This window comes from Isoptericola sp. NPDC055881 (assembly GCF_053615895.1).
In genome coordinates this window covers 57672-114576 of the sequence record NZ_JBSHCR010000003.1, presented here as the reverse complement: position 1 = coordinate 114576, position 56905 = coordinate 57672, and the positions used below count along the sequence as shown (strand labels likewise).

Genomic DNA, 56905 nt, shown 5'->3' with positions numbered 1-56905 from the left:
AGCGGTTCCTCGACGTCGAGCTGCCCGCGTCCTCGAACGTCACGACCGGCCAGGTCTACTCCCGCGTGATCGCGAAGGAGCGCCGCGGCGAGTACCTCGGCGACACCGTGCAGGTCATCCCGCACATCACCGACGAGATCAAGTCGCGCATGCGCGACCAGGCGGGCCCCGACGTCGACGTGATCATCACGGAGATCGGCGGCACCGTCGGCGACATCGAGTCCCAGCCGTTCCTCGAGGCCGCCCGCCAGGTGCGCCACGAGCTGGGCCGCGACGACTGCTTCTTCCTGCACGTCTCGCTGGTGCCGTACATCGGCCCCTCCGGCGAGCTCAAGACCAAGCCCACGCAGCACTCGGTGGCCGCGCTGCGCTCCATCGGCATCCAGCCCGACGCGATCGTGCTGCGCTCCGACCGGATCGTGCCGGAGCCGATCAAGCGCAAGATCGCGCTCATGTGCGACGTCGACAACGAGGCCGTCGTGAACGCCGCGGACGCGCCGAGCATCTACGACATCCCGCGCGTCCTGCACGCCGAGGGCCTCGACGCCTACGTGGTGCGCCGCCTCGACCTCCCGTTCCACGACGTGGAGTGGGACGGCTGGAACCGCCTGCTGGAGCGCGTGCACGAGCCGGAGCACAACGTCGAGATCGCCCTCGTCGGCAAGTACATCGACCTGCCCGACGCGTACCTGTCGGTGATCGAGGCGCTGCGGGCCGGCGGCTTCGACAGCGACACCAAGGTGGCGATCCGGTGGGTCGCGGCCGACGACTGCCGCACCCCCGAGGGCGCGCAGGACTCCCTGGGCGGCGTCGACGGCGTGCTCGTGCCCGGCGGGTTCGGCGTGCGCGGCATCGACGGCAAGGTCGGCGCCCTGCGCTGGGCCCGCGAGAACCTGGTGCCGACGCTCGGCATCTGCCTCGGCCTGCAGTCGATGGTCATCGAGTACGCACGCAACGTGCTCGGCCTGGAGGACGCGTCGTCCACCGAGTTCGACCCGGACAGCACGCACCCGGTGATCGCCACGATGGCGGAGCAGCTCGCGATCGTGGGCGGCGACGGCGACCTGGGCGGCACCATGCGGCTCGGCGCGTACGACGCGCACCTGGGCGCCGGCTCGGTCGTCGCGAAGGCGTACGGCAGCGAGCGCGTCTCCGAGCGTCACCGCCACCGGTACGAGGTCAACAACTCCTACCGGACGCAGCTCGAGGAGGCCGGCCTGGTGTTCTCCGGCACGTCGCCCGACGCGAAGCTCGTCGAGTTCGTCGAGCTGTCCGCCGACGTGCACCCGTACTACGTGAGCACGCAGGCGCACCCGGAGTTCAAGTCCCGCCCCACGCGCTCGCACCCGCTGTTCAAGGGCCTGGTGGCGGCCGCTCTCGAGCGCCAGGGCAACCAGGCGTGACCGGCGCCCCCGGCACCTCGGGCGACGCCGCGCTCCTCGCGGACGAGATCGCACCCCGCCCCGTCCTGCGGCACGACGTGCTGCAGCGCGGGCGGATCATCGCCCTCGTGCAGGACGAGGTCGACCTCGGGGACGCCGGGGTGGTCACCCGCGAGTACGTGGAGCACCCCGGCGCCGTCGCGATCGTGGCGCTGGACGACCAGGACCGGATCCTGCTGGAACGGCAGTACCGGCACCCCGTCCGGTCGTACATGTGGGAGGTGCCCGCCGGGCTCCTGGACGTCGACGGCGAGCCCGCCGTCGACGCGGCCGCGCGCGAGCTCGCCGAGGAGGCGGACGTGACGGCCGAGCGGTGGGCCGTGCTCGCCGACTACGCCACGACCCCGGGCAGCAGCGACGAGGCGGTGCGGATCTTCCTCGCCCGCGGCATCGCGTCGGTGGCCGAGGCCGACCGGCACGAACGCACCGGCGAGGAGGCGGGCATGGAGCTGCGCTGGGTGCCGCTCGACGAGGCCGTCGCGCGGGTCCTGGACGGCAGCCTGCACAACCCGTCCACCGTGGTCGGGATCCTCGCGGCGGCGACCAGCCGCGCGGGAGGGTGGGCGTCGCTGCGCCCGACCGACGCGCCCTGGCCCGCCCGGCCGGGCGCCTGAGCGGCCGGTAGGCTCCACAGGCGTGCGTGACGCCTCCGTCCCCGAGCCCGGTGCCACAGCCCTGCCGGTGACGACGGGCGCGCCCGCGGTGCGGGTGCTGGGCCAGGTCCGGGTCGCCGGGCCGGGTGGCGAGGACCGCGCGCCCCGCGGGGCGCGCGCGTCCGCGCTGGTCGTGCTGCTCGCCCTCGCGGGGCCTCGCGGGATGTCGTCGGCGGCCCTGGTCGACCAGCTGTGGCAGGAGTCCCTGCCCGCCGACCCGCGCGCTGCCCTGCAGAACCTCGTCTCCCGGCTGCGGGCCGTCGCCGGCCGCGCCGTCGTGCGCGCGACCGAGACGGGGTACGCCCTCGGCGTCCCCTCCGACCTGGACCAGGTGCGCGAGGACCTCGCCGCGGCCCGGCGCGAGCTCGTCGCCGGGGACCCGCAGGGCGCCGCGAGCACGGCGGAACGTGCCCTGGCGCTGTGGACGGGCACGCCTGGCGCCGACCTGGAGGGCGGGGAGTTCGGGGCGGTCGCCGCCGAGCTCGCGACGTCTTCCCGGCGCTGGCGCGACGCGCTGCGCGTCGTGCGCCGTGACGCGGCCGAGGCCGCGGGGGAGCACGCCGTCGTCGCGGACCTCGCGGGCGGGGACGTCGCGGTCGACCCCACGGACGAGGACGCTGCCCGTGCCCTCATGGGCGCGCTCGGCGGGCTGGGCCGCCCGGCGGAGGCGTTGCGCGTGTTCACCCGCCTGCGGTCGGTCCTGGTGCGCGAGCTCGGCAGCGAGCCCGGGCCCGAGACCGTCGCCCTGTACGAGACCCTCGCCGAGGAGGTCGGTCGACGGGGCAGCGAGGAGCCGCCCGCCGCTGCCTCCCCGCCGGCCCCGGCGTCCCGCCCCGGCGGGTCGACGGCGGTCGCCCCGACGGCGCGTGGCCTGCGCACGTACCCGACACCGCTCGTCGGTCGGGAGCAGGACGTCGTGGCCGTCCTGGACGCCCTGGCCGGCTCTCGCCTCGTCACCGTCCTCGGCCCCGGGGGCCTGGGCAAGACACGGCTCGCGCAGGAGGTGGCGCGACGGTCGCTGGCGCGGACCCCGGTCGTCGTGGTGGTCGAGCTCGTGGGCGTGCGGACCGACGGCGACGTCGTCCTGGCGCTCGCGGACGCCCTGGGCGTGTCGCCGGGTGCGGCGACCGTCCGCCTCGCCGACCGCCTCCAGGCCGGCGACCTGACCACCCAGGTGACCGCCCGCCTGCGCGACGCCGACGCGCTCGTCGTCCTGGACAACTGCGAGCACGTCGTCGAGGGTGCCGCACGCTGGGCCGCCACCCTGCTGGACGTGTCACCGGGGCTGCGCGTGCTCGCCACCAGCCGGACCCCCCTGCTGCTCGAGCAGGAGGTCACCTACGCCCCGGCGCCGCTCACCTCCGACCCGGACGGCACGGGCGACGGACCCGCCGTCCGCCTCTTCGTCGAGCGGGCGCGTGCCGTGCGCCCTGACGCGCTGCTCGACCGCGCGGCGGTGGCCCACCTGTGCGAGCGGCTCGACGGCCTGCCCCTGGCGATCGAGCTGGCGGCGGCACGGGTGCGCACCCTGAGCGTCGCGGAGGTGGACGCCCGGCTCGACGAGCGGTTCGCCCTGCTGCGCGTGCGCGACCGCTCCGTGCCCGACCGGCACCGCACGCTCGAAGCGGTGCTCGACTGGAGCTGGAACCTGCTGACAGCCGGCCAGCAGGCTCTGTGGCGGCGGGCCGCGGTGCTCCCCGACGGGTTCTCCGCCGAGGCGGCGCGGGCGCTCGTGCCCGACGCGCCCGGGTGGCAGGTCGACGACGACGTCGACGCCCTCGTGCTGCAGTCCCTGGTGCGGGTGGAGGAGGCCGACGGGGCGAGCCGGTACCGCATGGTCGAGACCGTGCGGGAGTTCGGTCTGCTGCGCCTGTCCGCCGCCCGGGAGGAGCAGGCGGCGGAGGAGGCCGTGTTCGCCTGGGCGACGACCGTCGCGCGGCGTTGCGCCGCCCGCGTCCTGTCCCCGGACCAGCGCGCGGCCGTGGCCGAGCTCGGGCGCGAGCAGGAGAACCTCCTGGGCGCCGTCCGCCGGGCGATCGACCGCGGTCGGCCGGACGTCGCGGTGCACGGGTTCGTCGCGCTGCTCGGTGCCTGGGCGTCCCGAGGTGCCGAGGAGCGGGTCGTCGCCCTCGCCCCCGTGGTGCTGGACGCGCTTCGGGGCTGGGACGTGCCGGAGGAGCATGCCGACGCGACCGCCATCGCGCTCGAGGTGATCGCCGGCGCGTCCGTCTTCGGGGAGCCTGGCCAGGCCGCGCGAGCGCTCGGCCGGCTGCGGCGGCTGCTGCGCACCCGGCACTCGGTCGGGTCACGCACGCGTGACCTGGCCCAGGTGGTCCTGGCGCGCTCTCCGGAGGACCTTGCCGCCGTGCTCACGCGCCTGCAGGCCTCCGACGACGGGTACACCTCCCTCATCGCGCTGATGTTCGAGGCGCAGCAGCGCGAGAACGACGGCGAGATCGCCCGCGCGGTGGGGCTCGCCTCGCGGTCCTACGAGGTGGCCTCGGCGCTCGAGGACGGTGCCGCCGTCGCGATGACCGCGATCGTGGTGGCGTCCTTCCACGCTGAGCGAGGGGAGGCCGTCGACGCCGCGCGGTGGGCCGCCGTCGCGCGGGAGGGCCTCACCTCGATCGGTGCCGGCGAGATGGAGCGGCAGGTGCGGTGGGTCGAGCTCACCTCCGCCCTGTGCCTGGGCGACATCGCGACCGCCGACGCGGCGGTGGCGGAGATGGTGGCGGCGCTCGACGACCCGAGGGCCTCCCGGGAGGCGGAGTCCGTCGCCGTGCTGGAGCTCGGTCGCGGGGAGATCGCGTGGCTGCGGGGGGACCGGACGTCGGCCCTCGAGCACCTGTCGCGGGCGGTCGGCTCCTTCGGCCCCGGGCGTCCGCGGGCGGACGGCGCACCGTGGTTTCTCATGACGGCGTCGGCCACGCTGGTCCGGCAGGTCCAGGCGCTCGGCTCCGGCGACGACGAGCTGGCACGCCGCGTCGTCGAGGCCGGCCGCGGCTTTCGCGGCGCGGGGCGCGGCTTCGTCGACCGCCCGGTGCTGGCGACGTCAGCGGTAGGCATCGCGTACGGAGCCTGCGTGCGCGGCCTGCAGGGCGGTGCCGACGCGGACGGGCGGCGTGCCGCCGACGGAGCCGAGCTGCTCGCGCTCGCGGGGCGGCTCGGCGCGCGGCAGGACCTGCCCTCCCTGCACCTGACCACGCTGCGGGACGCGGTCGTGACCGACCACGCCGGGCCCACGGTGGTGGCCCAGGCGGAGCATCGCGTCGCCGCGCTGCGTGACGACGAGCTGGTGGGACGGGCGGACGAGCTCCTGGGCCGCCTCACGGGAGAGACGGCCCAGGAGCTCGAGGGCGACGCGGGTCAGGCCTTCTTCATGTAGCTCCGCACCGCGAGCGGGGCGAAGACGGCGACGACCACGGCGCAGCTCAGGAGGGCGATGCCCACCTGGCCCGTGACGCTGCCCGTGCTGGCGAGGTCGCGCACGGCGCTCACCAGGTGCGACACCGGGTTGACGTTGACGAAGCCCTGCAGCCATCCGGGCATCGTGTCGACCGGGACCAGAGCGTTCGAGACCATGGTCAGCGGGAACAGCACCAGGAACGAGATGCCCTGCACGGACGACGCCGAACGCGCGATGACGCCGAAGAAGGCGAAGATCCAGCTCAGCGACCAGGCGCACACGACGACCAGCAGCCCCGCGAGCAGCACGCCGCCGACGCCGCCGCCGGGGCGCCAGCCCATGACCAGGCCCATGGCGATCGTCAGCGTCGTGGCGATGAGGTAGCGGACGGTGTCGGCTAGAAGGGCGCCGGCGAGGGGTGCGATGCGGGCGATGGGCAGCGACCGGAACCGGTCGAACACGCCCTTGTCCATGTCCTCGCGCAGCTGGGTGCCGGTCACGGCGGACGTCGTGATGACGGTCTGCACGAGGACGCCGGGGATGATGATCGGCAGGTAGCTCGCCACGTCGCCGGAGACGGCGCCGCCGAAGATGAACGTGAACATCAGCGTGAAGATGATCGGCTGCACGGTGACGTCGATGAGCTGCTCGGGCGTGCGGCGGATCTTGATGAGGCCGCGCCGTGCCATGGCGAGCGAGTCGGACACGGCCTGCCCGAGGGTGACGCGGTTGCGCAGCGTGCGCTCGGTGCCGGGGACGATGCGTCCGCCGGACGCCGCAGGCGCCGTAGGGGCGGTGGTGAGCGTGGTCATGCGGAGATCTCCTCGGGCTCGGAGGCGGCGGCGTCAGCCGCGCCGTGGCCGGTCAGGGTCAGGAACACCTCGTCGAGGGTCGGCTTGTCCATCGACAGCGAGTCGAGCCCGACACCGGCGTCGCGCAGGCGGACCAGCAGGTCCGTCACGAGGCTCGGGTCGGCGACGGGCACGGTGAGGCGGCGAGCCTCGGGGGAGGGCGTGGCGGCGACGCCCAGGACGTCCCGCACGGCCTGGAGCGCGACGGGGGCGTCGTCCGGCCGCACCAGGGCGAGCTGCAGCGACTGCTCGCCGACGGAGGACTTGAGCTCGTCGCCGGTGCCCTCCGCGACGACCTGTCCCCGGTCGATGACCGCGATGCGGTCCGCGAGCTGGTCGGCCTCGTCGAGGTACTGGGTGGTGAGCAGGACGGTCGAGCCGGTCGCGACGAGGCGACGGATCGTCTCCCACATCTGCGCGCGGGTGCGCGGGTCGAGGCCCGTGGTGGGCTCGTCCAGGAACAGCAGCGGCGGCTGCGCGATGAGGCTGGCCGCGAGGTCGAGGCGCCGGCGCATGCCGCCCGAGAAGTTCTTCAGCGGGCGTGCGGCAGCGTCGGTGAGGCTGAACTCCTCGAGCAGGTCGCGGGTGCGCCGCGTCGCGGAGGCGCCCTTGAGTCCGTTGAGGCGGCAGAAGAGCAAGAGGTTCTCCGTGGCGCTGAGCGTCTCGTCGACCGACGCGTACTGCCCGGTCACGCCGATGAGCTGCCGCACGACGAACGGCTCGCGGGCCACGTCGTGCCCGAAGACGGACGCCCGCCCGGCGTCGGGGCGCAGCAGGGTCGCGAGCATGCGGATCGTGGTGGTCTTCCCGGCCCCGTTCGGGCCGAGGACCCCGTAGACCGTGCCGGTGTCGACCCGGAGGTCGACCCCGTCCACGGCGCGGTTGTCGCCGAAGGTCTTGACGAGGCCCTCGGCCTCGATCGCGGTGGTGGTCATGGGACCACCGTGCCGGGCGGCGCTCGCAGCGCCCTGTCACGGCGCTGTCACGCCCTCGCCCGGCACCGTCAGCAGGTCAGGGCGCGTCCCAGGGGACGGCGGCGACGGCGGTGCGGAGCTCGTCGACGCGGGCGGTGGCGTCGGGCAGCGAGGTCGCGTCCACCGACGCGACGGACACGATGCCGACGGAGTTGACGAGGAACGCCCCGGCGAAGCTCGCGACGTCGTCGACGTGCACGGGCCGGGCGCTGGTCGACGCGCTCGCCTCGACCAGCGCGAGCCCCGTGCCGCGCAGGTGCGGCGCCGTGGGCCAGACGACACCGCCGTCGGCCTCGAGGAAGCCGACGTTGGCGATGCTGGACTCGGCGACGGCGCCGTCGGGTCCGGTCAGGAGCGCGTCGTCGTAGCCCTCGCGCACGGCCTGTCGTGCCCACTGCGCCTGCGCGAAGCCGCCGAGGTGCTTGAGGTGGGCGAACGGGCGCAGGTAGGGGACGGTGCGCAGGCGCTGCGGCGCCGTCGGGGGGAGGCGGGGGTCGGCGACCTGGACGGCCACGTGCTCCGGGTCGCGCAGCACCACCCGCACGGACGCGTCGGCACGGCCGTCGAGGGCGTGCCGAACGAGCCCCCGGACACGGTCGGTGTCGAGCGTCGCGCCGAAGATCTCGAGGTGCGCGGTGCGGAGCCGGCGCAGGTGGTGCTCCAGGCCCTGCACGCCACCGCCGCGCACCTGCATGGCGGTGAAGTGGCCGTCGGTGGACGCGACCTGCGGGGCCGTCGCAGGACGGCCGTCGACCTCGATGCGCACGTCAGCACCGTAGCGCGGCCTCGGCGGCTGCGTGCGGAGACCCGTCAGGCCCGGGAGCGCAGCCGCAGGACGGCGTTCGCGGTCGCCCACGTGAGGCAGCCCGCGCCCACCAGGTGGAAGCCGACGAGCACCTCGGGAAGTCCCGTGAAGTACTGCACGTACCCGATGAGGCCCTGCGCCAGGGTGACGCCCGCCAGCAGCCACGCGGCAGTGCGCGCGGCGGCGACCCGGGGACTGGCCGGGGTGCGGTGCAGCAGCACGAGCAGCAGCACGAGCGTGATCGTGAACAGCCAGACGGTGCCGGAGTGCGCCCGGGTGATCTCGAGCGGGTCGAGGGCGAGGCGGTAGCCGACGGAGGTGTCGCCCGAGTGCGGGCCGGAGCCGGTGACGAGCACGCCCAGGGTGACGATCGGGACGAGCAGGACCCCGAGGACGGTGCCCGTCACGGAGACGGCCCGTCCGGCCACCGGCTCGGGGCGGCCGTCGCCCTCGCCGTGGCGGTGCAGCAGGTAGGCGCTGAACCACACGAGCGCGGCGGACACCCCGAAGTGCAGGGACACCCAGCCGGGGCTGAGGTGCAGCAGCACCACGACGCCGCCGATGACGGCCTGGGCGACCACGCCGGCCAGGGGGACGATGCCGAGGAGCCGGTACGAGCGCGACCGCGACCGGTCCGTCCACACCAGGAGCAGGAGCGCGAGGCCCACCACCGCGAGGACGAAGGCGACCGTCCGGTTCCCGAACTCGACGTACGGGTGGATGGAGGACGCCTGGTGGAACGCGGGCGTGAAGTGGCCCGGCTCGCACAGCGGCCACGTGGAGCACCCGAGGCCGGAGTCGGTCAGGCGGACGGCGCCGCCGGTGCCGATGATGAGGATCTGCCCGATGACGTTCGCCAGCAGGACGCCGCGGGTCCAGGAGCGGAACCGGGCGAGGCGGTCGGGCGTTCCGGCAGGACCGGTGCCCGCCTCGGGGGCGGGGCGCACGGCAGGGCTCGACGAGGTCACGAGTCCACGGTATCGCCACGATCCGGGCGACCAGGCGCCTCAAGGGCGACCGGCGGTGTGACCTTGGTCCGGTCGCACCGCCCGTGCGTCACTGCCAGCGGAAGAAGCGCGCCGCGGCCCACGCGAGCACGGCCGTCCAGGCCGCGAGCACCACGAGGGCCAGCGCCGGGACGCCCGTGCCGAGCAGGGCGCCGCGCATGGCCTCCCCGAGCGCGCCCGAGGGGAGATAGGTCGCGAGGTGGGCGACCGGGCCGGGCAGCTGCTCGGGCGGGACCAGCAGCCCGCCGCCCACGACGAGGAGCACCAGCACCAGGTTGGCGAGCGCGAGCACGCCCTCGGCGCGCAGCGTGCCCGCGAGCAGCAGCGCGAGCGCCGTGAAGCAGGCGGTGCCGAGCAGCCCGATGCCGACGGCCGGCAGGATCCCTCCGGCGGCCGGCTGCCAGCCCAGCGCGAGCGCGACGGCGCCGACGACCACCACCTGCACGACCTCGACGGCCAGCACGCCCAGCAGCTTGCCCGCGAGGAGCCCGCCCCGGCCGAGCGGGGTGGTGGCCAGCAGGCGCAGCACACCGTTGCGCCGGTCGAAGGCGGTGGCGATCGCCTGGGACGTGAAGGCGGTCGACACGCAGGCGAGGGCGAGGACGCCCGGGGTGACGAAGTCGACCCGCGCCAGCCCGCCGGTGTCGATGTCGATGACGCTGGTGCGCGTCAGGCCGAGGAGCACCATGACCGGCAGCACGATCGTCACGAGCAGCTGCTCGCCGTTGCGCAGCACGGCCCTGGTCTCGAACCCCGTCTGCGCGAGCACCCGGCGCCAGGCCGGGGCGGCACCGTGCGCCGTCGTGCTCGTCGAGGTGGTGGTGGTCATCGCAGGTGCCGTCCCGTCAGGTCGAGGAAGACGTCCTCCAGCGTGCGCCGGCCCACCGTGAGACGGCTCGCGAGGACGTCGTGGTCGGCGAGCCAGGCGGTCAGCGTGGCCAGGGCCCGGGGTCCGGCAGGGCCCTGGACGACGTACGAGCCCGGCTGGGGCTCGGTCACGGTCCACGTGCCGGCCGTGCCGGTGGCGGCTCCGAGCGCGCCGGCGACGGCAGCCACGTCCAGGCCGGGGGCCGCGTCGAACCGCAGCGTCCGGTCGTCCTGCGCGTCGGGGGAGAGGAGCTCCGGGACGGTGCCGCTCGCGATGACGCGCCCGTGGTCGACGACGTGGACGCGGTCGGCGAGGTCCTCGGCCTCGTCCATGAGGTGCGTCGTGAGGACCACGGCCGTGCCCTCGTCTCGCAGCTCCCGCACGAGGTCCCACACGGCGTGCCGGCTCTGCGGGTCCATGCCGGCGCTGGGCTCGTCGAGGAACACGACCTCCGGGCGGCCGACGACGGCGGCGGCGAGCGACAGCCGCTGGCGCTGACCGCCGGACAGGCGCCGCACGGTGGTGCGGGCGAAGGAGCCGATGCCCAGCCGCTCGCCGAGCTCGCCGACGTCGCGCGGCGCGGCGTACATGGCGGCGACGTGCCGCAGCACCTCGCCCGCGCGGGCGCCGGTGGGCAGGCCGCCGTCCTGCAGCATCACCCCCACGCGCGGACGTAGGGCGCGCGCGTCGGCCACCGGGTCGAGGCCGAGGACGCGCACGGCGCCGCCGTCCGGGGTGCGCAGCCCCTCGCAGCACTCCACGGTGGTGGTCTTGCCTGCGCCGTTGGGCCCGAGCACGGCGGTCACCGCTCCGGCGTCGGCCACGAGATCGAGCCCTGCGACCACGTCCTTGCCGCCGTAGCGTTTGACGAGGCCCTGGACGTGGACGGCGGCTCCGGCGCCGGCGGCGCGAGGGTCCTCGGGGGGCACTGCGGGCGACGGGGCGTCGTCCGCGCCCGATGGCGCGATCGAGGTGGGCACCGGAAGATTCTACGGAGTCGCCCGGCCAGGGCGACGAGCGTGAGGCGCGACCCGAGGAGCGGCACGACCATGACCTTCTACACGTTCACCCCGCCGCAGGACGTCGCGGCCCTGGCCCGGCGCCTGTGGTACTGGCCGATCATCCGCGGCGTGCTCGCCCTGCTGTTCGGGCTGCTGGCGATCTTCCTGCCGGACAAGACCCCGACCGTGCTGGTGCAGATCTTCGGGGTGTTCGTGCTGGTCGACGGCGTGGTGAGCCTCATCGACGGGCTGCGGCGGCGAGGGACCTCCGCGGGCTCGGTGAACACCGGCATCGGCATCGTGGCGCTCGTCTTCGGCGCGCTCCTGCTTCTCCTGCCGAAGGTGTTCCTGGGTGTCGTGCTCATCCTGGTGGCCATCTGGGCGCTGATCTTCGGGCTGCTCCAGCTGTTCGTCGTGCCGGCGATGCGCCGCCGGGGTGGCGCCTCGTGGGTCTGGAACCTCCTCGCGGGCCTCCTGCTCGTCGCCCTCGCGGTGGTGTGCTTCGTCAACCCGGCCAACGCCATCGTGGGGCTGTCCATCGTGATCGGCGCGTTCGCCGTGATCATCGGGGCCGTGATGATCGCGCTGGGGATCAAGCTGCGCCAGCTCGGTCGCCAGCCCGGCCAGCCGGGCGCCGGGGGGCGGCCTGGCGAGGTCATCGAGGGCCGCATCGTCAGCGACGAGTGACGTTCGCGACACCCGCCCCCTGAGGGGCCGCAGTGAGGCATGCCTTGCTTGACATCCTGGATTACGCAACAAGGATGTTGCCTATATCGACGTCGTGCCGAGGGTGAGTCGTGCCCCCGGTGATCACGAGCCGAACGGGGGTGAGCGCATGCCGACGAGCACGACCGACCGCAGGCCCGCGCGCGTCGAGCCCCGCGTCCTCGACCCCCGCGCCCTCGACGGCGCTCCCGACGTCGACGGCACCACGCGCCGACGCGTGCTGGAGCTCGTCGCCGGCGAGGGGCCCGTGAGCGCGGCCGAGCTGGCCGACCGTCTCGGCCTCACCTCGGCGGCCGTCCGCCGCCACCTGGCCTGCCTCGAGGAGGACGGCACGATCGCCGTGCACGACGGCGGCCCGTCCTCCGGCCGTCGCGGACGACCTGCCCGCCGGTACGTCGTGAGCGCCCGCGGGCAGTCCGACCTCGCGGGCGGATACTCCGAGCTCGCGGCCCAGGTCATGCGCCACCTGCGCGAGACGGGCGGCACGGAGGCCGTCGCGCGGTTCGCGGCCGAGCGGTACGACGCGGTCGTCGCCCGGTACGCCCCGCGGCTGACGGCCGAGGACCCCGAGGGGCGCGCGGCCCAGCTCGCCGACCTGCTCTCGGCCGACGGCTACGCCGCGTCGGTGCGCCCGGTGACCGGCCCGCTGCTCCCGACCGTCCAGCTGTGCCAGGGGCACTGCCCCGTGCAGCACGTCGCCGAGGAGTTCGGCGAGCTGTGCGAGGCCGAGGCCCGCGCCTTCTCCGAGCTGCTCGGCACGCACGTCCAGCGCCTCGCCACGATCGCGGGCGGCGCGCACGCCTGCGTCACGAACGTCCCGACCGTCTCCACGCAGGTCTCCCCCCAGAACCTCCCCACCCCGGCCCACCGCACCCGCGGCACGCAGGAAGGAACACGATGAGCGCTCCCACCCAGGACGCCGCCCAGGCGGCACCGGAGGGCACCGACAAGAGGACCGACGACGAGATCATCGCCTCGATCGGTGCGTACGAGTACGGCTGGCGCGACAGCGACGCCGCGGGCGAGGCTGCCCAGCGTGGCCTCAACGAGGGCGTCGTCAAGAACATCTCGGCGCTCAAGAAGGAGCCCGAGTGGATGCTCAAGGCTCGCCTCAAGGCGCTGCGCCTGTTCGACAAGAAGCCCATGCCGAACTGGGGCGCCGACCTCAGCGGCATCGACTTCGACCGGATCAAGTACTTCGTGCGCTCCACGGAGAAGCAGGCCGCCTCGTGGGAGGACCTGCCCGAGGACATCCGCGCGACCTACGACAAGCTGGGCATCCCCGAGGCGGAGAAGCAGCGCCTCGTCGCCGGCGTCGCCGCCCAGTACGAGTCCGAGGTGGTCTACCACCAGATCCGCGAGGACCTCGAGGCCCAGGGCGTCATCTTCGTGGACACGGACACGGGTCTGCGCGAGTACCCGGAGCTGTTCCAGGAGTACTTCGGCACCGTCATCCCCGCGGGTGACAACAAGTTCGCCGCGCTGAACTCGGCCGTCTGGTCGGGCGGCTCGTTCGTCTACGTGCCGCCGGGCGTGCACGTGGAGATCCCGCTGCAGGCCTACTTCCGCATCAACACGGAGAACATGGGCCAGTTCGAGCGGACGCTGATCATCGCGGACGAGGGCTCCTACGTGCACTACGTCGAGGGCTGCACCGCGCCGATCTACTCGAGCGACTCGCTGCACTCGGCCGTCGTCGAGATCGTCGTCAAGAAGAACGCCCGCGTGCGCTACACGACCATCCAGAACTGGTCGAACAACGTGTACAACCTGGTGACCAAGCGCGCCACGGCCGCCGAGGGCGCCACCATGGAGTGGGTCGACGGCAACATCGGCTCCAAGGTGACGATGAAGTACCCGGCGATCTACCTGCTGGGCGAGCACGCCCGCGGCGAGACCCTGTCCATCGCCTTCGCGGGTGAGGGCCAGCACCAGGACGCCGGCTGCAAGATGGTGCACGCCGCGCCCCGCACGTCGTCGTCGATCGTGTCGAAGTCCGTCGCGCGTGGTGGCGGCCGCACGTCCTACCGCGGTCTGGTGCAGGTGCTCGAGGGCGCCAAGCACTCCGCGTCGACCGTGCTGTGCGACGCGCTGCTCGTCGACCAGATCTCCCGGTCCGACACCTACCCGTACGTCGACGTCCGCGAGGACGACGTGTCCATGGGGCACGAGGCGACGGTCTCGCGGGTGAGCGAGGACCAGCTGTTCTACCTCATGTCCCGGGGCATGGAGGAGACCGAGGCGATGGCCATGATCGTGCGCGGGTTCGTCGAGCCCATCGCGCGCGAGCTGCCCATGGAGTACGCGCTCGAGCTCAACCGCCTCATCGAGCTGCAGATGGAAGGGTCCGTCGGCTAAATGACTGCGCAGACCATGACTACCGATCACTCCCGCGCCGTAGCCGACGGTGCCCACTCCCACGGCGTCGTCCCGGCGGGCTCCCGTGCGGAGCGCCGGACCTCCTTCGACCTCGCCGACATCCCCGTGCCCACCGGGCGCGAGGAGGAGTGGCGGTTCTCGCCCGTCGCACGGCTCCAGCCGCTGTTCGACGCGGACCTCGGTGTCGGCGGCGTCCTGACGACCGTCGTCGAGGCCCCCGAGGCCAAGGTCGAGATCGTCGGCAAGGACGACGCGCGCCTGGGCACGACGGGCAAGCCGGGCGACCGCACCGCGGTCACCGCGTGGAACGCCGCCGCCGAGGCGACGGTCGTCACGCTCCCGGCCGAGGCCGTCGCCACCGAGGTCACCTCGGTGCGCGTCGAGGGCGCGACGAAGGACGCGACGGCGCAGCACCTGCTGGTGCACGCCGAGCACCACGCCGAGGGCGTCGTCGTCATCGACCACCGCGGGGACGCGACGCTCAACCAGACGGTCGAGATCGTCGTGGACGAGGGTGCGCACCTCACCGTCGTCTCCGTGCAGGACTGGGCCGACGGCGCCGTGCACGCGTCGAGCCACCGCGCCCGCATCGGTCGTGACGCCAAGCTCAAGCACGTCGTCGTGACCTTCGGCGGCGACGTCGTGCGGATCACGCCGGACGCGACGTTCACGGGCGAGGGCGGCGAGGTCGAGATGGTCGGCCTGTACTTCGCCGACGCGGACCAGCACCAGGAGCACCGACTCTTCGTGGACCACGCCGTGCCGCGCTGCAAGTCGCGCGTCACCTACAAGGGCGCCCTGCAGGGCACCGGCGCGCACGTGGTGTGGGTCGGGGACGTGCTCATCCAGGCCGAGGCCGAGGGCACCGACACCTACGAGCTCAACCGCAACCTGGTCCTCACCGACGGCGCCCGCGCCGACTCGGTGCCGAACCTGGAGATCGAGACGGGCGAGATCGAGGGCGCGGGACACGCGTCGGCGACCGGCCGTTTCGACGACGAGCAGCTCTTCTACCTCATGGCTCGCGGCATCCCCGAGGTCGACGCGCGTCGCCTCGTGGTGCGCGGCTTCTTCGCCGAGCTGATCGACCAGATCGGCGTCGCGTCGGTCGAGGAGCGCCTGCTCGCGTCGATCGAGGCCGAGCTCGAGAAGTCGATGAGCGTCATCACCGGCGTCACGGCGCCCGCCACGGCGGAGTGACCGGGCGATGACCTCCCAGCTGGCCTGCATGGCCGACGACCTCGCCCCCGAGGAAGCCATGCTCGTGGAGCTCGACGGCGCGGACGGGGCCCCGGTCCCGGTCGCCGTCGTCCGCGACGCCGACGGCGGCTGGCACGCCCTGTCCGACATCTGCTCCCACGGACGGGTCTCCCTGTCCGACGGGGAGGTCGAGGGCTGCCTCGTCGAGTGCTGGCTGCACGGTTCGCAGTTCGACCTGCGCACCGGCAAGCCGGTCCAGCTGCCCGCCACGCAGCCGGTGCCGGTCTACCCGGTGTCCGTGGACGGCGACCGCATCCTCGTGGACGTCGACGAGCCGCTCGCCGCCGCGTCGTGACCGCCTCGGCAACCCCCCTTCTTCGCAACACAGACCTGGAGACACGAAGCATGCCCACCCTGGAGATCCGCGACCTGCACGTCAGCGTCGAGACCAAGGAAGGCGCCAAGCCGATCCTGCGCGGCGTCGACCTGACCATCAACTCGGGCGAGACGCACGCCATCATGGGCCCGAACGGCTCCGGCAAGTCGACCCTCGCGTCGGCCCTCGCCGGCCACCCGAAGTACACGGTGACCTCGGGCACCGTCACGCTCGACGGCGAGGACCTCCTCGCGATGACCGTCGACGAGCGCGCCCGCGCCGGCCTGTTCCTCGCCATGCAGTACCCGGTCGAGGTGCCCGGCGTCTCGGTGGCGAACTTCCTGCGCACCGCCAAGACGGCCATCGCCGGCGAGGCCCCCGCCCTGCGTACCTGGGGCAAGGAGGTCAAGGGTGCGATGGAGAACCTCCGCATCGACTCGACCTTCGCCGAGCGCTCCGTCAACGAGGGCTTCTCCGGCGGTGAGAAGAAGCGCCACGAGATCCTGCAGATGGAGCTCTTCAAGCCCCACTTCGCGATCCTCGACGAGACCGACTCCGGCCTCGACGTCGACGCGCTGCGCGTCGTGTCCGAGGGCGTGAACCGCGCCAAGGCGAACACCGACGTCGGCGTCCTGCTGATCACGCACTACACGCGCATCCTGCGCTACATCAAGCCCGACTTCGTGCACGTCTTCGTCGACGGCAAGATCGCCGAGGAGGGTGGCCCCGAGCTCGCCGAGCAGCTCGAGGAGAACGGCTACGACAAGTACGTCGGCACCGGCGCGACGATGGCCTGACCTCCTCGACGAGGAGTTCTCGCCAGGAGCCGTCACCAGGAGGAAGCCATGACCACCACCGACACCGTGCGACCGTCGCTCACCGCGGCGGAGCTCGCCGCCGTGCGCGCGGACTTCCCGCTGCTCGGACGCACGGTGCGGGGTGGTCGGCCGCTCGTCTACCTGGACTCGGCCGCCACGTCGCAGAAGCCGAACGTGGTGCTCGAGGCCGAGGTCGACTTCTACGAGCAGCGCAACGCGGCCGTGCACCGCGGCGCGCACCAGCTCGCGGAGGAGGCGACGGAGGCGTTCGAGGACGCCCGGGTGGCCGTGGCGGCCTTCGTCGGGGCGGACACGGACGAGATCGTCTGGACGCCAGGCGCGACGTCGGCGCTCAACCTCGTGGCCTACGCGTTCTCGAACGCGACGGCCGGGCGCGGGGGAGCGGCGGCCGAGCGCTTCCGGCTGGCGCCTGGGGACGAGATCGTCGTCACCGAGGCGGAGCACCACGCGAACCTCGTGCCGTGGCAGGAGCTGTGCGCCCGCACGGGGGCCGTGCTGCGGTGGTTCGGCGTCGACGAGCAGGGTCGTCTCGACCTGTCCGACCTCGACGGGCTGATCACGGACCGCACGCGGGTCGTCGCGTTCGGGCACGTGTCGAACGTGACCGGGGCCGTGGCCCCGGTCGCCGAGCTCGTCGAGGCCGCCCGGCGCGTGGGGGCGGTCACCGTGCTGGACGTGTGCCAGTCGGTGCCGCACCTGCCGGTCGACCTGCACGCCCTGGGCGTGGACCTCGCCGCGTTCAGCGCGCACAAGATGCTCGGCCCGACCGGTGTCGGCGCCCTGTACGGGCGGCGCGAGCTGCTCGAGGCGATGCCGCCCGTCACGACCGGCGGCTCCATGGTCGAGGTCGTCACCATGGCCGAGACCACCTACGCCCCGCCGCCGCAGCGGTTCGAGGCGGGGACGCAGATGGTGGCCCAGGCCGTCGGCATGGGGGTCGCGGCGCGCTGGCTCGACGAGCTCGGCATGGACCGGGTGGCCCGGCACGAGCAGGAGCTCGCCGCGGAGCTGGTGCGGATCGCGGAGATCCCGGGTGTGCGGATCGTTGGCCCGGCCGACACCCGCGACCGCCTGGCGGTCGTGTCGTTCGTGGTCGACGGGGTGCACGCGCACGACGTCGGGCAGGTGCTGGACGACCGCGGGATCGCCGTGCGGGTGGGGCACCACTGCGCGCAGCCCCTGCACCGGCGGTTCGGTGTGGCGGCGACCGCGCGCGCGTCCGCCTCCGTGTACACCACCACCGAGGAGATCGCGGCGTTCCGGGAAGCACTGGCGGGCGTGCGCGCGTTCTTCGGTGCGGACTGACAGCAGGCGGAGAGGACAGCAGTGAGCTCGCTCGAGCAGATGTACCAGCAGGTGATCCTGGACCACGCGAAGCGCCCGCACGGCCGGGGGCTCGTGGAGGCGCCGGTCGACCACCGGTCGGGGGAGTCGCACCAGGTGAACCCGACCTGCGGCGACGAGATCACGCTGCGCGTGGACGTCGACGGGTCGACGGTGGTGGGCGTGTCCTGGGAGGGTCAGGGCTGCTCCATCTCGCAGGCGTCCGCCTCCGTGATGACGGAGCTCGTCACGGGACAGGACCTCGCGGACGTCGCGCGGCTGGACGCCGTGTTCCACGACCTCATGGGATCGCGCGGCAAGGGGCTGGACGACGAGGACGCGCTCGACACCCTCGGGGACGCGAGCGCGTTCACGGGCGTCTCGCAGTACCCCGCCCGCATCAAGTGCGCGCTGCTCGGCTGGGCGGCGCTGAAGGACTCGCTGGCGCGCAGCGGCGCGCTGGCCGGATGACGTACCGGCCCGACCGGACACCGGAGGAGACGATGACCGAGAACACCACCGACACGGGCACCCCGCCCGTCGCGGCACCGACGCCCACCACGGCCGCGGACGTCGAGGAGGCCATGCGCGACGTCATCGACCCCGAGCTGGGCATCAACGTCGTCGACCTGGGTCTCGTCTACGGCATCCAGGTGGACCAGAACAACATGTCCACCATCGACATGACGCTCACGTCGGCGGCCTGCCCGCTCACGGACGTCATCGAGGACCAGGCGGGCACCGCGCTCGAGGGACTCGTCGACGGCTTCCGCATCAACTGGGTCTGGATGCCGCCGTGGGGCCCGGAGAAGATCACCGACGAGGGCCGCGAGCAGCTGCGGATGCTGGGCTTCAACGTCTGATCGAAAAGTCAGAGATATCGGATACACGAAGGTCTCGTCCCTCGGGGCGAGACCTTCGTGTCGTTGGGGCTCGACTGCGATGTCGTCGCCGCGACGACGACCCGTCGGCGCGTCAGTCCCGGGTGGCCTGACCATGCCGGAGGGCACCGAGCTCCCGGGAGGCCGTTGCTGCCGTCTCCAGCAGGAGGTCGCGCCAGCGTTCCAGGTCCGCGGCGGGGATGGACGGGCTCGGGAACACGAGCGTCATCACGAGGGGGAGCGCGTCCGTCGCGGTGAACACCGGGGCCGCGAAGCTCAGCTGACCAGCGATGACGCCGCCGGAGGTCGTGCCGTAGCCCCGGTCGCGCACCGCCTGCGCCAGGGCGGTCGCCTCCGACCGCGTGCGCCCGGCGAGGGACGCCTCCAGGGCGCGGGCGGTCATCGTCCGTGGCAGGTGGGCGAAGAACACCTGGCCCGAGGCGGAGTCGAGGAGCGGGAGCGAGGCGCCGACCCGCGCAGTGAGAGAGAGGGCGTGCGCGCCGTAGTCCCTCCGCACGATCATCGGGCCGCTGTCCGTCCACACCGCGAGGTTGACCGAGTGCCCGGTGGCCTCACTGAGGGCCACCGAATGCTCGGAGGCGATCGCCACCTCGTTCGTGCGTCGGAGCGCTTCGCCGCCGAGCCGCCGGGTCGCGGGACCGAGGTCGTACTTGCCGGTCGAACGGCACTGGGTCGCGGACGTGCTGGAGGACATGCTGGAGGACATGCTGGCCACCGTTGATGCCTCACAGATCGAGATGGAGCTCCGAGGCAAGCTCGCCGGCTGAGGCGGTGTAGGAGCCCGGTGCGACGGAGGCTGCCCCGACTTGTGGCCCACGGCTTGGCCTCGGTGGCGGGTACTGGATTGCGATCCGCCGCGGTCGAGTCGTGCGGCGGGGACGAGAAGCGTGCGCTGGCGCAGCAGCTGGTGGCCCTGGCCAGGGCGGCGGGGGTCGATCTGGTCGGTCTGAACGGGTTCTTGACCGGGTTGACCAAGCAGCTCCTGGAGACCGCTGAACCTTCGCGATGGCGTATCCGCGCAGTCCCAGAGGTTGGCCTCGTCCGGTGACGAGGACGGGGCCGCGTCGGCGTTTGCGTGCTCCGTCCGAGGCCTGGGAGCCAACTCCGGTCCATGACGTCTGCACGGGGACCCACGACCGGCGCCACCGTCGCAGCGGGGAACGTCTACGCGCGAGGATCGATCGAGCGACGGCTGGGCTCTCAGTCCCGCCGGCGCAGTGCGTCCACCACGAGATCGAGCAGGCGTGCGATCTGCTCGACGTCGGATCTCGTCGCCGTGGCGACGAACAAGCCGTGGAGCAGCACGGTGACGTCGTCGGGTCGGATGTCCGGGCGGAGGGACCCGTCCGCGACCCCCGCCTCCAGCAGCGGGGCCACTGCCGTCGTGATCCGTTCGCGGGTGGCCTTCATGGGCGCCTGCGACTCCGAGGTCCCGGCGCGGAGCGTGTCGATCATCCCGCGCTTGGTCGCCGCGAACTGGGTGTATCTCGTGAGCCACTCGCGCAGTGCGGCGATCGGGGCGAGTGCGTCGAGCAGTGCGGCGGAGGAGGTGGTGAGGTCCTCCAGCTCGGCGGCGTAGACAGTCTCGACGAGTGCCTCACGTGTCGGGAAGTGCCGGTACAGCGTTCCCGCGCCAACGCCGGCGCGGGCCGCGACGGTGTCCATCGCGAAGCTGCCGCCGTGCGCAGCGAGCTCCTCACGCGCGACGGCGACGATCCTGGCGCGGTTGCGTCGTGCGTCGGCACGCATCGGTCGCGGCGCGCTCACGGTCGCCGGTGCAGGAGTGGGCGAGGAGGGAATCTCGTCGGTCCCAGGGCGAAGGTGCGAGGAGCGGGCGTTCAAAGCGGAGAGTCCTCCGGTTAGTGCTAGGGTGATGCTTAGCGGAGAGTTCTCCGTCTATGGCATCGTCCCACAGGATCGAGCAACCGCCGATGATGAGCAGCACTGACCCCACCCCTGGCGGTCGGGGAGCGCTCGCGGGCCACTCCGTCGCGCGCGTCGGTTACGGAGCCATGCAGCTGCAGCGCCTGCGTGGCGACCGCGATGCCGCCGAGAGGGTGGTCCGGCGTGCGGTCGAGCTCGGCGTCGACCATGTCGACACGGCGCCCTTCTACGGTCGCGGCTTCGTCGACGTCGTTCTCCGGGACGTCCTGCGACCGGAGGACGGCGTCACCGTCGTCTCGAAGGTCGGCGCGGAGGCCGCCCCCGCCGGTGCCCCGTTCCCCGTCCGGGTGGCGCAGCGTCCCGAGCAGCTGCGGGCCGGCGTCGAGGCGAGCCTGCGAGGTCTGGGGGTCGAACGCATCGATGTCGTCAACCTGCGGCGCATGGACACTCCACAGCGTGTGCCGGTGCCGGCCGATCAGGTGGTGGATCTGGATGACCAGCTCGCCGTCATGCTCGCGATGCGCGACGAGGGCATGATCGGCGCGATCGGGCTCAGCTGCGTGACCCCTGAGGTCCTGCGTCGTGCCCTGTCCGTCGGGGTTGCGTGCGTGCAGAACCCGTACAGCGTCGTCGCGCGGGAGGACGAGGAGCTGCTGCGCATGTGCGAGGAGGCGGAGATCCCGTGGGTGCCGTTCTTCCCCCTCGGCGGCGGTTTCCCCGGTGCGGCCAAGGCGGGTGACGCCCCGGTCGTGCGCGCCGTCGCCGACGAGCTGGGTATCACCACCTCGCAGGTCGCGCTCGCATGGTTGCTGCACCACTCCCCGCGCACCCTGCTCATCCCGGGCACTGCGGATGTCGACCACCTCGAGGCGAACCTCGTCGCCGGGGCCGTGGACCTCGACACGGAGACGCTGCACCGACTGGACGCCGTCGGATCCCGGACGGCCGGGAACGACCGAGGGGGAACCGTGAGCCTCAACCATGACGAGCTCGTCCGCACGAGCGCCGAACTGCACGCCAACCTGAACTTGACCGGCCTGAACCGCGCTGAGGTCGCCTCCGACCTGGGTGTCGCGGCGCAGCAGCTGGACGCCGCCTTGTCGCCGACCGGCAGCGATCCCGTGCTCGTCTGGCAGCTGCGCGACTATCTGCTGCATGCCGTACGAGACGCAGGCGGCGCCCCGGTCCCGTTCTCGGTCCTCACCGATGCCAACAAGCTGCGCGCGCGCCTGTGGTTCAGCTTGCGCAAGGCCCCGCGACACGACTTCTCCACCTGACCCGCCTACCGGGACCTCGTCTTCCGCAGACCCCCTTCTTCTCAAGGAGTACCGATGACCCGCATCACCGTCCTGGGCGGCACCGGCTACGCCGGCAGCGCCATCGTCCGCGAAGCCGCAGCACGCGGCCACGAGGTCACCGCGTTCAGCCGCAGCGCACCCGCCGACCCGGTCCCCGGTGTCACCTACCGCACGGGCTCCGCCCTCGACGAGGAATCACTGGCGTCGGTCATCGACGGCGTGCAGGCGGTCGTCGTCGCTCTCGCGCCCCGTGGCGAGCTCGTGCACGTATTCGCGCAGGCTGTCGACCGGATCGGCGCGCTGGCTCGCACGGCCGGCGCGCGTCTGGGCGTCATCGGTGGGGCGGGCACGTTGCTCGCCGCGCCGGACGGTCCGAAGGTGTACGAGACGGCTGACTTCCCGGCGGCGTACGTGTCGGACAGCCGCGCGGCCGACGAGGCGCTCGGCGTCCTGCGCGCCTCGACGCAGGACCTGGACTGGTTCGTCGTCAGCCCGCCCCTCGGCTTCGGCTCCTGGGCGCCCGGCACCGCGACCGGCGTCTTCCGCCTGGGCGGGGATGTGCTGCTCACGGACGACAAGGGGCGTTCGGAGATCTCCGGAGCCGACCTCGCGACGGCCGTCGTCGACGAGCTCGACAGCCCCACGCATCGTCGCTCACGATTCACAGCGGCGTACTGACCGCGTGGATCGACCCGCGCGGCGCGAGGGGGTGCCAGCGGCGTGTGGTGCGCGCCGGGGGGCCGATACCCGAGCTTCGGGTCTTCGGCGCAGGCGTCGAACGGGACGTCCGCCAGGCGGGTTTGGGCCGACGCGGTGGCGTGACAGGGGCGGTGAGTCACGGGTGGTGCGGCTGGCTGGCGATCGGCAGGAGCTGGCACGTCACCGCGGCGAGGATTCTGCCTCGGCGACCTCGCGGGACGAGCGGGTCAGGTGTCACCCGTACGTGGAGCAGCCCCGAAGTCGGAGGCGGGCCCGATGGTGACGTTCCCGTGTCTGCGAGGTCCGGCTAGGCCGACTCGCGCAGAAGCAACGAATGGGAAACAGACCGATGTACGGCGGGCCCGCTGGAGGGGAGCGCACCCGAATGCATCTGGACTGCCAGCTCCACACCGAGCCGCCCCACCTCGCCGAGGTCGAGCGCGAGGCTGGAGAGCTCAGGAGTGCTGATACGGCCGATCGGCAGGCCATCGATACCGAGTACGGCGCATTGTCGAGGAACGTGGACGCCCGCCCGCGCCAGCTCCTTCATGACGCCGAACGCGACGATGTCATTGAACCCGATGATGGCATCGACGTGCGGATCCTCGACGAGCATGGCCTGTGCTGCCCGAATGCCCCCATCGACGGACTGCTCGGCGAAATACACCGTCGGCTCGAGCCCGAGCTCGGTCATCGCCGCACGGTAGTGCCGCTGACGCTCAGATATCGAACCCGGCCCGACGATGTCGACCAGCGCGATGCGCCGATGTCCGCGACCGTGCAGATATGCGACGCCAGCCCGCATACCGGGGCCGAAGTCGAGCTCGACCACTCCCCGATGACCAGGCACCGGCGAGGTCTCGAGCGTGACGACAGGCAGGTCGCCGAAGATGCCGTCGTAGTCGGCCGGAGCGACGCGGAGGTAGCCCACGACTGCGTCGACCTGGCCTGCGAGCGACTTGAGCGAGGCCGGCACGCCGTTCGGGCTGTGCGCCGTGTCCGCGATGACGACGCTCCAGCCACGGGTAGCAGCCGTTGCGATCACGCTCGCCGCCAGCTCGGGGTAGTACGGATTGGTCAGGTCGTCGATCACGAGGCCGAGCGTGAGCTGGTGGCCCAGCACCAGCCCGCGGCCGAAGCGGCTAGGCCGGTACCGCAGCTCCTTGGCGGCGGTCATGACCCGCTTCTTCGTCGCCACGCTGATGCCCGGCATGTCGTTCATCGCGCGGGTCACTGTCTGGCGGGAGACCCCGGCGCGGGCAGCGACGTCCAGCACCGTCGGCCGCTTGGCGCCGCCCGTTCTCGTCGATCCGTCGTTCATGATGGCGTCACGGTAACAGCGGGCGTCACTGCTGGAGCCCCCCGGAGATCAGGAACGTGAGGGTGCGTGCCTCGGGCCGCAGCGTGAAGTCCGGCAGGACGTCCGGCCCGCACGCGGCGCTGCCGAGCCCGTGCTGGGCCGCGTCGAGGTAGAGGTGGTGGCCGCGCACGGGTGGGAGCTCGTGCGGGTGAGTGGCGGCGGTGAGCTCCTCGGCCGAGTGCCGGGCGAGCGTGAAGCCCGGCAGCCGTCGCTGCGCGTCGCGGACGGCCTCGATCCGCAGCCAGGGCTCGTCGCCGGCGGCGAGCTCGAGCCAGCGGACGTCGCTGCGGTGGCCGTTCTCCTGCGGGCGTGCGTAGCTCATGGCGAGGTCGTCGACGTCGGCGGCGAACCGGCCGACGAGGGCTGCGCGGCGGCTGTCGGCGTAGGACTCGAGGGGGCCGGTGCCGAACCAGGTCGCGTGGTCCACGGCGGCGGGGACGCCGAGGTGGACGCCGGTGCGCGGCCAGACGAGGTCCCACCCGCGTGACGGGACGATGTCGAGCTGCACGGCGACCGTGTGCTCGTCGATGGGGCGCCACAGGGTGTCCAGCCAGACGGCGAGCTTGCTGTTGGCCGCCGCGTAGCGCGTGCGGGTCAGGACCGCGCCGTCCGCGCCGTCGACGTCCTCGGCGCGCTCGACCCGGCCGACCAGGCGGTCGAGCCCGGCGTCGAGCCACGAGCGCAACTGGCGCTTGTCGTTGTCGATGGGCGCCCGCCACAGGGTGAGCTCGGGGGCGGTCACGGGCCGGCCGGCCAGCTCGACCAGCGTGGCGCCGTCGAACACCGCGGGGCCGAGACGGCGGTGGCCGGCCCGGGCGGGCGTGGCCGATCCGTCGACGGCGCGCGGGCGCAGGCCGCCGAAGACGACCTGGTCGCGGGCCGGGGCGCCGCCCAGCTCAAGCTGGGCGGTGGAGACCACGTGGCCGGCGGGCGCCCAGGCGGTCTGCGAACCGAGCACCGCCTCGACGGTGAGCCACGTCTCGGGCCCGAAGCGGCTCTCGCCGGTGGCGGGGTCCACCGGGTCGAGGTGCGGGAGGTCGACCGGGACGGACACGCGTGCCTCGGGTGCGAGAGGCCGGCCGTCGTCGGTCACCTTCACCTCGCCATCGGCCACGGTGATGCCGTCGCGCTCCGCGCGCCAGACGAAACGCACGCCGGAGGTGTCCGCGCTGTGCTGGCGGTTGGTGACCTCGAGCCCGACCTCGCCTGAGCGGGTGGGCGCCAGGCGGAGCCGAATCGGCGCCACGACGGCCTTGAACTCATGCAGGCCTGGGGTCGGGGTGCTGTCGGAGAGCACCATGCCGTCCATGACGAAGTTGCCGTCGTGCACGACCTCGCCGAAGTCGCCGCCGTAGGCGAAGAACTCCGTGCCGTCCGGAGTGGCGGTGCGGATGCCGTGGTCGCGCCACTCCCAGACGAAGCCGCCGTGCAGCCGCGGGTAGGTGTCGACCAGATCCTCGTACTCGCTGATCAGGCCGGGGCCGTTGCCCATGGCGTGGACGTACTCGCACAAGATGAACGGGCGGGTGCGCTGGCGCCGGGACTCGGCGGCGTCGCAGCCCGGCAGCAGCACCTCGGTGCCGTCGCCACCGATGGACGCGGTCTCGGCGATGGACGAGTACATGCGCGAGTAGACGTCGGTGTACTGCCCGGTGTAGTCGCCCTCGTAGTGCACCGGCCGACTCGCGTCGCGATCGTGCACCCACGCCGCCATCGCGGCCAGGTTCGACCCGGTGCCGGACTCGTTGCCGAGCGACCACATGACGATGCTCGGGCGGTTCTTGTCGCGCTCGACGGTGCGCTCGATGCGGTCGAGGAGCGCGTCGCGCCAGCGCGGGTCGTCGCTCGGGTTGTCCCGCCAGTCCTGCGCCCAGAAGCCGTGGGTCTCCAGATCGCTCTCGAGAATGACCCAGAAGCCGAGCTCGTCCGCGAGCTCGAGCACGCGCGGGTGCGGCGGGTAGTGGCTGGTGCGGATCGCGTTCACGTTGAACTGCTTCATCATCGCCAGGTCGGCGCGGACGAAGTCCTCGTCGAAGACGCGCCCCAGGTCGGGGTGCGTCTCGTGCCGGTTCACCCCGTGGAAGACGACGCGGCGGCCGTTGACGGTGAACTGGTCGCCGACGATCCGCACGGTGCGGAAGCCGAGCCGGGTCGTGACCGTCTCGTCGCGGCCGGTCACGGTGGCCGCGTAGAGGCGCGGCACCTCCGCCGACCATGGCTCGACGGCGGCGACGTCGAGCGGCGCGACGTCGTCGGGGGAGTCCCAGGTCGCCTCCAGCCCGAGGTCGGGGACGGACAGCGTCACCGGGTAGGCAGCGGCGGGCGCCGTGATCTCGGGCGTGATGCGGCCGCGGCCGGTCGCGGCGGCGTAGTCGGCCTGCAGCCACACGTCGTCGATCCGCCCGGCCGGGCGCGCCAGCAGCGTGACGTCGCGGAAGATCCCGGGCAGCCACCACTGGTCCTGGTCCTCGAGGTAGCTGGACGCCGACCACTGGTGCACCCGCACCACCAGGACGTTCTCGCCCGGGCGCAGCAGGGCGGACACGTCGAACTCCTGCGTGAGCCGGCTGCCCGTGCCCCAGCCGACCGCCTCGCCGTTGAGCCACACCCTGTACCGGGACTCGACGCCGTCGAACCGGAGAAGCACGTGCTCGGCGGCGGCGAAGTCGTCGGGCAGGGTGAAGCGCCGCCGGTGGTCGCCCGTCGGGTTCGCGTCGGGGGGAAACGGGGGATCCACCGGGAACGGGAACTGCACGTTCGTGTAGATCGGACGCCCGTACTTCCCCTCGCCCTGCAGCACCCAGTGCCCAGGAACCCGGATCTCGTCCCACTCGGCGTCGTCGTAGCCGACCGCCGCCACGGCGTCGACCGCCTCGCCCGCGGGCAGCACGCCGGCCGCCCCGAGCGCACCAGGAGCGCCGTCGAGCAGCCGGAACCGCCACCGGCCGTTCAGCGACAACGACGGCGCGTCCGTCCGCAGCCAGGAGCGTGCCGGCGCACGCAGCCCACCACCCGGCCCGCGCTCGGTGAGGTAGTCGGAGCTCGCGTCGCGCATGCGGTCAGGCCTTTCGATCGGACGGGACGAGGAAGCGATGGCGGACCATCGGCGCGGTTCGAGGCAAGCCATGGTGAACGTTCACGCCGGATCGAGGCTACGAGGTGGGCCCGATGGCCGTCAACCGGCCACCGAACCACGATGAGAACCGCGGGAAATCCAGGATGCCTTGCCATGACGGGGGGATTGACACGTCCCAAGGAGCGGTGGAACATTTCGCGGCGGAGCGTGATCGTTCACGGATGACGCTCGAAGAACCACGACTCGACGAAGAGACTTGGAGACAGCGTGGAACGACTCTCTCGCCGCGCATTCCTGGCCGGCTCCCTGAGCCTGACCGGCTTGGCCGCCGCAGGGGCCCTGTCCGGGTGCTCACCGACCGTGTCGATCTCGTCCGACCCCAAGACCCTCACGCTCTGGTATTGGAACCTCAGCATCGCCGAGAGCCTGCTGGCCACGGTCCGCAAGGGCATCCCAGGGACGCGGTTCCGGTTGGACACCGACAAGGTCAGCACCGGCATCGACGTCAAGCTCCGCACGAGCCTGGCCGGCGGTGCCTACGTCCCCGACGTGACGGCGCTCAACTCGAACGTCGCGACCTACTTCCCGATCGAGGACCAGTTCCACGACCTGAACGAGCTCGGGGCCGGGGAGTACAGCGACAAGTACCTCGAGTGGAAGCTGCAGATGGGGGTCACGTCGAACGACCGACTCTGCTTCTGGCCGATGGACACCGGCCCCACCGCGCTCTGGTATCGCCGGGACGTCTTCGCCGACGCGGGGCTTCCCAGCGAACCCGACGAGGTCACCGCGTCGATGACCGGGTGGGACGCCTGGATCGAGGCGGGCAAGAAGCTGCGCACCGACGCGGACGCGGCCATCATCACGAGCAGCCCGCAGGCCTTCGCCCAGCTGATGGGGGCAAGCGCGGACCGCTACTTCGACTCCGGCGGCGCGCGCCTCTACGACCGGGAGAACTCGGCGGTGCGCCAGGCGTGGGACGTCGCGGTGCAGGCCGGGCAGGAGGGTGTCACCGCACGGGCGTTCACCGACACGGAGAAGAACTCGGCGCTGTCCGCCGGGCGGCTCGCGTCCAACATCGAGGCCGCCTGGTGGGGGCCGCAGCTCCAGGGCGCCGCGCCGGACACCAAGGGGCTGTGGGGTGTCGCCCACCAGCCCGGCCTGGCCGGCAACAACGGCGGGTCGTTCCTGGCCGTGCCGAAGACGGCCAAGGACCCGGAGGCGGCGTTCGCGCTGCTTGCCTGGCTGACGTCGCCGGAGCACCAGGTGACGAGCTACGAGGAGGCCCAGCTGTTCCCGTCCACGCCCGACTCGTTCGTGGCGATCGACCCGGACCGTCCCGACGAGTTCTGCGGCGGCCAGCCGATCACGCAGGCGTTCGTCCGCGCGGCGGAGGAGGTGCCGACCACGTTCATCAGCCCGTACGAGAACCTGATCATCGACGGCATCAACCTCGAGCTGACCAACGTCGAGACTCAGAACAAGGACCCGGAACGTGCCTGGGACGACGCCATGGCGCGCGCCGACCGGCTGCTGCAGAAGAAGGGGTTGATCTGATGGCGACGACGACGGCGCCGCCCGTCTCCGGATCGAGCGCGCTCGCCACGCCGACCGGCCCGGCCAAGAAGCCGCGGGGACTCCGGCGGTACTGGCCGCAGTACCTCGCGATCTCGCCCTTCTACCTGCTGTTCCTCGTGTTCGGCCTCGTCCCGATCGTCTTCTCCCTGTTCATCTCGTTCCACGACTGGGACGGCGTCGGGGAGATGAAGTATGTCGGCCTGCAGCAGTACACGTTCCTGATCAGCGACCCGCGGTTCTGGAACTCGGTCGCGAACACCTTCATCATCTGGTTCCTCTCCACGGTGCCGATGATCTTCCTCGCGCTCCTCCTGGCGTTCTTCCTGCACCAGAACATCCGGTTCAAGGGCTTCTACCGCGTCGCGTACTTCCTGCCCAACGTCACGTCGATGGTCGCGATGGCGATCGTCTTCGGGTCGGTGTTCTCCGACTCGTTCGGCCTCGTCAACTCGGCCCTCACGGCGCTGCACCTGGATGCGATCCCGTGGCTGAGCTCCGACTGGGGCATCAAGGTGACGATCGCCGTCATGGTGATCTGGCGGTTCACGGGCTACAACGCGATCATCTTCCTCGCCGGCCTGCAGGCCATCTCGAGCGACCTCTACGACGCCGCGAAGGTCGACGGCGCGGGCACGTGGCGCACGTTCAGCCGGATCACGGTGCCGCTGCTGCGCCCGGTGATCCTCTTCGTGGTGATCACCTCGACCATCGGCGGGCTCGGGCTCTTCACCGAGCCGCAGGTGCTGCTCGGCGACACCGGCGGGCCCAACGAGGCGGGCATGACCATCGTGCTCTACCAGTACAACCAGGCGTTCACGCAGTTCGACTTCGGGTACGGCTCGGCCCTCGGCTGGGCACTGTTCGTCATCGCCGCCATCTTCTCGATCATCAACTGGCGGCTGGTCAGCGAGCGCGACACGCGCGGATGGAGGAAGCACCGTGCCCAGCACTGACACCCGCACCGCCACCAGCACCGACACCAGGCCCGACACCCCCGCCGCCGACACGACGACGGGGGCCCGGTCGGCCCGGCCGCTCGCGCCTCGGGCGCAGCGCGTGGTGCGGTCGACCGTGACCCACCTCGTGCTCGTCATCGGCGTGCTGCTGTCGATCTTCCCGTTCTACTGGCTCGTCGCGATGTCGACGAACACGACGGCGGACATCTTCGGCTACCCGCCCAAGCTCACCTTTGGTCCCGAGCTGTGGACGAACATCCAGAACGTGTTCGCGAACATCGACCTGCTCAGCGCCCTCGGCAACACCCTCATCGTGTCGCTCTCCTGCGCGGCGCTGGTGATGTTCTTCTGCTCGCTCGCCGCGTTCACGTTCGCCAAGTACCAGTTCCCGTTCAAGAACGTGCTGTTCGCCCTGCTGCTGGTGACGTTCCTGGTCCCGGCCCAGCTGTCGCTCGTGCCGAACTTCGTGATCATGGCGAACCTCGGCTGGATCGGCACGCTCCAGGCGCTGATCGTGCCGGGCGCCGTGAGCGCCTTCGGCATCTTCCTGCTGCGGCAGCTCGCGGACGGGGCGATCCCGGACGAGCTCCTCGAGTCGGCGCGGATCGACGGTGCGGGGTTCTTCCGCACGTACTTCGCGATCGCCGTGCCGATGCTGCGCGGTGGGCTCGCGTTCCTCGGCATCTTCACCTTCATCGGGGCGTGGAACGACTACGTGTGGCCCCTGGTCGTGTTGATCAACCCGGGCCGGCAGACGCTGCAGGTGGCGCTGTCGCAGCTCAACTCGATCTACAACACCGACTACGGGATGGTCATGGCCGGTGCGCTGATGAGCGTCGTACCACTGATCGGGGTGTTCCTGATCGGGTCGCGACACTTCATCGCCAACATCGCGGCCGGGGCCGTCAAGGGGTGAGCTGACCCGGGGAGCGGGCGGATCGGGGTGGGGTACCCCCAGGAGCCGGCCTCTGTTTCGAGGGAGCTTGTGGAGCACTCGCCCCGCTGCCGTCCCCGAACCCGGCGCGCGCGTGTCTTGCGCGCCGGGTTCGATTCACTCATGGCCTGGCGGACGGGTGCTGGACGACGGGAGCAGCATGGGCAACCTCGTCAGCACCGGTGGCGCAGGAGCGTGAGTGGGCCGACATCCTTGCGGTGAACGTCGACGGCACGCGAGCCGTGTGCGAGGCGGCGCGCCGGGCAGGGATGGGGCGGTTGCTCCTGGCGGTCTCCGTGCACGCAGCAGGGTTCTTGCCGACGGAATCGCCGATCGTGGGGATGCCTGCGCCGCGACCCGACACCTACTACGGGGTGGGGAAGGCTGCGCTGGACGAGGTCGGCGCGTCCTCCAGGCCCGATCGCGCCTCGGTCGCCGAGCTGGGGGAGGGCGAAGAAACGACCCATCGAAAGGCTCAGAGCACACCCGCGCCTGCTTCGACGCGACAAACCAGCAGTTCACCACACCTACCCCCGACGACTTTGCCGGGGCCCGCATCGAGTGGCAGCTGCGACGGCCTCGGAGTCTCCGGCTCAGGTGGACAGGGTCTCCTCAAGGAACTTGATGACCTCCGGCAGCACGCCCGCTGCTTCGTGGGCGACGGCCGGCACGATGTCGAGCCTCACGTTCAGCCCTCGGGCCTCGAGGGTTGACGCCAGGAACGCCGCACGATCGCGGCGACCGGCACCCGCGCGCGCCTCGCGGGGGTCGGAGGCGACAGCGGCCAACAGCTCGCTCGAATCGTCGAGGCCCCCGACCACGACCTGGAGGTCGACGGCGCGCAACGCGTCCAGATCCACCGGCCGTCCGAAGACGAGCGGCGCGTCGCCGATTCCGTGCGGCCACGGCTCGTCGTCCAGCAGTGTGACGCGCCCGGGTGCGCCGATGGATGCCGCCCGCACCCGATCTGCGTGCAGGAGCGTGAATCGCAGCGCGAACTGGCCACCGCCCGAGTACCCGGACACCACGACGCGCGCGGTGTCGAGACTCCACCTCTCGGCCGCCTCGTCGATCATGGCCAGCAGAACCTGGTCGTAGCGCACGCCGCCTGCGGCGACCTCCTTGTAGTCGTTCAGCTCGTTCGGGCCGCCGAGGCCCGCGGGGAACAGCGGGGCGAGCACGGCCACACCGGCGCGCTCCGCGAACTCCGCGAGGGAGTCGCGTGTGCTCTCTGCCGTCCGATGAGTGCCGTGCACGGCGACGACCAGCGGCATCGGGTGGGGTAGACCCGGGTATCCGACAGGGACATAGAGAGAGTAGGAGAACCGTGGGTCGGACCCGAGGGCGAAGAACGGGGTCGCTCCGAGCATGAACTGCAGTGCTGGGTGCCCGTCCGGCAGGCCGTCGGCCCTGAGCCGCGCGTTCATGCGGCGTCCTCGTCGTCGCGTTCGGGAACCTCGACGTCGAGCAGGAGCGCATGCTGCTGTCCGCCATAGCAATCGACGTCGCCTGCTGAGCCCTGGATCACCGGTCGAGGCATGGAGGCCTTCACCGCGAGTGCCGCGGGATGCTCGAAGACACGCACCGTGGCCGCGTCCGCGCCGTAGAGGGACGCGAAGAGATCGGGAGTGAGGATGCCGCTTCCGACGACCCGGTCGTACGCGGCCTGGTCACCGAGCATGATGTCGAACGTCAGCGTGAACGGCCCTGCGTTCTTCGATCGGATGAGGCTGCAGAGCTCCACGAGCGCGGTCATGCGGCGGCTCCTTCCAAGGTCGGACCGATCGGACCTCGCGGCGCCTGGGCGACGATCGTCTCGAACTCGGTGCGGAACAGAGCGGATGGGTCATCGACCACGACGGTGCTGTTGAGCGTGAACTCGTACACGGCCCCTCGATCCATCTCCGGGGGCGAGAAGGGATAGGCGACGGTCGAGACCAGGCCGTCGTACTCGGGGATCGGCAGGTGCGAGAGCACGTGCGCGGCCGTGGCGCCGACGGCGTGAGCGATCTCCTGCGTGGCTGCGGTGACGGTGAGCAGCACGCCAATCTCGTGGGCGGGCTGACCGCGCAACGGCTCGCGCTCGCCGAGGACGGCGTCGTCTCCGTACAGGGTGAATCGGATGTCGACGTCAGCCGGGTCCACGTTCCCAGCAAAGAGCGCCTGGATGCGCTCGGTGAAGTACTGGTTGGCCATCGGCAGGATCTGCTTCAGTCGGGCGATCACGATGCGGTCGCGCACGCCGCCGACGGCCACGGTCTGGAAGCCGCGCAGGCGCGCGCCTTCGAGCTTGTTCGTGTAGGTGTCGGAGGCGTGGAAGCGTGCACCGCGCACCCGCACCATCGTCTCGCTGATCTGCTCGTACTCTGCCGCTGAGGTGTCCAGCACGCCGGACGGTTCGACGACGAGGAAGGGGTCGGCGTTCTCGTACAGCGTGTGGGCCGCGACGGATTGCGCGGTCAGGCGGGATCCAGGTTGCAAGGCTTCGACGTCGAAGTGGTCGTCGCGCAGGTAGACGAGCAGCCCGTCGGCCGATGGCGGCACCGCGCACGCCGCCCCGCACTCGACCGTCTTGGCGGCGTGCCAGGTGAGCCCAGCGTCCGCTCCCTGCAGGTGAGGGAGCGCGGCGAAGAGAGCAGTGTCGCTCGCGCGCCCGGCGAGAACCACGTCCGCCCCTGCGCTCAGCGCTCGTTCGATGGGTTCGGACCCCATCATCGCCACGACGTGGCTGTCGACGAGCGTGGTCGGTTCGATCGGCACGAGGGGTTCGAGGGCACGGATGCGCCCTGCGGATCGGGCGCTCTCCAGCCGTTCGGTCGGCTGATCCGAGTAGATGAGGGCGAGCCGGAGCGACAGACCCTCCGCCTCGGCGATCTCGCGCACGAGAGCGGCGACCCCGTCGACTCCGACGTCTCGACCGCTCGTGCCACACGATCCGACGACGAGGGGCACGTCGAGGCGCGCTCGACCAAGGAGCAACAGCCGCAGGTCACGCCGCACGGCGGCGTCAGAGAGCTTCGGCACCCCGGACCCGAGAGCTGACGGCCCGCTGTCGGTGGATCCGGCATCGCAGGCGATCACATGCGGCCGGCGGGCGAGGCCGGCCTCGAGCGATTCTTCGGTGAAGCCTCCGCCGAGGACTCCGGTGGGTGCGAGAACGCGGATCTCCAAGTTCAGCTCTCCTTTCGGGGCGTGCCGGCATCATCCGCCGGCCGGGTGTCGACGTCGTCGAACTGTCGTGGGTTGATCTCGCGGCGCACGCCGAGGAGGCAGAGGAACGCGACGGCGACGAGGATCGTGGCGTGCAGGAACAGGAAGCGCCAGGACGTCAGGTCGACCATCACACCGATGATGGCCGGGCCGAGCGAGGCCCCGAGAGCGGTCGCGATCGCGTAGAGGCCGGTATAGGTGCCGACGACGGTGGCACTGGGGGCGAGGTTCCACATGATGACGACGCCGTTGATCGAGAACGCGGCGTAGCCGATGGATGCGATGATCACTCCCACCATCGTGACGGGCACGGTCGGCACCGTGAATGCGAGCATGCAGCCGAGAGCGAAGACGATCGTTCCTATTCCCGTGACCTTGCGGCGACCGAACCGGTCGCTCCAGAGCGCGATCGGCACAGCCACGACGATGAAGGCGAGGCCGGCGGGCAGGGCGAGCGATCCGGCCTGACCTCGCGTCAGGCTGAGCACGTCCATGGCGTAGGGGGTCAGCTGGGATCGCATGGCGGCCCAGGTTCCCGCTGTGGCGAAGATCGTCACGAGCATCATCACCCGGCTGCGATCGCGCATCAGGTCGCCGATGACCGCGCGGAAGGTCCACGGGGTCGAGGCGATCTCGGCGTCATCCTCGGCGATCGCCCGCTGATAGCCGGGAGAGCTCGTCTCCTTGATCGTCAGCGCGACGATGATGGTGGCGCACACCATCATCAAGGCCGGGATCGCGAACGCGAGCTGCACACTGCGGTCGACGATGAGCAAGCTGATCAGCGACGACACGACGATGGTGATGCTCGTCGCGACCTTCGCGATGGCGTTCGCAGTGCTGCGCTTGCCTGCCGGCTGGAAGTCGGGCGTGAGCGAGTCGACGGCGGACTTGAACGAGTTGGCGGTCAGGCCGAACAGGAACAAGCAGATGATGAGTGACCCGAACGAGCTGGTGAACGGGATCAGCACGAAGAAGACGGCTGCGATCGGGGCACCGATCACCAGGTAGGGGACGCGACGGCCCCAACGGCTGCGCGTGCGGTCGGACAGATGCCCGATGAGTGGTTGCAGGACGATGCCCAGCACGTTGTCGAGCCCCATCAGCAGGCCGATGAGGGCCGCGCTGGTGGTGTATTGGGCGATGCTCGCCGGAACCTGCGCGTCGTAGAAGTTCCAGACCGACTCCTGCGCGAACACGGCGAGAGCGACGAGCATCGCTGCCCGAAGGTTCAGCCTGCCGCGGTCGGTCACGGGGTGCTTGCCGCTGGTCGGGATCGTTGCTGCGCTCACCAGACTCCTTCGTCTGTCGCTATTTGCTATAGCAACGCACGATACGGCACGCCCGCGCTGGCGACAACCAGGGTCAGACGACGCGCCGGATGTCTCGGTGGGAGCGTTCGCCGTGCCGGAGCGCGATCTCGGCGGCGGCGTCCTCGTCCCCGGCGGCGATCACGTCCAGGAGCGCCTGGTGATCGCCGTAGCGCTCGCGGATGCCGACCGCCGACACGCGAGTCAGCGTCCGCGTCGCCTCCGCACGCTCTGCCGGGCTGAAGGCGCGCGACTGTTCAAGCAGCCGCGCCAGCACCGGGTTGCCGGCGATCACCTCGATCTCGTCGTGGAATCGGCGGATGCCGTCGAAGGCCCGTCGCGCAGCGCGCTCATCGAGCTGTTCTTGGCTGCCGAGCTGCGTGAGCAACAGCTCGGCGTCGGCTTCCGCCGAGGCGAGCAACGCGGTCAGCCTCTCGATGTCCGTACTCGTTGCCTTACGTGCCGCAAACCGCGCCGTGAGGGCCTGCAGCGTCACCTCGATCTCATCGATCTCCTCGAGGGACTCGTCCGTGAACTCTGCAACACGCATGGTGCGTAGCCCGACCCGCTCGATCTGGCGATCCTGCACGAGGCGCGCAATCGCTTCCCGAACCGGCGTCGGGCTGACACCGAGCATCTCGGCCAGTCCGCGCTCGGTGACCTTGGCCCCGCGCGGGAGCTCGCCGTTCGAGATCGCCGCCCGGATCGACGCGTACGCCTGGTCGCTGAGCGTCGTCGACGTGAGGCTGGAGAGAGCGGGACGCACCATGGGTGCGAGCCTACTGCGGCGCGTCTCACGGCAGGCCAGAGCATCGTCGTCGGCCTCGCGTGCCGCACGGGCCTCGGCCTCGGCGACCCACGTGCAGGACGACGAGCGTGCGGCCTCGACGACCTGGCGCAACCGCTTCACCTCGACGCCCGTGCTGGTGGTCGGGGGCGCGGTGGTGAGAACACCTCTCATGGCCACGCCCTTGGTGGTCAGCTCGTCTGCGATGTCGCGTGCGTCCCAGGAGGGGGCCCGCGGATGTGGAAGCGCTTGTCCACTTCTCGTAGCATCGCGGAATGGGCGATCTCCGGCGGGACGCGCAGCTCAACCGGGAGCGCATACTCGCGGCCGCTCGTGTGCTGTTCGCCGAGCGGGACCTGCAGGTGCCGACCTCCGAGATCGCCCAGCGTGCTGGTGTCGGTGCGGCGACGATCTATCGCCGCTTTCCGACTCGCGATGCGCTTGTCGCGGCGGTCTTCACGACGCGGGTGGACGAGTGCGTGTCCCGCATCCTCGAGGCTTCTCGCGATCCGGACCCGTGGCGCGGCTTCAGCGCCGCGATCCAGGCGCTGTGCACCGTGGACGCCGATGGTCGTGACCTCACACGCGACTTCCTCTCCGCAGTACCGGGCGGTGCGTCCGAGTTCGACGACCAGCGTCGTGTCGCCGAACAGGCCTTCGCCGATCTCGTCCGTCGGGCGAAGGAGGCCGGAGCGCTCCGCGCCGAGTTCGGTCGTGACGACCTGACGCTCGTGCTCGCCGCCAATGCCGGCCTGGTCCAGGGTGACGTCGCCGCGCGTCGGGCGGCGTCGAAGAAGCTCGCCGACTATCTCGTGGCGGGCTTCCGCAACCCGGCGACCTCCTGACCGCCCGTCGGCACGGGCGCAGATCCGGCGGGCGGCTCACGCTTCGACGGACGGCTTCGCGATCTCGATGACGTGCTTGCCGATCACGCCGCCGGCCTCGAGCGACCGGTGAGCCTCGGCGATCCGGTCCAGCGGGTACACCTCGTTCACGATCGGTCGCAGCACGCCCTGGTCTGCGAGCCTCGCCACGTCGGTCAGCAGCTGAGGGTCGGGATCGCCACGGAAGATCCGCACGCGTCGCGGCCCGTGGATCGTCGAGCCCAGCACATAGGCCAGGCTCGCGAGGCGTCGGTTCATGTCGATCGTGATGGCCACCATCCGTCCGCCAGGGCTCAGCAACCGGCGTTGACCGCGAAAGTCCGACCCTGCGGTGTCGACGATGACGTCGAACCGGCCGAGCGCTGACAACGGGGTGCTGCGATAGTCGATCGCGTCGTCTGCACCGAGGCTGCGCGCGGTGCTGAGCGCCTCGGCACGCGCGAGGGCGGTCACGTGCGCGCCATAGAGCTTGCCGACCTGCACCGCGAAGCTGCCCACGCCCCCCGTCGCGCCTCGCACGAGCAGGCGTTCGCCAGGCTTGATCGCGGCCTTGTCGCGCAACGCCGTGACGGCGGTGGTGGCACCCGCCGGGATGGTCACCGCCTGCAGCGCGGTCAGGGTGGACGGGGCCGGTGACAGTCGACTGCGTCGTACCGCGAAGTACTCGGCCGCCGTGCCGGGGGGCGTCTCGCTGATCGCCCAGACCATCTGGCCGACCTCGACATCGTCGACGTCGGCGGCCACCTCGACGACCTCCCCCACCAGATCGATGCCGGTCCGCATCGGGAACTTTTTCCCCAGCACCGCGCTCAGCCGCCCCGCGCGCCCTTGGACCTCACCGCCGTTGAGGCTCGTCGCCAGCACGCGCACCAGCACCTCACCGGCTGCCGGACGGGGCATCGGCACCTTCGCGATGCGCAGCACCTCCGGGGGTCCGTACCGGTCGAACACCGCCGCTCGCATCTCCGTCACGACGTCTCCCTTCTCGCACGACGTTCTCGTTTCGCGGCGACCCTACGAGTGGTCGCTCGGCACCTCGCCGACAACGCGTAGAAGTGGGAGAGCGAGCATCGACGCACTCGCAGAACGCCGCTGTTCGCCCCCGCATGCGAGATTCCCGTATGCCGTCGAGCCACGCGGCCGGCCGCGTGAGATGACAGCCGCGGTGAGAGATCGTCCTTGCGCGACTCTCCTCGCCGCGGCTCCGACTTCGCCAGCCTGAGCTGCCAGCAGCAGCGACGAGCCACCCGGCGTGGGGTTTCATCTGCTCACTCGCGGCAGCCACCCGCTGACGGTGCCGAGCCGTGCAACCTGGTCGCTGCGCCGAGCTCGGCTCGCACCATGAGAGGGCGGCATCCGCCGCACCCTGAGACCACGACACTCCTGTCGGTGTCTCGCAGTCCCGCTCAGCGGGGGCGCGCTCGATTCCCCCATGGTTCCCGCACAGCCTCACGGCTCATGGAGAAACCGCAGGTGGATGAGGGTTTGGACAGTTCAACGTCTGGCCGAAATCCCAGATCTGTCGGGTTAACGAAGGTCTCGTCCTGCGCCGGGGCGAGACCTTCGTGCTTGTCCGCGCCTGCGGCGACTCGATTCGATCCCGCCATCATCGGGCTCGAGCAGCGCCACGACCGCAGGCCGCGGCGAGCTGCTGGTCTACTTCCTTGTCCTTCTCGGGGTCCGTGGGGTTGGGCGGGTCCGGGCAGCAGTGCTCGCCCAGATCTCCGATGCCGGGGCTCGTCGAGGCTCAGGAACCCGGAGCTGTCAGGCTGCAGCTGTCGCTGGTTGCGCGCGCGTCACCATGGCGCCAGCTCGAACTGTCACCTGTCCGAGCAGCAGCCGCTGCGGCGTCGTCGAAGGAGCGCGTCGTGCGGAAAGTGGCTGGCCCGGCGTGTTCGACGTCGTCGAGGACGACCGTCATCGACGGGGGACCTCGACGTCCACCGAACCTTCGGAGGTGGCGCGGACCGTCAGCTCGCCGTGCCGGGTCGGGACGGTCGCAGAGGCCCAGTCCAGGTCACCCAGCCGAGGGTTGATGCGCACCCTGTCCCAGCTGTCGGCGAGGACCTCGATGCCCAGGACGGTGCTCGGCAGCAGAAAGGCCGGTCCCGCAGACCAGGCGTGGCACAGGCTCGCAGGACGAGGTTCATGGACTGCCGTGTGACGAACGCTCCACGCGCGAGCTCGGCGTTGGAGAGCCCCGGCCTCTGGTGCAGCAGCTCGAGGCAGGCGTGCTGCGGAACGGTGAGGCCCAGGGGGCGCAGTACCGCGTCCATCGCTCCGCGCAGTACCGCGGCAGCCTCCTTGAGCAGGTAGCCGATCGACTCCTCCAGGGGGCCGATGACGGGGGGTTGACATTCAATGGCTGTGGAAGCGGCCGAAGGAGGTGCACGATGGCGCAGCTGGGCATCGAGCGGGTGGTGCGGGGCCCGTGGTCCCTCGCGACGAGCAGGGAGTTCTGGGAAGGTTTCGCACCAGCGGCGCTACCTGATGCGGACGCTCCGGGCGCCTCGCTGAGGACGGTGTTCCGGGTCGATACCGACTGGTCCAGCGCGAGCGCCGTCGTGCGACAAGACGGTGCGCAGGCGACGATCACCGTGCGCGGGGACGGCGACCTCGACGCCGCGGCCGACCAGGTGGCACGTTTCCTGGCGCTCGACGTCGACGCCACGGGGTGGCCCGAGATCGGCACGCGCGACCCGGTGATCGGCGCCGCCCAGGCGGCGCTGCCGGGCTTGCGGCCGTGCGGCTTCCACTCCCCGTACGAGGCTGCCGCGTGGTCGGTGCTGTCGCAGCGGGTCCGCATCGTGCAGGCCGCCCGCACTCGGCGCGAGCTGATCGACCGGCATGGTGACGATGGCGCGTTCCCGGCACCGGCTGTTCTCGCGGCGCTCGACCTCGATCTCCCTGGCCGCAAGGCCGAGTACCTTCACGCCGTGGCCGAGGCCGCCCTCGAGGGACGGCTCGCGGGCGCCGTGCTGCGCGCGATGGACCCCCGCGAGGCTCTGACCTCGGTCCAGGACATCACGGGCGTCGGCCCGTTCGCCGCCGAGCTCATCGTGCTGCGTGGAGCCAACGTGCCCGACGCCTTGCCGGCGCGGGAGCGGCGGCTCGACGCCGAGGTCGAGGCGCTCTACGGGCCCGGCGCGTCGGTCGCCGAGGTGGGCGAAGGCTGGCGGCCGTTCCGGACGTGGGCCGCCGTCCTCCTTCGCGCGCAGCGGGAGAACCGCTTGCACGAGATCGCCGGCCGTCGGTGAGGCGCGTCGCTGCGGCAGGCGGTGGCGGCCGGCTGACGACAACCGCGAGGCCGACAGCGCGCGGGTCGTCGACCGATCGCGGTCGCGCCGCTCGGTGCCCGGCTGAGGAACTCCTGTCCCACCGCTGACGGCGGCCGACGTAGCGCTTGCTCGGCTGCTGCGATCCTGCGGATCTCCTGATCGACGGAGCGTCCGCGGCGGCCGCGGAGCGGAAGGCCCCGCCCTCTCGGAGGACGGGGCCTTCGTCGTGCCCGAGGGTCGTCGCTGCGTCCCCACGGTGCTCGTCGTGGCGAGGTGCTCAGACGGCGACGGGTTCGCCGTCCGCCACGTCCTGGTCCTGGACCTGGTGGGCGGCGGGTGCCGGGAGCTCGGCCCGCTGGCGAGGGATGAGCAGGACGACGAGCGCGCCGACGGCGGCTGCCGCCGCGCCGATGACGAAGCAGAGCTGGAAGGCGCCCTCGGTGGGGATCGCGGGGGTTCCCGGCGCGAGGGTGGTGGTCTGGCTGGTGAGGACGATCGCCATGACGGCGCCGGCGACGGTGGTGCCCATGGAGCGCATGAGGCTGTTGAGGCCGACGCTCGCGGCGGACTCGGTGGGCGGGACGTTGCTGAGGATGAGCGTGGGCATGGCGGCGTAGCCGATGCCGACACCGGCGGAGGCGACGCAGGACGCCAGCATGAGCTGCCAGGGGGCGTCCATGAGGAACACGGCGACGACGTAGCCGAGGGCGAGCACGCCGCCGCCGACGGCGAGGGTGACGCGTCCGCCGAGACGGGTCAGCATGCGCGAGGACACCGGGGTGAAGAGCATCATCATCAGGCCCGCGGGAGCCATCCACAGGCCGGCCTCGAGGATGGTCTGACCCAGCCCGTAGCCGGTGGCCTCGGGCATCTGGAGCAGCTGCGGCACGACGATGGACTGCGCCATCATCCCGAAGCCGATGAGGAGCGCGGCGAGGTTGGTGAACAGCACGGGCTTGCGGGCGGTGGTGCGCAGGTCGACCAGGGGGTCGGCGTGGCGCAGCTCGTACCAGCCCCACACCAGCAGGACGACGACGCCGCCGACGATCAGGCCCAGGGTGCTCGCGGCGTCCCAGCCCCAGTCGTTGCCCTTCGAGACGCCGACGAGGAGGGCGACGAGCCCTGCTGCGAGGCCGAGCGCGCCGACGACGTCGAGGCGGCCGGGGTGCGCGTCGTGCACGTGCGGGACGACGGCCAAGGTGCTGACGGTCATGACGGCGGCCAGCGCGGCCGAGACCCAGAACAGGACGTGCCAGTCGAAGTCCTGCGCGATCCAGGCGGCCAGCGGCAGGCCGAGCGCACCGCCGACGCCGAGGGTGGCGCTGATGCCGGCGACGGCGGTGTTGCGCAGGTGCGCGGGTGCCGTCTCCCGGACCATGCTGATGGCGACCGGGATGTAGCCCATCGCGATGCCCTGCAGCACCCGGCCCGCGATCATGGGGCCGACGGAGTCGGAGACCGCGCACACGAACGATCCGATCACGAGGACCGCGGCCGAGACGGCGAGGACCGGCTTCTTGCCGTACAGGTCGGCCAGGCGCCCCGCCACGGGCATGGCGACACCGCCTCCGAGCAGGGTCGCCGTCACGACCCAGGACGTGTTCGCGGCGGACGTGCCGAGGAGCTGGGGGAGCTCGCTCTGGATCGGGATGACCAAGGACTGCATGAGTGCGGCGCACAGGCTGCTGAAGCCGAGGACGACGATGACGGCCACCGCGCCGGCGGACGACCGTGACGCCGGTGCGGCGTCAGGGGAGGGGGACTTCATGGCACTCCTCGCGGGATGTGTAAGATACATAGCAACTTGTGTATGGTACCTACATATCTGGTCGAGTCAACTCTGGAGGACCGATGCCGTCTGGGACACTGTCGTCCGTGACGCCTGCTCCCGATCACCGCCCGCTCGGCGACGACCGCCGGGCCGCGGGCCTGCTGGTCCAGCTCGAGGTGCACCGCCGCATGGCCGAGCACCGCAGCTCCCTCGGCGTCGCCGACGGTCGGCTGCTGTGGTTGCTCTCCGACGGCCGGCCCCGGACCCTGCGGGAGATCGGCGACGCGCTGCGACTCGAGCAGTCCACCGTGAACCGTCAGGTCAACGGCGCGCTCGCCGCGGGCCTGCTGCGACGGATCGCCGAGCCGGGCCGGTCTGCCCGGCTCGTCGAGCCCACCGACGAGGGGCTCACCGCCTACGAGTCGGCCACAGCGACCGCCCTCGGCGAGTTCGAGGCCGGGCTCGCCGCCCTCGGGGCCGAGGCCGGCACCTTCCTCGACCTGCTCGACCGGTTCGTCGACGCCTACGGCGACGCGGTACGGAGGTAGCACGGTGTGCCTGCTCGACGCCACGCTCAGGACGGGGCGCTGATCGTCCGTCGCCACCTGGCTGACAGGCGCTCGTGAGCTGCCGCGAGGCGAGGCTCAACCCTCCGGCGGGCTGGTGGTGAACAGTCCTCGGTGGAGCATCGTCCGGACGCGGCGCGGGTTATGTCCGGCTGACGCGTCGCCGACACCGTGCGTCGTCGCGGCGCGCGCCGCCATGGCCATGGGCAGCGCGAGCAGGACGTCCTGGGTCGTGACCGACGGCTGGGTGAGCCCCTCGTCGCGCGCGCGTGCGACGAGCGGGTCGAGCGCTTCCGCGGTCCGTCGCGCAAGGTCCCCGACCTCCGAGGTGTCGCGCTGCCCGACCACCCGGGACAACCAGGGGGCGTCGAGCTGTACGTCGAGCAGGTGGTGGAACAGCGCGATGGCGCCGTCGTCCCTGCCGGCGAGCTTCGCAGCGCGAGCCTCGATCTCCCGGACGTTCTCCTCGAGCACGGCCGAGACCAGGGCTGCGCGGCTGGCGAAGTGGCGGTGCAGGGTGGTGCGGCTGACGCCGGCCGTGTCGGCGATCGTCTCGAGCGGTGCGTCCGGCCCCTGCTCGGTGAACACCCGTCGCGCGGCGATCACGAGGCGCTCGCGGTTGCGGGCAGCGTCGCGTCTGGTGGGGACGGGCATACGCCGAGGGTAGCGACCGGTGCGGACGCGCGGCGGTGGGCACTGGGAAACGTACGGCGATGTACGGTTGTGGTTGCCCGAGGCGCCGTTGTGGTGGCCCGGGCTACGTCTCTGATGCCCTGTGCCGCCCACGGAAGGTGCCCTCGTGACCCACACGACGCTCGCGCACGTCGTCGACCCCGCCAACCTCGGCTTCGACCCCGACGCCCTGCGAGAGAAGTACCGTCGCGAGCGCGACCGGCGCGTGCGGCCCGACGGGAACCGGCAGTACCGGCGGGCGGCGGGGGAGTTCGGGTACTACGCGAAGGACCCGTACACCGAGCGGGTCGAGCGTGAGCCGTTGACCGACCGTGTCGAGGTGCTGGTCGTGGGCGGTGGGTTCGGCGGTCTGGTCACCGGTGCCCGGCTGCGCGAGGCCGGGTTCGAGTCCGTGCGGATGATGGACGAGGCGGGCGACTTCGGCGGCACGTGGTACTGGAACCGGTACCCGGGCATCCACTGCGACATCGAGTCGTACGTGTACATGCCGCTGCTGGAGGAGACGGGGTACGTCCCGTCGATGCGGTACGCGCCCGGGGAGGAGATCCGCCGGCACGCGGTGCGGATCGCCGAGCACTACGGCCTGTACCGCGACGCCGTCTTCCAGACGCGGGTCACCGAGCTCACCTGGGACGAGGACGCGGAGGAGTGGTTGGTGCGCACCGACCGCGGGGACGCGATGCGTGCGCGGTACGTGATCGTGTCCTCGGGCACCCTCACGCAGCCGAAGCTCCCCGGCATCCCGGGGATCGAGGACTTCCGCGGGCACACGTTCCACACCAGCCGCTGGGACTACGGCTACACCGGTGGGACCGCGGACGGCGGGATGACGGGACTGGCGGACAAGCGCGTGGCCGTGGTCGGCACCGGCGCCACGGGCCTGCAGGTGATCCCGCACGTGGCTCGCGACGCGGCGCACCTGTACGTCATGCAGCGCACGCCGTCGTCCGTGGACGTGCGGGACAATCGGCCCACCGACCCCGACTGGGTCGCGTCCCTGCGGCCGGGGTGGCAGCGCGAGCGCATGGAGAACTTCCTCGCGATCCTGTCCGGTGAGCCCGTGGACGATGACCTCACGCAGGACGGCTGGACCTCCACCGCGCGGCTGCAGCGCCAGATGCTCACGGGCGCGGTCGACACGTCGCTCGACCCGGCCGAGCGGGAGCGGCTGGACGAGCTCGCCGACTTCGCCAAGATGAACCAGGTCCGAGACCGTATCGACGGCATCGTCCAGGACCCGGCGACCGCCGAGGTGCTCAAGCCCTGGTACCGGTACATGTGCAAGCGCCCGGGGTTCTCCGACCTGTACCTGCAGTCCTTCAACCGTGAGAACGTCACCCTCGTGGACACCGCCGACCACGGCGGCATCACCCGGATGACCGCGACCGGCGTCGTGGTGGGGGAGGCGGAGTACGAGGTCGACTGCGTGATCTTCGCGACCGGGTTCGAGGTCGGGGTCTCCGGCGTCGTCTCGGGCACGATGCCGGTGCACGGGCGCGGCGGGACCACGCTGCTGGAGGCCTGGGGGCGCGGGCCGCGCACCCTGCACGGCTTCTCCTCCCACGGGTTCCCGAACCTGTTCCATCTCGGGTCGATGCAGAACGCCAACTCGGTGAACTTCGTGCACATCCTGTCCGAGCAGGCCGGCCACATCGCCGCCGTCCTCGCCCGGGCGGCCAAGACCGGCGCCCGGTACGTCGAGCCCACCGCCGAGGCGGAGCAGGCGTGGTGCGACACGATCCTCGACGTCGCCGTCGACAACTCGGCCTTCCTGGCCGAGTGCACCCCCGGGTACTACAACGGGGAGGGCACGCGGCGGGCCGCCCCGACCTCCTACAGCCCGGGTCCTGTGGCCTTCCACCGGCTGCTCGCCGAGTGGCGCGAGGGCGACATGAGCGACGTCCTCGTCGGTGCTTCCGAGGCCGCTCGGACAGAGGTGGGGGCGGCCACCGCCGCACCCTGAGGCAGCGACACTCGCGTCGAGGTCTCGCGGTCTCGCTCGGCGCGGGGAGCGGGCCTGGTTCCCGGCGGAAGACCTGTGGCGGTTGCGAGCCCGCGGTCACGCGGGCCAGGGTGTGCGTGTCGGTGGAGCAGGCCGCCGTCGCTCTGGGGCGAGGAGACGGCATGCTGGCCAACGACCGACGAGGACGGGTCACCGAGGTCGCCGACCGGGTGCACAGGATCGAGCACGCGTTCGTCAACGTCTACCTCGTGACGGGTGACGACGGCCGCGTCCTCCTCGTGGACACCGGGCTCCCCGCCGCGTGGAACGTGCTCGGGAGGGCGTTGCGCGAGCTGGGACGCACCCCGGCGGACGTCGCGGCCGTGGTGCTGACGCACGCCCACTTCGACCACACCGGGACGGCGGCGCGCGCACAGGCGGTGCTCGGCGTCCCCGTCTGGCTGCACCAGGAGGACCATGCGGTAGCGGCCCACCCGTACCGGTACGCCCACGAGAACGCCCGGGCCTGGTACCCGCTGCGGCATCCCCGGTCCTTGCCGGTGCTGACGTCCATGGTCGCCGCCGGGGCTCTCCGCGTCCCCGGGGCCCGGGGCCTGCGGCACGCCGAGCCGGACGCGGTGCTGCCGGTGCCCGGGGTGCCGCGCGTGGTCTTCAGTCCGGGCCACACCGCCGGGCACTGCGCGCTCCACCTGCCGGACCGCGGGGTCCTCCTCACCGGCGATGCGCTCGTCACCCTCGACCCGTACACCGGGGAGCGAGGGCCGCAGATCGTCGCCGGCGCCGCCACGGCCGACAGCGTGACGGCTCTGAGCTCGCTCGACGCGCTCGTCGCCACAGGCGCGCGGACCCTCCTGCCCGGCCACGGCGAGCCGTGGCACGGACCTGTGGCCGAGGCGGTCGCCAGGGCGCGGGCCACGGGCGCCCACTGACGCGGCCGTCGTGCCGCGACCGCCTCCCGCGAAGGGGGCGGCGTCCGGCACCTCGCGCAGCGCGCGCTCGACGTCGGCAGGCTCCGGCCGGCGAGCACCAGGATCAGGCCCGGAGCCCGCTGATCATGACGTCGAGCAGCAGCACACGGTCGCGCCCGTCTCCCAGGCGCACGGCGTACTCCACCCCGCACACGAGCCGCTGGATCTGCTCGACGGAGATCTCCGCGCGGACCCGGTGCTCGCGGACGGCGGCCTCCAGGGCCACCCCCGCCGAACGGAGGAACTGCTCGCGCAGTGCGCGGGCCTCGTCCGAGACGTCTGCGGCGATCAACAGCTCCCGCAGGCCGTCGCGCGTGAGCAGCAGCTCGGCGTCGTGCCTGACCAGGTCGAGGAAGGACGCGCCGGGGGACGGCGACTCCGCCACGCGGCGCGCGGTCTCCGCCAGCTCCTCCAGGGCGTCGAGGTGGAGGGCCTCGAGCAGCGAGGCCACCGTCGGGAAGTGGCGGTAGACGGTCCCGACGCCGAGGCCGGTGTCGCGGGCGAGGTCGTTGAGGCGGATCGTGCCGGGCGGCACTCCTCGCGCAGCCTCGAGTATCCGGGCGCGGGATCGGGCGGCGTCGGCTCTCAGTGCGGCCATGCGCTCAGCCTAGCGGAAACGGATGGAGCATCCGGTTGGAGTACTCTCAGCGGATAACTCATCCGGATAGGAGCTCCACATGAACTGGGACCCGCACCAGCTGCCCGACCTGCGCGGCCGCGTCTACGCGGTCACCGGGGCGACCGGAGGCATCGGGTACTTCGCCGCCGAACAGCTCGCCGTCGCCGGCGCCGAGGTCGTGCTGGCCTCCCGGTCGGCAGCGAAGCTGCAGCAGGCGAGCCGCGCCATCGACCAGCAGAGACCCGGGGCGGTCACCCATCACGTCCCCGTCGACCTGACCTCCCTGGCATCGGTGGCCGCGGCCGCAGACCGGCTCGCCGACCTCCCTCGGCTGGACGGGATCTTCCTGAACGGCGGACCGATGCAGCTCTCCCGGACGGCGCGGACCCACGACGGCCTGCCGCTGATGCTCGGCGCGCACACGGTGGCGAACGTCGCGCTCGTCGCCCGGCTCCTGCCGTTCCTCGCCGAGCAGGCCCGGGAGGGGGCCGGCCGCATCGTCCACGCGTCGACGGGCTTCGTGCAGCAGCTCCCGGTGCGGGTGGACGACGTCGACCGCACGCCCCGCACCGGCCTCGGGGCGTACGTCAAGGCGAAGACGGCCACCGAGGTCTACGCCTTCGAGCTCGACCGGCGCCTGCGCGCGGCCGGCCTGCCGCTCGCGTCGATCGTCACCCGCCCCGGGGTCGGCGTCGACGCGAAGACCCCCCGCCGGCCCGGCATCCGTGACGACACCGTGCCGTACCGGCGCAACCCCTTCACTCCCTGGGCGCAGGGCAAGGACGCCGCGGCGTGGTCGGGCGTCCGCGCGCTCGCGGACCCGGACGCACGAGGCGGGGAGTACTACGCGCCCGCCGACGGTGCGCGGGGGGTGCCCACCCGGATCGACCCCGACCCTGCCACCGCCGACCCGGCGCCCGAGGTCACCTCGAGGCTCTGGTCCCGGCTCGCCGAGCTGGCCGGCGGGGAGCCCGTCCTCTGACGGGCACCGGGCTCAGCCCGCGGCCGGTGCGACGCGACCGAGGAAGTCGAGGAGCACGCGGTTGAACTCCGCGGGCTGCTCGATGTTCGCGGCGTGGCCGTCGCGGGCGATGACGGCTGCCTCGCCGTGCGGGGCCAGGGCGGCGGACACCGCGGCGTGGGTGCTCGGCCAGAACTCGCTGTCGGCGCCCGCGACGAACAGCACCGGCACGCCCGTCGCGGCGACGGTCGGTCGCCAGTCCCGCCGGGCGTGGTCGTCCAGGAGGGTGAGCTCGCCCGGGGTGAGAGTCCGTTCGGCACCGCGCATCGCGCGCAGCAGGCGCACGAGCCGCATCCCGCGCCTGAGCATCGGCGTGCCCTTGCCGGTCTCGGGGATGCCCTCGGCGAAGTAGGTGTCGACGTTGCTCTCGTCGTAGCCGTAGAAGCCGTGCGTCCAGCCGTCCGTGTTGAGCATCGCCGGGGTCTGGTCCACCGAGACGACCGCCGCGACACGCTCGGCCCCGCCCTGCGCGAGGTGCGACCAGATGGTGCTGGCCCCCATCGAGCCGCCTACCAGGACGGCGTCGCGCAGGTCGAGGGCGTCGAGGACGCACGCGACGTCGAGGCCGCGGCGGTCCATGTCGACGGCGTCCGGCCGGTCGGCGGCGCCCTGGCCGCGCAGGTCGACCGCCAGGACGCGGAAGCCGGCGGCGGCCAGGGGCTCGACCTGGTACCGCCAGGACGTGGCGGCCGCCTTGAACCCGGCCAGGAGCACGACCGGTCGGCCTGCGGGGTCGCCGTGCTCGGTGAGGTCGAGCCGGACGTCGTCGTCGGCGACGAGGGTGGTCATCGGGTCATCCTTCGCTGGGCCGTCTTCCGCTGGGGAGTGGTGCGGCAGGGAACGCCTTGCCGGGGTTGAGCAGACCGCGCGGGTCGAGCGCGTCCTTGATCGCGCGGTGCATCGCCAGGGCGGTGGGGTCGAGCTCGGCCGCGGCCCCGGGGAGCTTGAGGAGACCCACGCCGTGCTCGCCCGTCACCGTGCCGCCGAGCGCGCGGCACTCGTCGACGATGCGGTCGAACGCGGCCTTGGCCCGGGCCTTCGCGTCCTCGTCGCCCTCGGGCGCGATGATCAGGGGGTGCAGGTTGCCGTCCCCGGCGTGGGCGATGTTGGCGATGACCACGTCGGCGCCTGCGGCGATCGCCTCGATGCGGGCGAGCATCGTCGGCACCGCGGAGCGAGGCACGCAGACGTCCTCCGTGAGCACGGGCCCGAGCCGCTCCAGCGCCGGGTAGGCGAGCCGGCGCGCCAGGAAGAGCCGGTCCACCTCGTCCGGGGCGAACGCGCGCTCCACGTGGGTGCCGCCCGCAGCCTCGAAGAGCCCGGCGACCTGCTGCGCCAACGCCTCGCCGGTGCCGCCGGGTTCGTCGACCTTCGCGAGCAGCAGCGCGGCCGCGCCCTCGGGCAGCGACCAGCCCTGCCAGTCGGCGACCGCACGCAGGCAGGTGCTGTCGATGAGCTCCAGCGCCGCGGGCACGATGCCGGCGGCGGACACGGCGGCGACCGCCTCCCCGGCGGCGGCGAGGGACGGGAACCAGCCCACGATCGCGCGGTCCTCCCTGCCGCCGAGAGGGCGGAGCTTGACCGTCACGTCGACGATGATCCCGAGCGTGCCCTCAGATCCCACCAGCAGACCGGTCAGGTCGTACCCGGTGACGCCCTTCGCGGTGGTGCGCCCGAGCCGGGCGACCGTGCCGTCGGCGAGGACGACCGTCATCCCGAGCACGTAGTCCCGCGTGACGCCGTACTTCACGCAGCACAGGCCGCCCGCGTTCGTGGCGACGTTGCCCCCGATCGTGCTGATCGCCTGGCTAGCGGGGTCCGGCGGGTACCAGAGCCCGTCGGCCGCCACGCGGCGGCGCAGGTCGTCGTTGAGCACGCCGGCCTCGACGACGGCGAACCGCTCCGCGGTGTCGATCCCGAGGATCCGGGTCATGCGCTCCAGGGACAGCACCACGGCGCCCGGCATCGCGTTCGCGCCGCCGGACAGCCCGGTGCCTGCGCCCCGCGGCACGACGGGAGCGGCGTGCTCGCCGGCGATGCGCACCGTGGCGACCACGTCCTCGACGCTCGTGGCGAGGACGACGGCGGCCGGGGTGGCGTAGTCCGCCCACTCGGCGTCGTCGTGGGCGTATGGACCGACGGCCGCCGCGTCGCACAGGACGGCGCCGTCGGGCAGGGCTGACTTCAGGGCCGCGGCCAGCGCGGACGTCTCGTGGTGGGTCATCTCGCCCGGATCGTATCCCTGTCCCTCCCGCTCAGGGCGACGGCACCTCGACGGTGATGTTGGCGCGCTCGGTGCCCGGAGGGTCGCCGAGGACGGCCCAGAAGTCGGTGCTGCGCATCCACGGCGGCAGCCCGGCCGGGAGGTCACGGCTCGGGATGCCGGGCAGCTCCTGCGGCGTGAAGTCGTCGCCGTAGGGGACCAGGGGCGTGACGACGTCGGGGGTCCGGACCTGGGCGTGCAGACGGCGGAGCGCGACGTTCCAGTTCTCCAGCAGGTCCTTGCGGGAGATCGGGCCGCCCGGCTTGTCGGCCGTCGGGTGCAGGGCCCGCTGGTGGGGCACGGAGACCCCCGCGCCCTCGGGCGAGTCCACGAACGTGCGCCACGCCTCGAAGGCGGGGGTGCCGAAGGTCACCACGGCCTCGATGCGCCCCGGCGCGAGCGCCGCGGCGAACCAGCGGTGGCGGTACGCCACGATCTCCGGGTCGTTCAGGTGCGGCAGCGCCATGGACTGGTTGAAGATCCCGTACAGGAACGCGTTCACCATGAGGTAGCCCGACGTGAACCCGAGCTTCTCGACGAACCCTTGGACCCGCCGGCCCGCCTGCCCGGACAGGATGCGGCGCGTGAACGCCTCCGTCTGGGCCGGGTCCTGTCCCACGACGAGGAGCCGGGCCGTCCCGTTCGCGCGGCCCCGGTAGAACACCGGCCCCCACAGCGAGCGGAAGCCGTCGGCGCCGCGGAACACGGTGTCGTCCGGGTAGGAGCGGCACAGGGTCCGGAACCGTCCGGTGGGTCCCGTGTCGAACGGGTCGGTGATCATGGCTGCTCCTCGTCCTTCGTCTCCGTGGAGGAGGGAGCGCCACGCCCCGCGACGCGGACGGCGGGCACCGGGTGAAGTCGGACCGTGCACCCGGTGAGGCGTCGCCGCGCGTGCCGACAATGAGGCAGCACCCCGGCCCGGGCACCCGCCTGCCGGGGTCGACCCGAACGGGGGACAGCCATGTCGCAGCTGGTGATCACCGGGAACGTCGCGCCCATGGCGCAGGGCGCGGCGCAGGCCCCGGCACCCGGGCGCGTCTGGATCGACGGCGACACGGTCGTCGAGGTGACCACCGGCCGCCGGCGGGTCGCCGGATTCTCCCGCGCCACCGAGGTCGACGTCGGCGACGCCTACGTGCTGCCGGGGTTCGTCGACATGCACAACCACCTCGCCTACAACGCGCTGCCCCTCTGGACCGAGCCGGGCCGCACGGAGCCGTGGCTGCACAACAAGCACTGGCCCGACGCCGACACCTACACCGAGTCCGTCACCGAGCCCGCCTGGGTGTACGCGAAGGCCTGTCCCGAGGCGCTGCTCGCGTACGTGCAGGTGCGGGCCATGGCCGGCGGAGCGGCGGCCGCGCAGGGCTGGCCCACCGCCAACCGGGGGTACCGCACGGTCATGCGCAACGTCGACGCGGAGGACGTCGGCACGGGCCGGGACGACCTCGTCTACACGTCCGTCGTCACCAAGACGGGCGAGGCGCTCACCACCGCCGTCCGGCGCATGATCGCGGGTTCGGGATTCATCTATCACTGCGCCGAGGGGCGTCGGGGTTCCCGCGTCCTGGCCGACTACACCGACCTCGACCGGGCCGACGGGCTGCTGCCCACCCTGCTGGCCGTCCACGCGTGCGCGGTCGACGCGGACCGGTGGGCCCGGTGGGCCCCCGCCGACGCCGGCGGCGTCGTCTGGTCCCCGACGTCCAACCTCCTGCTGTACGCCGAGACGACGCTCGTCGACGACGCGCGGGCCCGCGGCGTCACCGTCTGCCTGGGCAGCGACTGGGGGCCGTCCGGCACGAAGAACCTCCTCGGGGAGATGAAGGTCGCCCGCATCGCCGCCGACCATCTCGGCTACGCCGTGACCGACGCCCAGATCGTCGAGATGGTCACCAGCAACCCCGGCCTGCTCCTCGAGCGGTGCTGGCACCGCCCCGTGGGACGGCTGGTCCCGGGCGCGCTCGCCGACGTCACGGTCGTCCGCGGACGCGGTCGTGGCGACGCCTGGAGACGCGTCGTCGCGGCACGGGAGCGCGACGTCGCGCTCGTCGTCGTCGGCGGCGTCGCCCGCTACGGCGACTCGTCCCTCATGACCGCGGCGAGCGCACCGCCCAGCTTCACCGTCACGGTGGGCGGCCGACGGCGGCGGGTCGCCCTGCCTGACCCTGCCGACCCGCAGCGCGCCTGGTCCTGGACGGCCGTGCTCGACACGCTGCGCGCCGTCCAGGAGGACCCGCAGCAGGCGATCGCGAACGCCCAGGCCCGCGCGTCGGCAGGGCCTCGCTTCGCACCGGACGCCGAGCTCGAGCTGTTCCTCGACATGCCGGACACCCGGCGGACGGGGCGCGCGGGGCCGCCGAAGAACCCCGCCACGGTGACGATCCCGCCCGTGCCCACCCTGGAGCACGACGCGGCGTACTTCGACCTCCTCGAGGCCGCCCCGATCCCGGGCGGCGTCCTCGCGCCCCTGCGGGCGAGGTTCGGGCGATGACGCCGCCGAGCCGGGCGGCCGTCCGCGCCCGCGCCGGCAGCAGCCTCGACGACGTCGTGCCCTCCCGTGCGACGGCGGACCCGGCCGCCGCGGAGGGCCCGGAGCCCGTGGTGCTCACCGTGACGCAGCAGCACGACCTCGTGGACCTGTGGACCACCCTCGTCACCGACGTCTACGTGCACTACGGGCAGAAGCGCGCCCTGTACGGCTACGACGCCCTCCGGGCGCTCGCCGCCCTGCGCCGCGACATCCCCTTCGTCGACCCCGCAGGGTTCCTGCGGGCCCTCACCGCGGTCGTCAACCGGCTGCGCGACCAGCACACCCAGCTGTTCGTCGGTGCCCCGGGGGCGGACGCCTACGTCGCCGCGCTGCCCTTCCTCGTGGAGTCCTTCGGCCCGTACACGGCGCCGACGTTCGTGGTCACCAAGACCACGGACGAGGTGCCTGACCCGGCCTTCGCGCCCGGGGTGCGGCTCACCACCTGGAACGCGGTGCCCTTCACGCGTGCCGTCGACCTGTTCGCCGACACCCTGACGGGCGGTCGCCCGGACGCCCGCCGGGCCCGGGCGCTGGAGACGCTCACCCAGCGGCCGCTCGCGTACCTGCCCCCGCCCGACGAGCTCTGGGTCGACGTCGGCTACCGGCGCCCCGACGACCCGCCTGCCGAGGGTGACCGCACGGCGCGGTTCTGGTGGCGGGCGATCCGGCCGGAGTCCGCCGTCACCGCCGACGACCGGGTGGGGGCCCGGACGCGACGGGCGATCGACGTGGTCGGGGAGTCGGCGCGGCGCGCCCGCAAGCTGCTGTTCGCCACCGAGCTGTGGGAACGCGACCGGGAGGTCGTCCAGCCGCGCGCCAAGGGGTCGGGCTGGCTGCGCACCAGCATGGCGGACGCCGTCGCCGCGCGCTCCGTCACGACGTCGCGCGGTACCTTCGGCTACCTGCGGCTGTGGACCTTCGACGTGCGCCAGCCCGGCCGGTTCGCGGACGAGGTGGCGCGGCTGCTGCGCCGGCTGCCGGCGACCGGGCTGGTCATCGACCTGCGGTCCAACCCCGGCGGCGTCGTCGACGCGGCCGAGCGGCTCTTCCAGCTCTTCACCGACCGGCGCATCGAGCCGGCACGCTTCGCCTGCCGTGCGACTCCGGCCATGGCCGACATCGCCGAGGCGGACGGCAACGGGGCCGACCTCGCCGACTGGGCGGGCTCCCTGCGCGCCGCCCTCGACCTGGGGGAGGAGTTCTCGCAGCACCTGCCGCTCGCCGACCCGGAGCTGTGCAACGGCCTCCGGCGCGCCTACCGCGGACCGGTCGTGGCTGTCGTCGACGCCACCACGTACTCCTGCGGCGACCTGTTCGCGGCAGGCGTGGTGGACCACGGCATCGGGCGGGTCGTCGCCGTCGGCGCCGCCACCGGTGGGGGCGGCGCGAACGTCTGGGCGGGGGACGACGTCCAGTACGCGTACCACGCCGCCCGCCGACCGCTCCCGCCCCTGCCGCCCGGCATCGGCTTCGCCGTCGCGGTGCGCCGGATGGTCCGTTCCGGGACGTCGGCGGGGCTGGCGATCGAGGACGTCGGGGTGGCCGGGGAGGAGCGGTACGACATGACCGAGCGCGACGTCGTCGACGGGAACCACGACCTGCTCGAGCACTGCACCGCGCTGCTGGCCGACGGGTAGCTCGCAGCACCCGACTTGCCCGCCGGGGTACGCAGGTGTCACGCTGGCGCCCCGTACAAAACCGGTTTCAGGGATGGTCGATGAGACGGCACGCAGTGGTGCTCCCCGGGGGGAGCTATCGGACGCACGCACCGCACGAGGGGGAGCCGGTCGCGGCGTGGCTGCGGAGCCAGGGCCTCCCGGCCAGCGTCCTGCGCTACCCCGTCCGCAGCCCCCACCCGGCGGCGCACCTGTCGATCTCGGCGCGGGTCGCCGAGCTCCGGTCCCAGGGCGTCGACCGGGTGCTGCTCGTGGGCTTCTCCGCGGGCGGCCACGCGGCGGGCCTGGCGGCGCTGTCCCCGGCAGGCCCCTCCTCTCGCGTCGACGGGGCCGTGCTCGGGTACCCCGTCGTCTCCCTGCGCGAGCACGTGCATCGCGACTCGGCGCGCGTCCTGCTCGGGACCGACGACACCCCGGTCCGCCGGAAGGCGCTCTCGCTCGACGCTCTGACGACGCCCGCCGCGCCGCCGTTCTTCCTCTTCCACTCCTTCGACGACCCCAAGGTGCCGGCGGAGCACTCGCGCCTGCTGTCGGCGGCGCTGACCGCCTCGGGCGTGGCGCACGAGCTGCACCTGTACCCCGTGGGCGGGCACGGCTGCGGGCTCGACCCGCGGGTCGGCTGGACGCGGGCCTGCGAGGCATGGCTGGCCCGGGAGGGGTGGCTCGAGGGCGTCGGCGCCGTCGAGGACGCCCGCCGTGAGACCGGGGGTTGACAGCCCTCGCCCCCACGGGCAGTCTGTGTTCCGGAGTGAAACCGGTTTTATGAATCGGTCCGGGATGTCTACGAAGGAGTAGAGGGATGCCAGAGCGTCGTTGGAGCCGCGTCGGGGGGATGGTCTCGAGCGTCGCGCTCGCGGGCCTCGTGATGAGCGGGTGCTCGAGCGGGACGGAGCAGGACGCCGGGTCGCCGGCCGCGGCCGCCTGCGACCCGGACGCCGACGTCACGATCACCGTCGGGGAGCGGCCCACGTCCGACCAGGCTGCCACCCTGGAGGCCTGGGAGAACGCGATCGCGGCGTTCGAGAAGCTGCACCCGAACATCACGATCGAGGACGAGGAGACGAAGTACGACGTCTCGACCTTCTCCGCCCTCCTGGTCGGCGGGACGCTCCCGACCACCCTGCAGGTGCCCTTCACCGACATCCAGTCGCTCATCGAGCGGGGACAGGCCGCCGACATCACGGCGAACGTCGAGGACGACGACGTCCTGAGCCAGCTCAACCCCCAGCTCACCTCCGTCACGCAGGACGCCGACGGCCACACCTTCGGCGTGGTCCGTGCCGCGTACACCATGGGGCTCGTCTACGACCGGGCGCTCTTCACGAAGGCCGGCCTGGACCCCGACGCGCCCCCCGCGACGTGGGACGAGGTGCGGGAGGACGCGGCGACGATCGCGGAGAAGACCGGGCAGGCCGGGTTCATCATCCCGACGACGGGGAACGTGGGCGGCTGGCTCCTCACCTCGATGGCGTACTCGAACGGGGACGTCGCGGAGGAGGGCCAGGGCGACGCCACCAAGGTCACCCTCGACACCCCCGGGATGCGCGACAGCCTGCAGCTCCTGCACGACGTCCGGTGGGACCTCGACGCCGCGGGCGACGACTTCCTGCACGACAACAACACGATCCGCGACGACCTGGCCGCAGGCTCGGTCGGCCAGAGCCTCAACGGCGCGAACCTCTACAACAGCGTGGTCATCGCGCGGGGCATGCCCGCCGAGGACTTCGGCCTGGCACCGTTCCCGACCGGCGACGACCCGGTCGGCGTGCTGGGCGGCGGCAACATCCAGTGGTTCAACCCGAAGGCGACGCCCGACCAGGTCTGCGCGGCGCTCGAGTGGACGAAGTACTACTTCCTCGACCGCTACGTCGACGAGGAGTCCGCGGTCGCGTGGGCGAAGTCGCAGGTGGCGGACGACCTGCCCGTGGGGCTGCCGGAGGTGCCCGTCGTCTCCGCGGAGCAGTACGCGACCTACCTGAAGTGGATCGAGCCGTACGTCAACGTGCCGCGCGAGAACTACCAGGCCTACATCGACAGCCTGCCGGACGCGACGATCGTGCCGGAGCCCGCCGTCAAGGCGCAGGAGCTGTACGCGGCGCTCGACCCGGTGGTGCAGGCCGTCCTCACGCGGGAGGACGCCGACCCCGCCGAGCTGCTGCAGAAGGCTCAGACCCAGGTCCAGGACCTGGTCGACGCCGGCTGAGCCTCGTCCCGGGGTGCCGCGCGCGCCCCGGGACCGCTCCGCGACCGACACCACGAAGATGGAGAAGCCCGTGACCGTCACCGCTCCGCCCGCAGCCGACGCCTCGCCCGCGTCGCAGCGTGCCGCGACCGCGCCCCAGGTCGTGGCACGGCGCCGCGGGTCCCCGCTCGCCCCCCTCGCCCGGTGGGCGCGCGGGGGCGGCCCTGCCACGCTCCTCATGTTCGTGCCGCTGCTGCTGGCCTTCGGCTACTTCGCGTGGTGGCCGATCGTCCAGAGCCTCGTCCTCGCGTTCCAGCACACGGACCTCGTCACCGAGCCCAGCTGGGTCGGGCTGAGCAACTTCCGGCGCGTCCTGGCCGACCCGCTCCTGTGGACCGCCCTCGGGAACACGGCCTGGTTCGCGGCGCTCGCCCTGGTCATCGGCTTCCCGCTGCCGATCCTCATGGCGATGGTGATGGCGGAGCTGCGACGCAGCAGGCAGATCTCGAGCGTGCTGGCGTACCTGCCGGTGATCATCCCGCCCGTGGTGAGCGTGCTCCTGTGGAAGCAGTTCTACGACCCGTCCGGGACCGGGCTGTTCAACACGGTCCTCGGCTGGATGGGCGTGCCGCCGGTCGGCTGGC

General features: G+C 72.3%; 51 protein-coding genes and 1 pseudogene (2 of these 52 only partly in view). 29 read left to right on the top strand and 23 right to left on the bottom strand.

Going from position 1 to position 56905, the window contains the following annotated elements:
• The 3 genes in view from ACWGKI_RS01880 to ACWGKI_RS01870 are tightly spaced (at most 22 nt apart) and all read left to right on the top strand, a layout consistent with a single transcriptional unit that may run on beyond the window.
• Positions 1 to 1403 carry the 3' portion of a CTP synthase gene (locus ACWGKI_RS01880; RefSeq protein WP_452184218.1) on the top strand. It extends 286 nt beyond the left edge of the window, so the window shows 1403 of its 1689 coding nt (coding positions 287-1689); its start codon lies beyond the left edge, outside the window; it ends in the stop codon at positions 1401 to 1403.
• Positions 1400 to 2056, top strand: coding sequence for an NUDIX domain-containing protein (locus tag ACWGKI_RS01875; RefSeq protein ID WP_452184216.1), 657 nt, complete (start codon positions 1400 to 1402; stop codon positions 2054 to 2056). Before ACWGKI_RS01880 ends, ACWGKI_RS01875 begins: the two co-directional genes overlap by 4 nt.
• A 22-nt stretch (positions 2057 to 2078) precedes the next feature.
• Entirely contained in the window at positions 2079 to 5480 is a 3402-nt protein-coding gene (locus ACWGKI_RS01870; protein WP_452184214.1) for an AfsR/SARP family transcriptional regulator, read from the top strand.
• On the opposite strand, the gene ACWGKI_RS01865 is transcribed toward ACWGKI_RS01870, so the two are convergent.
• The 6 genes from ACWGKI_RS01865 to ACWGKI_RS01840 form a co-directional block, all read right to left on the bottom strand.
• Positions 5462 to 6313, bottom strand: a complete 852-nt coding sequence (locus ACWGKI_RS01865; RefSeq protein WP_452184212.1) for an ABC transporter permease — start codon at positions 6311 to 6313, stop codon at positions 5462 to 5464. The two genes, ACWGKI_RS01870 and ACWGKI_RS01865, sit on opposite strands and share 19 nt — an antisense overlap.
• Complete coding sequence (locus tag ACWGKI_RS01860) at positions 6310 to 7287, bottom strand: ATP-binding cassette domain-containing protein (protein WP_452184210.1); 978 nt, start codon at positions 7285 to 7287, stop codon at positions 6310 to 6312. Before ACWGKI_RS01860 ends, ACWGKI_RS01865 begins: the two co-directional genes overlap by 4 nt.
• A gap of 76 nt (positions 7288 to 7363) precedes the next feature.
• Entirely contained in the window at positions 7364 to 8092 is a 729-nt protein-coding gene (locus ACWGKI_RS01855) for an aminotransferase class IV (protein WP_452184208.1), read from the bottom strand.
• 44 nt (positions 8093 to 8136) lie between these two features.
• A complete protein-coding gene (locus ACWGKI_RS01850; protein WP_380240897.1) occupies positions 8137 to 9099 on the bottom strand; it encodes a COX15/CtaA family protein in 963 nt (320 codons plus the stop codon).
• 88 nt (positions 9100 to 9187) lie between these two features.
• Positions 9188 to 9967 carry an ABC transporter permease gene (locus ACWGKI_RS01845; protein WP_452184206.1) on the bottom strand — a complete coding sequence of 260 codons (780 nt, stop codon included), beginning with the start codon at positions 9965 to 9967 and terminating at the stop codon, positions 9188 to 9190.
• A complete protein-coding gene (locus tag ACWGKI_RS01840; protein WP_452184237.1) occupies positions 9964 to 10935 on the bottom strand; it encodes an ABC transporter ATP-binding protein in 972 nt (323 codons plus the stop codon). Before ACWGKI_RS01840 ends, ACWGKI_RS01845 begins: the two co-directional genes overlap by 4 nt.
• 120 nt (positions 10936 to 11055) lie before the next feature.
• Between ACWGKI_RS01840 and ACWGKI_RS01835 the strand changes: the two genes are divergently transcribed.
• From ACWGKI_RS01835 to ACWGKI_RS01795, 9 genes are all read left to right on the top strand, one after another.
• Positions 11056 to 11694, top strand: coding sequence for an HdeD family acid-resistance protein (locus ACWGKI_RS01835; RefSeq protein WP_380240901.1), 639 nt, complete (start codon positions 11056 to 11058; stop codon positions 11692 to 11694).
• Between the two features lie 148 nt (positions 11695 to 11842).
• On the top strand, positions 11843 to 12634 hold the full coding sequence (locus ACWGKI_RS01830) for a helix-turn-helix transcriptional regulator (protein WP_452184204.1): 792 nt from the start codon (positions 11843 to 11845) through the stop codon (positions 12632 to 12634).
• Entirely contained in the window at positions 12631 to 14091 is a 1461-nt protein-coding gene (gene sufB / locus ACWGKI_RS01825) for a Fe-S cluster assembly protein SufB (protein WP_380240905.1), read from the top strand. The genes ACWGKI_RS01830 and sufB overlap by 4 nt, the downstream gene beginning before the upstream one ends.
• A complete protein-coding gene (gene sufD / locus ACWGKI_RS01820) occupies positions 14092 to 15312 on the top strand; it encodes a Fe-S cluster assembly protein SufD (RefSeq protein WP_452184201.1) in 1221 nt (406 codons plus the stop codon).
• Positions 15313 to 15319: 7 nt separating this feature from the next.
• Positions 15320 to 15667 (top strand): non-heme iron oxygenase ferredoxin subunit, encoded by a 348-nt coding sequence (locus ACWGKI_RS01815; RefSeq protein WP_380240909.1) that lies wholly within the window; start codon positions 15320 to 15322, stop codon positions 15665 to 15667.
• Positions 15668 to 15717: 50 nt separating this feature from the next.
• Positions 15718 to 16485, top strand: a complete 768-nt coding sequence (gene sufC, locus ACWGKI_RS01810; protein ID WP_380240911.1) for a Fe-S cluster assembly ATPase SufC — start codon at positions 15718 to 15720, stop codon at positions 16483 to 16485.
• A gap of 48 nt (positions 16486 to 16533) precedes the next feature.
• On the top strand, positions 16534 to 17832 hold the full coding sequence (locus ACWGKI_RS01805) for a cysteine desulfurase (protein WP_452184199.1): 1299 nt from the start codon (positions 16534 to 16536) through the stop codon (positions 17830 to 17832).
• 21 nt (positions 17833 to 17853) lie between these two features.
• Positions 17854 to 18321 carry a Fe-S cluster assembly sulfur transfer protein SufU gene (sufU, locus tag ACWGKI_RS01800; protein ID WP_452184197.1) on the top strand — a complete coding sequence of 156 codons (468 nt, stop codon included), beginning with the start codon at positions 17854 to 17856 and terminating at the stop codon, positions 18319 to 18321.
• Between the two features lie 32 nt (positions 18322 to 18353).
• Positions 18354 to 18713 (top strand): metal-sulfur cluster assembly factor, encoded by a 360-nt coding sequence (locus tag ACWGKI_RS01795; protein ID WP_380240917.1) that lies wholly within the window; start codon positions 18354 to 18356, stop codon positions 18711 to 18713.
• Positions 18714 to 18825: 112 nt separating this feature from the next.
• Here the strand turns inward: ACWGKI_RS01795 and ACWGKI_RS01790 are convergent, their stop codons facing one another.
• Both ACWGKI_RS01790 and ACWGKI_RS01785 read right to left on the bottom strand, forming a co-directional pair.
• Entirely contained in the window at positions 18826 to 19458 is a 633-nt protein-coding gene (locus tag ACWGKI_RS01790) for an IclR family transcriptional regulator (RefSeq protein WP_452184195.1), read from the bottom strand.
• 494 nt (positions 19459 to 19952) lie between these two features.
• Positions 19953 to 20519, bottom strand: coding sequence for a TetR/AcrR family transcriptional regulator (locus ACWGKI_RS01785; protein WP_452184193.1), 567 nt, complete (start codon positions 20517 to 20519; stop codon positions 19953 to 19955).
• A 131-nt stretch (positions 20520 to 20650) separates the two neighbouring features.
• On the opposite strand from ACWGKI_RS01785, the gene ACWGKI_RS01780 reads away from it, so the two are divergent.
• Positions 20651 to 21913, top strand: a complete 1263-nt coding sequence (locus tag ACWGKI_RS01780; RefSeq protein WP_452184191.1) for an aldo/keto reductase — start codon at positions 20651 to 20653, stop codon at positions 21911 to 21913.
• Positions 21914 to 21967: 54 nt separating this feature from the next.
• The gene (locus tag ACWGKI_RS01775) at positions 21968 to 22612 is read left to right on the top strand and encodes an NAD(P)-dependent oxidoreductase (protein WP_452184189.1); all 645 of its coding nucleotides are present in this window, start codon (positions 21968 to 21970) and stop codon (positions 22610 to 22612) included.
• A 328-nt stretch (positions 22613 to 22940) separates the two neighbouring features.
• Here the strand turns inward: ACWGKI_RS01775 and ACWGKI_RS01770 are convergent, their stop codons facing one another.
• Positions 22941 to 23954, bottom strand: coding sequence for a LacI family DNA-binding transcriptional regulator (locus ACWGKI_RS01770; protein ID WP_380240933.1), 1014 nt, complete (start codon positions 23952 to 23954; stop codon positions 22941 to 22943).
• A gap of 25 nt (positions 23955 to 23979) precedes the next feature.
• Complete coding sequence (locus ACWGKI_RS01765) at positions 23980 to 27048, bottom strand: glycoside hydrolase family 2 TIM barrel-domain containing protein (protein ID WP_452184188.1); 3069 nt, start codon at positions 27046 to 27048, stop codon at positions 23980 to 23982.
• Between the two features lie 288 nt (positions 27049 to 27336).
• Here ACWGKI_RS01765 and ACWGKI_RS01760 point away from each other — a divergent pair, with 288 nt between their 5' ends.
• From ACWGKI_RS01760 to ACWGKI_RS01745, 4 genes are all read left to right on the top strand, one after another.
• Complete coding sequence (locus ACWGKI_RS01760) at positions 27337 to 28626, top strand: ABC transporter substrate-binding protein (RefSeq protein WP_452184186.1); 1290 nt, start codon at positions 27337 to 27339, stop codon at positions 28624 to 28626.
• Positions 28626 to 29600, top strand: coding sequence for a carbohydrate ABC transporter permease (locus ACWGKI_RS01755; RefSeq protein ID WP_380240939.1), 975 nt, complete (start codon positions 28626 to 28628; stop codon positions 29598 to 29600). The genes ACWGKI_RS01760 and ACWGKI_RS01755 overlap by 1 nt, the downstream gene beginning before the upstream one ends.
• Positions 29587 to 30519: a carbohydrate ABC transporter permease gene (locus ACWGKI_RS01750; protein ID WP_452184184.1), complete on the top strand. Its 933-nt coding sequence runs from the start codon at positions 29587 to 29589 to the stop codon at positions 30517 to 30519. The genes ACWGKI_RS01755 and ACWGKI_RS01750 overlap by 14 nt, the downstream gene beginning before the upstream one ends.
• A 200-nt stretch (positions 30520 to 30719) precedes the next feature.
• Positions 30720 to 31250, top strand: coding sequence for an NAD-dependent epimerase/dehydratase family protein (locus ACWGKI_RS01745; protein ID WP_452184182.1), 531 nt, complete (start codon positions 30720 to 30722; stop codon positions 31248 to 31250).
• Here ACWGKI_RS01745 and ACWGKI_RS01740 read toward each other — a convergent pair.
• From ACWGKI_RS01740 to ACWGKI_RS01720, 5 genes are all read right to left on the bottom strand, one after another.
• Positions 31131 to 31964, bottom strand: a complete 834-nt coding sequence (locus ACWGKI_RS01740) for a hypothetical protein (protein WP_452184180.1) — start codon at positions 31962 to 31964, stop codon at positions 31131 to 31133. The two genes, ACWGKI_RS01745 and ACWGKI_RS01740, sit on opposite strands and share 120 nt — an antisense overlap.
• A complete protein-coding gene (locus ACWGKI_RS01735; RefSeq protein WP_452184178.1) occupies positions 31961 to 32293 on the bottom strand; it encodes a DUF4387 domain-containing protein in 333 nt (110 codons plus the stop codon). Before ACWGKI_RS01735 ends, ACWGKI_RS01740 begins: the two co-directional genes overlap by 4 nt.
• A complete protein-coding gene (locus tag ACWGKI_RS01730) occupies positions 32290 to 33708 on the bottom strand; it encodes an acyclic terpene utilization AtuA family protein (RefSeq protein WP_452184176.1) in 1419 nt (472 codons plus the stop codon). Before ACWGKI_RS01730 ends, ACWGKI_RS01735 begins: the two co-directional genes overlap by 4 nt.
• Positions 33709 to 33710: 2 nt before the next feature.
• The gene (locus ACWGKI_RS01725; RefSeq protein ID WP_380240949.1) at positions 33711 to 35039 is read right to left on the bottom strand and encodes an MFS transporter; all 1329 of its coding nucleotides are present in this window, start codon (positions 35037 to 35039) and stop codon (positions 33711 to 33713) included.
• Positions 35040 to 35112: 73 nt separating this feature from the next.
• Positions 35113 to 36018 (bottom strand): GntR family transcriptional regulator, encoded by a 906-nt coding sequence (locus tag ACWGKI_RS01720; RefSeq protein ID WP_452184174.1) that lies wholly within the window; start codon positions 36016 to 36018, stop codon positions 35113 to 35115.
• 101 nt (positions 36019 to 36119) lie between these two features.
• On the opposite strand from ACWGKI_RS01720, the gene ACWGKI_RS01715 reads away from it, so the two are divergent.
• On the top strand, positions 36120 to 36689 hold the full coding sequence (locus ACWGKI_RS01715) for a TetR/AcrR family transcriptional regulator (protein WP_452184172.1): 570 nt from the start codon (positions 36120 to 36122) through the stop codon (positions 36687 to 36689).
• 36 nt (positions 36690 to 36725) lie between these two features.
• Here ACWGKI_RS01715 and ACWGKI_RS01710 read toward each other — a convergent pair whose 3' ends face one another.
• A complete protein-coding gene (locus tag ACWGKI_RS01710; protein ID WP_452184170.1) occupies positions 36726 to 37652 on the bottom strand; it encodes an NAD(P)-dependent alcohol dehydrogenase in 927 nt (308 codons plus the stop codon).
• A gap of 1175 nt (positions 37653 to 38827) precedes the next feature.
• Positions 38828 to 39040, bottom strand: a pseudogene (locus tag ACWGKI_RS01705) (MarR family transcriptional regulator); the annotation flags it as partial.
• On the opposite strand from ACWGKI_RS01705, the gene ACWGKI_RS01700 reads away from it, so the two are divergent.
• Positions 38939 to 39985, top strand: a complete 1047-nt coding sequence (locus ACWGKI_RS01700; RefSeq protein WP_452184168.1) for a DNA-3-methyladenine glycosylase family protein — start codon at positions 38939 to 38941, stop codon at positions 39983 to 39985. The pseudogene ACWGKI_RS01705 and the gene ACWGKI_RS01700 overlap by 102 nt on opposite strands.
• 298 nt (positions 39986 to 40283) lie before the next feature.
• Here ACWGKI_RS01700 and ACWGKI_RS01695 read toward each other — a convergent pair whose 3' ends face one another.
• A complete protein-coding gene (locus tag ACWGKI_RS01695; RefSeq protein WP_452184166.1) occupies positions 40284 to 41774 on the bottom strand; it encodes an MFS transporter in 1491 nt (496 codons plus the stop codon).
• 107 nt (positions 41775 to 41881) lie between these two features.
• Here ACWGKI_RS01695 and ACWGKI_RS01690 point away from each other — a divergent pair, with 107 nt between their 5' ends.
• Complete coding sequence (locus tag ACWGKI_RS01690; protein ID WP_452184164.1) at positions 41882 to 42325, top strand: MarR family winged helix-turn-helix transcriptional regulator; 444 nt, start codon at positions 41882 to 41884, stop codon at positions 42323 to 42325.
• 96 nt (positions 42326 to 42421) lie between these two features.
• Here ACWGKI_RS01690 and ACWGKI_RS01685 read toward each other — a convergent pair whose 3' ends face one another.
• Entirely contained in the window at positions 42422 to 42997 is a 576-nt protein-coding gene (locus ACWGKI_RS01685) for a TetR/AcrR family transcriptional regulator (protein ID WP_452184162.1), read from the bottom strand.
• Between the two features lie 145 nt (positions 42998 to 43142).
• On the opposite strand from ACWGKI_RS01685, the gene ACWGKI_RS01680 reads away from it, so the two are divergent.
• Together ACWGKI_RS01680 and ACWGKI_RS01675 are read left to right on the top strand one after the other, a co-directional pair.
• Positions 43143 to 44999, top strand: a complete 1857-nt coding sequence (locus tag ACWGKI_RS01680; protein ID WP_380240962.1) for a flavin-containing monooxygenase — start codon at positions 43143 to 43145, stop codon at positions 44997 to 44999.
• 161 nt (positions 45000 to 45160) lie between these two features.
• A complete protein-coding gene (locus ACWGKI_RS01675) occupies positions 45161 to 45928 on the top strand; it encodes an MBL fold metallo-hydrolase (protein ID WP_452184159.1) in 768 nt (255 codons plus the stop codon).
• Positions 45929 to 46031: 103 nt separating this feature from the next.
• On the opposite strand, the gene ACWGKI_RS01670 is transcribed toward ACWGKI_RS01675, so the two are convergent.
• Entirely contained in the window at positions 46032 to 46565 is a 534-nt protein-coding gene (locus ACWGKI_RS01670; RefSeq protein WP_452184158.1) for a TetR/AcrR family transcriptional regulator, read from the bottom strand.
• A gap of 79 nt (positions 46566 to 46644) precedes the next feature.
• Between ACWGKI_RS01670 and ACWGKI_RS01665 the strand changes: the two genes are divergently transcribed.
• Entirely contained in the window at positions 46645 to 47568 is a 924-nt protein-coding gene (locus ACWGKI_RS01665) for an SDR family NAD(P)-dependent oxidoreductase (RefSeq protein WP_452184156.1), read from the top strand.
• 12 nt (positions 47569 to 47580) lie between these two features.
• Here the strand turns inward: ACWGKI_RS01665 and ACWGKI_RS01660 are convergent, their stop codons facing one another.
• From ACWGKI_RS01660 to ACWGKI_RS01650, 3 genes are read right to left on the bottom strand one after another with little or no spacing between them, the layout of a single operon-like run.
• Entirely contained in the window at positions 47581 to 48396 is an 816-nt protein-coding gene (locus ACWGKI_RS01660; RefSeq protein ID WP_452184154.1) for an alpha/beta fold hydrolase, read from the bottom strand.
• A 4-nt stretch (positions 48397 to 48400) separates the two neighbouring features.
• Positions 48401 to 49831, bottom strand: coding sequence for an FAD-binding oxidoreductase (locus ACWGKI_RS01655; protein ID WP_452184152.1), 1431 nt, complete (start codon positions 49829 to 49831; stop codon positions 48401 to 48403).
• A gap of 31 nt (positions 49832 to 49862) precedes the next feature.
• On the bottom strand, positions 49863 to 50651 hold the full coding sequence (locus ACWGKI_RS01650; protein ID WP_380240974.1) for a uracil-DNA glycosylase family protein: 789 nt from the start codon (positions 50649 to 50651) through the stop codon (positions 49863 to 49865).
• Positions 50652 to 50831: 180 nt separating this feature from the next.
• Here ACWGKI_RS01650 and ACWGKI_RS01645 point away from each other — a divergent pair, with 180 nt between their 5' ends.
• From ACWGKI_RS01645 to ACWGKI_RS01625, 5 genes are all read left to right on the top strand, one after another.
• Entirely contained in the window at positions 50832 to 52364 is a 1533-nt protein-coding gene (locus tag ACWGKI_RS01645) for an amidohydrolase family protein (RefSeq protein WP_380240976.1), read from the top strand.
• Complete coding sequence (locus ACWGKI_RS01640) at positions 52361 to 54040, top strand: S41 family peptidase (RefSeq protein ID WP_452184149.1); 1680 nt, start codon at positions 52361 to 52363, stop codon at positions 54038 to 54040. The genes ACWGKI_RS01645 and ACWGKI_RS01640 overlap by 4 nt, the downstream gene beginning before the upstream one ends.
• 80 nt (positions 54041 to 54120) lie before the next feature.
• Positions 54121 to 54792 (top strand): alpha/beta hydrolase, encoded by a 672-nt coding sequence (locus ACWGKI_RS01635; protein WP_452184147.1) that lies wholly within the window; start codon positions 54121 to 54123, stop codon positions 54790 to 54792.
• Positions 54793 to 54878: 86 nt separating this feature from the next.
• Positions 54879 to 56282, top strand: a complete 1404-nt coding sequence (locus ACWGKI_RS01630) for an ABC transporter substrate-binding protein (RefSeq protein WP_380240983.1) — start codon at positions 54879 to 54881, stop codon at positions 56280 to 56282.
• A gap of 70 nt (positions 56283 to 56352) precedes the next feature.
• Positions 56353 to 56905, top strand: the 5' portion of a protein-coding gene (locus ACWGKI_RS01625; RefSeq protein WP_452184145.1) for a carbohydrate ABC transporter permease. Its footprint extends 431 nt past the window's final position; 553 of the gene's 984 nt are visible here — the first part of the coding sequence; its start codon is at positions 56353 to 56355; the stop codon falls past the right edge of the window.

Excerpts from the sequence above, each read along its gene's own strand:
- ACWGKI_RS01865 (WP_452184212.1), bottom strand. The coding sequence starts at position 6,313 with ATGACCACGCTCACCACCGCCCCTACGGCGCCTGCGGCGTCCGGCGGA.
- ACWGKI_RS01860 (WP_452184210.1), bottom strand. The coding sequence starts at position 7,287 with ATGACCACCACCGCGATCGAGGCCGAGGGCCTCGTCAAGACCTTCGGC.
- ACWGKI_RS01845 (WP_452184206.1), bottom strand. The coding sequence starts at position 9,967 with ATGACCACCACCACCTCGACGAGCACGACGGCGCACGGTGCCGCCCCG.
- ACWGKI_RS01835 (WP_380240901.1), top strand. The coding sequence starts at position 11,056 with ATGACCTTCTACACGTTCACCCCGCCGCAGGACGTCGCGGCCCTGGCC.
- ACWGKI_RS01830 (WP_452184204.1), top strand. The coding sequence starts at position 11,843 with ATGCCGACGAGCACGACCGACCGCAGGCCCGCGCGCGTCGAGCCCCGC.
- sufB (WP_380240905.1), top strand. The coding sequence starts at position 12,631 with ATGAGCGCTCCCACCCAGGACGCCGCCCAGGCGGCACCGGAGGGCACC.
- sufD (WP_452184201.1), top strand. The coding sequence starts at position 14,092 with ATGACTGCGCAGACCATGACTACCGATCACTCCCGCGCCGTAGCCGAC.
- ACWGKI_RS01815 (WP_380240909.1), top strand. The coding sequence starts at position 15,320 with ATGACCTCCCAGCTGGCCTGCATGGCCGACGACCTCGCCCCCGAGGAA.
- sufC (WP_380240911.1), top strand. The coding sequence starts at position 15,718 with ATGCCCACCCTGGAGATCCGCGACCTGCACGTCAGCGTCGAGACCAAG.
- ACWGKI_RS01805 (WP_452184199.1), top strand. The coding sequence starts at position 16,534 with ATGACCACCACCGACACCGTGCGACCGTCGCTCACCGCGGCGGAGCTC.
- ACWGKI_RS01795 (WP_380240917.1), top strand. The coding sequence starts at position 18,354 with ATGACCGAGAACACCACCGACACGGGCACCCCGCCCGTCGCGGCACCG.
- ACWGKI_RS01790 (WP_452184195.1), bottom strand. The coding sequence starts at position 19,458 with ATGTCCTCCAGCATGTCCTCCAGCACGTCCGCGACCCAGTGCCGTTCG.
- ACWGKI_RS01780 (WP_452184191.1), top strand. The coding sequence starts at position 20,651 with ATGGCATCGTCCCACAGGATCGAGCAACCGCCGATGATGAGCAGCACT.
- ACWGKI_RS01775 (WP_452184189.1), top strand. The coding sequence starts at position 21,968 with ATGACCCGCATCACCGTCCTGGGCGGCACCGGCTACGCCGGCAGCGCC.
- ACWGKI_RS01770 (WP_380240933.1), bottom strand. The coding sequence starts at position 23,954 with ATGAACGACGGATCGACGAGAACGGGCGGCGCCAAGCGGCCGACGGTG.
- ACWGKI_RS01765 (WP_452184188.1), bottom strand. The coding sequence starts at position 27,048 with ATGCGCGACGCGAGCTCCGACTACCTCACCGAGCGCGGGCCGGGTGGT.
- ACWGKI_RS01755 (WP_380240939.1), top strand. The coding sequence starts at position 28,626 with ATGGCGACGACGACGGCGCCGCCCGTCTCCGGATCGAGCGCGCTCGCC.
- ACWGKI_RS01740 (WP_452184180.1), bottom strand. The coding sequence starts at position 31,964 with ATGAACGCGCGGCTCAGGGCCGACGGCCTGCCGGACGGGCACCCAGCA.
- ACWGKI_RS01735 (WP_452184178.1), bottom strand. The coding sequence starts at position 32,293 with ATGACCGCGCTCGTGGAGCTCTGCAGCCTCATCCGATCGAAGAACGCA.
- ACWGKI_RS01720 (WP_452184174.1), bottom strand. The coding sequence starts at position 36,018 with ATGAGAGGTGTTCTCACCACCGCGCCCCCGACCACCAGCACGGGCGTC.
- ACWGKI_RS01715 (WP_452184172.1), top strand. The coding sequence starts at position 36,120 with ATGGGCGATCTCCGGCGGGACGCGCAGCTCAACCGGGAGCGCATACTC.
- ACWGKI_RS01695 (WP_452184166.1), bottom strand. The coding sequence starts at position 41,774 with ATGAAGTCCCCCTCCCCTGACGCCGCACCGGCGTCACGGTCGTCCGCC.
- ACWGKI_RS01685 (WP_452184162.1), bottom strand. The coding sequence starts at position 42,997 with ATGCCCGTCCCCACCAGACGCGACGCTGCCCGCAACCGCGAGCGCCTC.
- ACWGKI_RS01675 (WP_452184159.1), top strand. The coding sequence starts at position 45,161 with ATGCTGGCCAACGACCGACGAGGACGGGTCACCGAGGTCGCCGACCGG.
- ACWGKI_RS01670 (WP_452184158.1), bottom strand. The coding sequence starts at position 46,565 with ATGGCCGCACTGAGAGCCGACGCCGCCCGATCCCGCGCCCGGATACTC.
- ACWGKI_RS01665 (WP_452184156.1), top strand. The coding sequence starts at position 46,645 with ATGAACTGGGACCCGCACCAGCTGCCCGACCTGCGCGGCCGCGTCTAC.
- ACWGKI_RS01660 (WP_452184154.1), bottom strand. The coding sequence starts at position 48,396 with ATGACCACCCTCGTCGCCGACGACGACGTCCGGCTCGACCTCACCGAG.
- ACWGKI_RS01655 (WP_452184152.1), bottom strand. The coding sequence starts at position 49,831 with ATGACCCACCACGAGACGTCCGCGCTGGCCGCGGCCCTGAAGTCAGCC.
- ACWGKI_RS01650 (WP_380240974.1), bottom strand. The coding sequence starts at position 50,651 with ATGATCACCGACCCGTTCGACACGGGACCCACCGGACGGTTCCGGACC.
- ACWGKI_RS01645 (WP_380240976.1), top strand. The coding sequence starts at position 50,832 with ATGTCGCAGCTGGTGATCACCGGGAACGTCGCGCCCATGGCGCAGGGC.
- ACWGKI_RS01640 (WP_452184149.1), top strand. The coding sequence starts at position 52,361 with ATGACGCCGCCGAGCCGGGCGGCCGTCCGCGCCCGCGCCGGCAGCAGC.
- ACWGKI_RS01635 (WP_452184147.1), top strand. The coding sequence starts at position 54,121 with ATGAGACGGCACGCAGTGGTGCTCCCCGGGGGGAGCTATCGGACGCAC.
- ACWGKI_RS01630 (WP_380240983.1), top strand. The coding sequence starts at position 54,879 with ATGCCAGAGCGTCGTTGGAGCCGCGTCGGGGGGATGGTCTCGAGCGTC.